42 protein-coding genes and 1 pseudogene (2 of these 43 only partly in view) are annotated in these 57,671 nt (G+C 37.4%); 17 read left to right on the forward strand and 26 right to left on the reverse strand.

Annotated features, from left to right (window positions below):
• A protein-coding gene (locus tag FVA72_RS10995) for a hypothetical protein (protein ID WP_110591738.1) crosses the window boundary here: on the reverse strand, positions 1 to 87 show its start. The gene continues 192 nt to the left of window position 1, outside the view; only the first 87 of its 279 coding nucleotides appear in the window; its start codon is at positions 85 to 87; its stop codon lies beyond the left edge, outside the window.
• Between the two features lie 1,230 nt (positions 88 to 1,317).
• Between FVA72_RS10995 and FVA72_RS11000 the strand changes: the two genes are divergently transcribed.
• Both FVA72_RS11000 and FVA72_RS11005 read left to right on the forward strand, forming a co-directional pair.
• Positions 1,318 to 6,150, forward strand: coding sequence for an AAA domain-containing protein (locus FVA72_RS11000; protein WP_110591735.1), 4,833 nt, complete (start codon positions 1,318 to 1,320; stop codon positions 6,148 to 6,150).
• Positions 6,147 to 7,598 carry a hypothetical protein gene (locus tag FVA72_RS11005; RefSeq protein WP_110591734.1) on the forward strand — a complete coding sequence of 484 codons (1,452 nt, stop codon included), beginning with the start codon at positions 6,147 to 6,149 and terminating at the stop codon, positions 7,596 to 7,598. The genes FVA72_RS11000 and FVA72_RS11005 overlap by 4 nt, the downstream gene beginning before the upstream one ends.
• 129 nt (positions 7,599 to 7,727) lie before the next feature.
• Here FVA72_RS11005 and FVA72_RS11010 read toward each other — a convergent pair whose 3' ends face one another.
• Positions 7,728 to 9,128 (reverse strand): ISNCY family transposase, encoded by a 1,401-nt coding sequence (locus tag FVA72_RS11010; RefSeq protein ID WP_110591733.1) that lies wholly within the window; start codon positions 9,126 to 9,128, stop codon positions 7,728 to 7,730.
• Between the two features lie 150 nt (positions 9,129 to 9,278).
• The gene (locus FVA72_RS11015; RefSeq protein WP_243154697.1) at positions 9,279 to 9,794 is read right to left on the reverse strand and encodes an enolase C-terminal domain-like protein; all 516 of its coding nucleotides are present in this window, start codon (positions 9,792 to 9,794) and stop codon (positions 9,279 to 9,281) included.
• A 69-nt stretch (positions 9,795 to 9,863) separates the two neighbouring features.
• On the opposite strand from FVA72_RS11015, the pseudogene FVA72_RS11020 reads away from it, so the two are divergent.
• A pseudogene (locus FVA72_RS11020) lies at positions 9,864 to 10,265 on the forward strand (FCD domain-containing protein); the annotation flags it as partial.
• 30 nt (positions 10,266 to 10,295) lie between these two features.
• Here the strand turns inward: FVA72_RS11020 and FVA72_RS11025 are convergent.
• A complete protein-coding gene (locus FVA72_RS11025; RefSeq protein ID WP_094960555.1) occupies positions 10,296 to 10,829 on the reverse strand; it encodes a beta/gamma crystallin-related protein in 534 nt (177 codons plus the stop codon).
• An 82-nt stretch (positions 10,830 to 10,911) separates the two neighbouring features.
• Positions 10,912 to 11,175, reverse strand: a complete 264-nt coding sequence (locus FVA72_RS11030) for a DUF3811 domain-containing protein (protein ID WP_004254327.1) — start codon at positions 11,173 to 11,175, stop codon at positions 10,912 to 10,914.
• Between the two features lie 156 nt (positions 11,176 to 11,331).
• On the opposite strand from FVA72_RS11030, the gene mnmH reads away from it, so the two are divergent.
• Positions 11,332 to 12,423, forward strand: coding sequence for a tRNA 2-selenouridine(34) synthase MnmH (gene mnmH, locus FVA72_RS11035; protein ID WP_110591732.1), 1,092 nt, complete (start codon positions 11,332 to 11,334; stop codon positions 12,421 to 12,423).
• A gap of 85 nt (positions 12,424 to 12,508) precedes the next feature.
• Here mnmH and FVA72_RS11040 read toward each other — a convergent pair whose 3' ends face one another.
• The 4 genes from FVA72_RS11040 to FVA72_RS11055 form a co-directional block, all read right to left on the reverse strand.
• On the reverse strand, positions 12,509 to 13,162 hold the full coding sequence (locus tag FVA72_RS11040) for a LysE family transporter (protein WP_004254329.1): 654 nt from the start codon (positions 13,160 to 13,162) through the stop codon (positions 12,509 to 12,511).
• A gap of 105 nt (positions 13,163 to 13,267) precedes the next feature.
• Positions 13,268 to 13,732 (reverse strand): YaiI/YqxD family protein, encoded by a 465-nt coding sequence (locus tag FVA72_RS11045; RefSeq protein WP_004254330.1) that lies wholly within the window; start codon positions 13,730 to 13,732, stop codon positions 13,268 to 13,270.
• A 78-nt stretch (positions 13,733 to 13,810) separates the two neighbouring features.
• The gene (locus tag FVA72_RS11050; RefSeq protein WP_110591730.1) at positions 13,811 to 14,302 is read right to left on the reverse strand and encodes a GNAT family N-acetyltransferase; all 492 of its coding nucleotides are present in this window, start codon (positions 14,300 to 14,302) and stop codon (positions 13,811 to 13,813) included.
• 64 nt (positions 14,303 to 14,366) lie between these two features.
• Entirely contained in the window at positions 14,367 to 15,584 is a 1,218-nt protein-coding gene (locus tag FVA72_RS11055) for an MFS transporter (protein WP_110591729.1), read from the reverse strand.
• 111 nt (positions 15,585 to 15,695) lie between these two features.
• Here FVA72_RS11055 and FVA72_RS11060 point away from each other — a divergent pair, with 111 nt between their 5' ends.
• A complete protein-coding gene (locus tag FVA72_RS11060) occupies positions 15,696 to 16,283 on the forward strand; it encodes a TetR/AcrR family transcriptional regulator (protein WP_137019016.1) in 588 nt (195 codons plus the stop codon).
• Here the strand turns inward: FVA72_RS11060 and FVA72_RS11065 are convergent.
• The 4 genes from FVA72_RS11065 to FVA72_RS11080 form a co-directional block, all read right to left on the reverse strand.
• Positions 16,280 to 17,035, reverse strand: a complete 756-nt coding sequence (locus FVA72_RS11065; RefSeq protein ID WP_004254341.1) for a DUF4184 family protein — start codon at positions 17,033 to 17,035, stop codon at positions 16,280 to 16,282. The two genes, FVA72_RS11060 and FVA72_RS11065, sit on opposite strands and share 4 nt — an antisense overlap.
• Before the next feature lie 102 nt (positions 17,036 to 17,137).
• Positions 17,138 to 18,163 (reverse strand): threonine aldolase family protein, encoded by a 1,026-nt coding sequence (locus tag FVA72_RS11070; RefSeq protein WP_110591727.1) that lies wholly within the window; start codon positions 18,161 to 18,163, stop codon positions 17,138 to 17,140.
• Between the two features lie 194 nt (positions 18,164 to 18,357).
• On the reverse strand, positions 18,358 to 18,993 hold the full coding sequence (gene alkB, locus FVA72_RS11075; protein ID WP_110591726.1) for a DNA oxidative demethylase AlkB: 636 nt from the start codon (positions 18,991 to 18,993) through the stop codon (positions 18,358 to 18,360).
• A 106-nt stretch (positions 18,994 to 19,099) separates the two neighbouring features.
• Positions 19,100 to 19,972, reverse strand: coding sequence for an EamA family transporter (locus FVA72_RS11080; protein WP_110591725.1), 873 nt, complete (start codon positions 19,970 to 19,972; stop codon positions 19,100 to 19,102).
• Positions 19,973 to 20,056: 84 nt separating this feature from the next.
• Between FVA72_RS11080 and FVA72_RS11085 the strand changes: the two genes are divergently transcribed.
• Positions 20,057 to 20,551 (forward strand): MarR family winged helix-turn-helix transcriptional regulator, encoded by a 495-nt coding sequence (locus tag FVA72_RS11085; RefSeq protein WP_110591724.1) that lies wholly within the window; start codon positions 20,057 to 20,059, stop codon positions 20,549 to 20,551.
• A 47-nt stretch (positions 20,552 to 20,598) separates the two neighbouring features.
• Here FVA72_RS11085 and FVA72_RS11090 read toward each other — a convergent pair whose 3' ends face one another.
• The 5 genes from FVA72_RS11090 to FVA72_RS11110 form a co-directional block, all read right to left on the reverse strand.
• Entirely contained in the window at positions 20,599 to 22,641 is a 2,043-nt protein-coding gene (locus FVA72_RS11090) for an SWIM zinc finger family protein (RefSeq protein ID WP_137019018.1), read from the reverse strand.
• Positions 22,638 to 23,792 carry a VWA domain-containing protein gene (locus FVA72_RS11095; protein ID WP_110591722.1) on the reverse strand — a complete coding sequence of 385 codons (1,155 nt, stop codon included), beginning with the start codon at positions 23,790 to 23,792 and terminating at the stop codon, positions 22,638 to 22,640. Before FVA72_RS11095 ends, FVA72_RS11090 begins: the two co-directional genes overlap by 4 nt.
• Positions 23,792 to 26,338: a DUF5682 family protein gene (locus tag FVA72_RS11100; protein WP_110591721.1), complete on the reverse strand. Its 2,547-nt coding sequence runs from the start codon at positions 26,336 to 26,338 to the stop codon at positions 23,792 to 23,794. The genes FVA72_RS11095 and FVA72_RS11100 overlap by 1 nt, the downstream gene beginning before the upstream one ends.
• Positions 26,339 to 26,443: 105 nt before the next feature.
• Positions 26,444 to 27,553, reverse strand: a complete 1,110-nt coding sequence (locus FVA72_RS11105) for an ATP-binding protein (protein WP_110591720.1) — start codon at positions 27,551 to 27,553, stop codon at positions 26,444 to 26,446.
• Positions 27,554 to 27,577: 24 nt separating this feature from the next.
• Positions 27,578 to 31,312: a DUF4132 domain-containing protein gene (locus tag FVA72_RS11110; protein WP_110591719.1), complete on the reverse strand. Its 3,735-nt coding sequence runs from the start codon at positions 31,310 to 31,312 to the stop codon at positions 27,578 to 27,580.
• A 361-nt stretch (positions 31,313 to 31,673) separates the two neighbouring features.
• Between FVA72_RS11110 and FVA72_RS11115 the strand changes: the two genes are divergently transcribed.
• The 3 genes from FVA72_RS11115 (at position 31,674) to FVA72_RS11125 (ending at position 33,804) form a co-directional block, all read left to right on the forward strand.
• Complete coding sequence (locus FVA72_RS11115) at positions 31,674 to 32,063, forward strand: RidA family protein (RefSeq protein ID WP_165119723.1); 390 nt, start codon at positions 31,674 to 31,676, stop codon at positions 32,061 to 32,063.
• Positions 32,064 to 32,090: 27 nt separating this feature from the next.
• Positions 32,091 to 33,056 (forward strand): threo-3-hydroxy-L-aspartate ammonia-lyase, encoded by a 966-nt coding sequence (locus tag FVA72_RS11120; RefSeq protein WP_110591717.1) that lies wholly within the window; start codon positions 32,091 to 32,093, stop codon positions 33,054 to 33,056.
• Between the two features lie 118 nt (positions 33,057 to 33,174).
• The gene (locus FVA72_RS11125; protein WP_094960571.1) at positions 33,175 to 33,804 is read left to right on the forward strand and encodes a helix-turn-helix transcriptional regulator; all 630 of its coding nucleotides are present in this window, start codon (positions 33,175 to 33,177) and stop codon (positions 33,802 to 33,804) included.
• Here FVA72_RS11125 and FVA72_RS11130 read toward each other — a convergent pair.
• Entirely contained in the window at positions 33,801 to 34,337 is a 537-nt protein-coding gene (locus FVA72_RS11130; RefSeq protein ID WP_110591716.1) for a metallophosphoesterase family protein, read from the reverse strand. The genes FVA72_RS11125 and FVA72_RS11130 overlap by 4 nt on opposite strands.
• Before the next feature lie 238 nt (positions 34,338 to 34,575).
• Here FVA72_RS11130 and FVA72_RS11135 point away from each other — a divergent pair, with 238 nt between their 5' ends.
• Positions 34,576 to 35,457, forward strand: a complete 882-nt coding sequence (locus FVA72_RS11135; RefSeq protein ID WP_110592588.1) for an alpha/beta fold hydrolase — start codon at positions 34,576 to 34,578, stop codon at positions 35,455 to 35,457.
• 40 nt (positions 35,458 to 35,497) lie between these two features.
• Here the strand turns inward: FVA72_RS11135 and FVA72_RS11140 are convergent, their stop codons facing one another.
• Positions 35,498 to 36,382, reverse strand: coding sequence for a DUF362 domain-containing protein (locus tag FVA72_RS11140; RefSeq protein ID WP_110591715.1), 885 nt, complete (start codon positions 36,380 to 36,382; stop codon positions 35,498 to 35,500).
• Positions 36,383 to 36,573: 191 nt separating this feature from the next.
• On the reverse strand, positions 36,574 to 43,884 hold the full coding sequence (locus FVA72_RS11145) for a C80 family cysteine peptidase (protein WP_137019020.1): 7,311 nt from the start codon (positions 43,882 to 43,884) through the stop codon (positions 36,574 to 36,576).
• A 250-nt stretch (positions 43,885 to 44,134) separates the two neighbouring features.
• Between FVA72_RS11145 and FVA72_RS11150 the strand changes: the two genes are divergently transcribed.
• Both FVA72_RS11150 and ydeE read left to right on the forward strand, forming a co-directional pair.
• Positions 44,135 to 45,292, forward strand: a complete 1,158-nt coding sequence (locus FVA72_RS11150) for an iron-containing alcohol dehydrogenase (RefSeq protein ID WP_110591713.1) — start codon at positions 44,135 to 44,137, stop codon at positions 45,290 to 45,292.
• A 302-nt stretch (positions 45,293 to 45,594) separates the two neighbouring features.
• A complete protein-coding gene (gene ydeE / locus FVA72_RS11155) occupies positions 45,595 to 46,785 on the forward strand; it encodes an efflux MFS transporter YdeE (RefSeq protein WP_110591712.1) in 1,191 nt (396 codons plus the stop codon).
• Positions 46,786 to 46,833: 48 nt separating this feature from the next.
• On the opposite strand, the gene FVA72_RS11160 is transcribed toward ydeE, so the two are convergent.
• Positions 46,834 to 47,985: an MFS transporter gene (locus FVA72_RS11160; RefSeq protein ID WP_110591711.1), complete on the reverse strand. Its 1,152-nt coding sequence runs from the start codon at positions 47,983 to 47,985 to the stop codon at positions 46,834 to 46,836.
• Positions 47,986 to 48,512: 527 nt separating this feature from the next.
• On the opposite strand from FVA72_RS11160, the gene FVA72_RS11165 reads away from it, so the two are divergent.
• Positions 48,513 to 49,760 (forward strand): MFS transporter, encoded by a 1,248-nt coding sequence (locus FVA72_RS11165; protein ID WP_110591710.1) that lies wholly within the window; start codon positions 48,513 to 48,515, stop codon positions 49,758 to 49,760.
• 113 nt (positions 49,761 to 49,873) lie between these two features.
• On the opposite strand, the gene ada is transcribed toward FVA72_RS11165, so the two are convergent.
• Together ada and FVA72_RS11175 are read right to left on the reverse strand one after the other, a co-directional pair.
• The gene (ada, locus tag FVA72_RS11170) at positions 49,874 to 50,950 is read right to left on the reverse strand and encodes a bifunctional DNA-binding transcriptional regulator/O6-methylguanine-DNA methyltransferase Ada (RefSeq protein ID WP_110591709.1); all 1,077 of its coding nucleotides are present in this window, start codon (positions 50,948 to 50,950) and stop codon (positions 49,874 to 49,876) included.
• Positions 50,951 to 51,127: 177 nt separating this feature from the next.
• Positions 51,128 to 52,048: a helix-turn-helix domain-containing protein gene (locus tag FVA72_RS11175; protein ID WP_243154698.1), complete on the reverse strand. Its 921-nt coding sequence runs from the start codon at positions 52,046 to 52,048 to the stop codon at positions 51,128 to 51,130.
• Positions 52,049 to 52,136: 88 nt separating this feature from the next.
• On the opposite strand from FVA72_RS11175, the gene FVA72_RS11180 reads away from it, so the two are divergent.
• From FVA72_RS11180 to FVA72_RS11190, 3 genes are all read left to right on the forward strand, one after another.
• Positions 52,137 to 52,679, forward strand: coding sequence for a GNAT family N-acetyltransferase (locus FVA72_RS11180; protein WP_110591708.1), 543 nt, complete (start codon positions 52,137 to 52,139; stop codon positions 52,677 to 52,679).
• Between the two features lie 176 nt (positions 52,680 to 52,855).
• A complete protein-coding gene (locus tag FVA72_RS11185) occupies positions 52,856 to 54,283 on the forward strand; it encodes a Na+/H+ antiporter NhaC family protein (protein ID WP_004254427.1) in 1,428 nt (475 codons plus the stop codon).
• A 15-nt stretch (positions 54,284 to 54,298) separates the two neighbouring features.
• A complete protein-coding gene (locus tag FVA72_RS11190; RefSeq protein ID WP_004254429.1) occupies positions 54,299 to 55,288 on the forward strand; it encodes a D-cysteine desulfhydrase in 990 nt (329 codons plus the stop codon).
• Positions 55,289 to 55,373: 85 nt separating this feature from the next.
• Here FVA72_RS11190 and yqfB read toward each other — a convergent pair whose 3' ends face one another.
• Positions 55,374 to 55,703, reverse strand: a complete 330-nt coding sequence (gene yqfB / locus FVA72_RS11195) for a N(4)-acetylcytidine aminohydrolase (RefSeq protein ID WP_110591707.1) — start codon at positions 55,701 to 55,703, stop codon at positions 55,374 to 55,376.
• Positions 55,704 to 55,887: 184 nt separating this feature from the next.
• On the opposite strand from yqfB, the gene FVA72_RS22025 reads away from it, so the two are divergent.
• Positions 55,888 to 56,670 carry a GNAT family N-acetyltransferase gene (locus FVA72_RS22025; protein WP_110591706.1) on the forward strand — a complete coding sequence of 261 codons (783 nt, stop codon included), beginning with the start codon at positions 55,888 to 55,890 and terminating at the stop codon, positions 56,668 to 56,670.
• 137 nt (positions 56,671 to 56,807) lie between these two features.
• Here the strand turns inward: FVA72_RS22025 and FVA72_RS11205 are convergent, their stop codons facing one another.
• Positions 56,808 to 57,671 carry the 3' portion of an alpha/beta hydrolase family protein gene (locus FVA72_RS11205; RefSeq protein WP_110591705.1) on the reverse strand. 57 nt of this gene lie beyond the right edge of the window, so the window shows 864 of its 921 coding nt (coding positions 58-921); its start codon lies beyond the right edge, outside the window; the stop codon is at positions 56,808 to 56,810.

The following is a 57,671-nucleotide window of genomic DNA, read 5'->3' on the forward strand; positions in this document are numbered from 1 at the left end:
AATTTTTGTCTGCAATAACGTGGCTTTTTCTTGCAGTTCAACTAATTCCAGCTGGTGTTTTTGTTGCTCTTGTAAAATATTAGACATCTGCTGACGAATATTTGGGCTGATTCTTCGAGTGTTTGCTTTGTGTTTTCCCCAAAAAAGCGGTGTTCTTTCAATAAACTTAATTAATATTTATCTTTCTTGTGGGGCTATCTTTCCCAAGAATATCATCTAATTTTACAATGCATGAACGATATTCTTTCTTAATTTCGTTTGGAATGCATCTAAAGCCACCTGCAATATAGTCAGAGATTATGTTTTTGTACTTGTCGTACGTTTTCGTACGGTTGGGTTTCAGGCTCCTTATATGGTATTTTCAGATGATTTATACTTGGTTTTTAATATATTAATTAAAATAACTAATGGTATCAGGTAAGTAGCATGGCTGATTTTTTTAAGGCAATGATAAGCTTAATGTTCTTGGAAATTTTCATGTGGGTGAATATATTTATTTCAGTCTTCATATCAATATCAATATATTTTTCCCTTCAGAATCTTGGTTTCGACAGCGCTGGAACAGCATTAATTTTATTCTTAATATCATTTATAGGATTATTTCACATAAAAAATGTTATTTGTAAAAAACTCAACATAAAAAAAGATAATTAATTTTTTGTTAAGACCTTCAAGCTTTGATTACGCTAAGGTTTCGCTGATGAACTCGCCAACGTGTAGCGGGTTATGCAGATGATGGAAATAACATCGATTTAGAGCCTAAACAAGCCAACACGATTAACCAACCAGAACACTGGATTTTTTCATTTCACACTTATGTCAAGGCTCGATAGAAATGTCTAGTCGCTGGCTCATTAGGAATGTCTCATGGAGAAACTATATGGTAGTATTAGAAATACTCTACAATATTTGACCCAAGTGTTATGAAACACTTTGCTGCCAACCAGATTGAACGCGTCGTCTATATCTTTTTGGATATGGTAGAATTGATTAAAGGTGACAAAGACGCAATGATACTGGATACTCTCACACATTTGAACACATCGAATCCACATAATGATGTCACTTTATTGAGCATTGATGCACCTAATCATCAGATATCATTCTTGATAAAAACACTCTCCCACATGGTTGTTAAAATCAAAATACCTCCACTGGTGTGGCGACATCAGGGGGCCTAGATGCCTTGTCAATAGGACTATATATTCAGTGTTTTATTACAAATAGAGCCTAACAATGGTAATAATATTGTTTTTATTAACTAAAAATGGTCAATTTTATCGCTATTTCTAGCTTGATTATTTTACAGGACAAATGATGGAAATAAAATGCTTGGATCCGTTGGGGATTAATGGTTACGAAAGAGAGGCTAATGAAAAGCTTGAGGCTACTTTGCCAAATAATTGGAAAGGTTATTCATCTTTGGAAATGCGAGGCAGGCAGAGTAAAGAGTTTGAAGGTGATTTAATTCTAATAACGCATGATAGAATCATAAATGTTGAATTAAAACAGTGGTCAGGAAAAATTTTTTCTAAAGATGGTAAATGGGTTGTTCAGTTTCCTGATGGTCGAGAAGAACACCGAAGTAATGGTGTACGGCAAGCAAGTAGGTCTGCGAAAATTTTAGCCACTAAATTAAAGGAGAGGTTAAATAACCGTTTTGTCCCATGGGTAGATCATTGTGTGGTGCTTTGTGGAACAGCTACAAAAGACAACCTTCCATCAGATGAACAAGAATACGTATTCACATTGGAAGAATTTTCAAAAATTGGTGATGAAACTGTTTACAAGCAATACTTCAAAGATAAGTCATCAATGATTAAACGAAAGGAAGATGCCCCTAATAAAAACTTAAAGCAATGGGATAAAATATTCTCTAATAACAGTGCTGACTTTAAAGCAAAAAATTACTCAGTCAATAATTACATTCTACAAGGACAACCTTTATTTCAACATAGAGAAGCTTTATACGCCGAATATCAAAGCCAACGCTCTGACAACCATAACTATAAAGCTATCATGCGTAGGTGGAACTTCACAGCTCCGTGTATCATTGAACATGCTAAGACGCCAGAGCAAAGATCACTCATTGCGCATAGAGAAAGAGATGTCCTAGGATACATAAGTAGTCAAGATGAAGATCTCAAAGATATATATCTAAGGCTAGAATATTTACCAACTGAGTTATCATCTGACTTCGTTGAGCTATATGAATGGCCGAATAAAAAAGAAAGACTTGATACATTTATCAGAAAAAACAGTAAAAAACTTACTGAAGAGAATAGACTAAATCTGATTCAAGCACTAGTCAGTCGTCTTGCAAGCCTGCATGATATTGACGTCGCACATCGTGACCTTGGTAATCATAGTATCTGGTTATCACTGCCAAGTAAGGTTGTGCTATCAAATTTCCTAACAGCAACATACCCAGACCCTCAAAATAAAACAGTATCAAATATAAGAAAGATTCTTCAACATAACCAAATAGTTACACCTGAAGAGTTGTATGAAGATATTGACGGAACACATTTTACTCGAGATGTATATTTAGCTACAGTTGCCTGCCACTATATAGCATTTGGTAAACACCCAATGAAGGATGATGGTATTTATTTATGGCAGCCAATTAAAGATGATCCAATTAGCCTAAGGCTTGAACAATGGTTTGAAAGAGGATTAGAACTCGAAGCCGCTGCTCGTTTTAAGGATTTACGAGAAGCTTTAACAGAACTAAATAAATTATTAAACATAGGTGAAATTGATTGTGAAGATAAATTAGGTCTACTTTCTAATTATTATTCATCAAAAAATATATATGTTGATTTCGGAACATTTAGTACAGTTAAGGTTGAAGGGACTTTAACTTTTTTAAAATCTGGTGATAACACATATGGTTTGAAGGCTTGGTTTGGTGTTAATGATATTTCAGCTGATGGTGGAGTTAATAATCAGTTGTTATCATTTTTTAACAAACTTGATATTAGGAAAAATGCAAACTTAAAGTGTTTACCTCAAATTATAGATTATGGATTTAACCCACAAATGACCTGTGCTTTTTTCCAATTTGAGTGGGTTAATGGTATGACATGGAAACAGTTTATTACCTCTGACTTGCTTGAAAAACCTGAGCTAAATATTAAGCAATTATTATCTTCACTACTTGAGTTGCACTCCTCAAACATATATCACGGCGATATCCACCCAGGCAATATAATTATTAATGAAAATGACTTGACATTTATTGACATTATCGAACTTGATGAAAATAAATACACTCCTACTTATGCTCCGGCTAATCATGAATATATATCTAAGGCAAACATAGATCGCTATGCTGTAGTAAAAATAATTTATGAGCTGGCTAGTTTAAAACACTTAACACATTTACTGCAATATGTAAGCGAATTGCTTGAACTTTCAGAAATATCAAGCCAAGAAATCATAAAGTTACACGATAAATTAGAGCAAATAATCGCACCTACTCCACTCAAACTTATTACTACCTACAATCTTTTTCATAAAAATCTTCAAGTAAAACAAGAAAAACTACTATCTGATGATGGTAAATATTATTTAGATATTGAGATAAATAAGGGGAGAAATAACGATTTAGTTTTAACTAGAATCACTGGTGTTAAACATAGGCTGAGCTTATGGATTCATCCAGAAAATAAATTTATTGTCTCAGCCACCCTTGATGAGATTAGGCATAATGATTTTATCAAAAATAAAAAGAAATCAATTCTAGAGTTAAATGGTGAGATCGTTTTTTGCAAATCCCAAAGTGAGGCTTCTAATGACTTTTTTGATGTTATCCTAGGAAGTCCTGTTTATAACGAGCTATTGAAGAAAGAGTTAAATACTGAGGTAAATATTACTCCAGCCCTAACTAATATCAAGAGCTCAAAGGTGACAGATGCTAGGGATGTGTGGAAAGCTCTTGTTGATACAGAGCACGAAAGCAACCCCAGAATTGAAATATCTACAGATCCTAGAATTCAAGGTGATAAGTTTACTTTTCAATATACTAGTGAAGGAACTTCGCTAGATTTTAATCTTAATACTGAACGTGTTTTTGTATATGCCGATAGGCATGGTGAACTTCGGAGAATAGGAACTATTGTAGACATTGGTTCAAATTCGATGGCAATAAATCTTTGGGGAAAAGCTCGAATTGAATTAGGTGATACCTTGGTTCTCGAAGGTGCATTAACGGCGTCATCTTTAAACAAAAGGAAAACAGCAACAGAAAATCTTGTTAATAACCGAAGTGTTATTACTAACATTGCAGATTACTTTTCACCAGGAGTCGATATCAAACCAACTGAACAAGCAGAACCAACTGATACCGAACTAGATTCATATACAGAATTAGATAGTAATGGCAATGTGGTTTTTAAGCTAAATGGACAGCAAAGAGACGCCTTCAAGGGATTGTATAAATACGGCCCAATTAGCTTACTTCAAGGGCCTCCTGGAACTGGTAAAACGGCATTTATTGGTTCTTTTATTCACTATTGTATTTCTAACGGTGCACGACGGGTACTTTTGGTAAGCCAGTCTCATGAGGCAATCAACAATGCTACAGAAAAAGTAAAATCATTATTCGAGAGAAATGGGACCGAAATAGATATCGTACGTCTTGGTGATCAACATGTCCTTTCTGAACAGCTTGATAGCGTAGGGGAAAAGGCTCTTCAAGAGCACTATAGGGATAGATTTAAAGCTGAATATGAAGAGCGCATCATAAATGTAGCGCAAGAAATAGGTATTGACGAGGAGTTTACTCGTGTTGCCACTGAGTTTGAACGATCATTTGGAATCAATTTAGATCGTATTATTTCTCGTTTAAAGGATACAGATAGTAATTCGAAAAATTCTTTAATGAAACAGATTGAGATGATAGATATAAAACTGCCAGAATTTTTTTCGCGTAGAGCAGGAATGAATCTAAATCTAGATAATATTGAACTTAAGCACTACAGGGAATTCATATATTCAGCTCTTGCTAGACATTATGAAATCTTCTCAGGAGACTTAATCTCAAAATTTAAAAATATCATATCCATATCAAATGAATGGCTCAGTGTGATGGCTTCTAGTCAATCTCAATTCCAAAACTTCTTATCAAAAACTAGAACCTTAGTATGTGGTACTTGTGTAGGTATAGGCCGGAACCATTATGGAATCCAAGAAAATGTTTATGATTTAGTTGTAATTGATGAAGCTGCTAGATCGCCAGCAAGCGAGCTCGCAATTGCGATGCAAGTAGGGCGTAAAATTCTTCTTGTTGGAGATCACAAGCAACTGCCCCCATTGTTTGATGAAGAGCATATCAAAGCTGCCAAAAGGATATTACCGAATGTTAGTACTGATGAGCTAAAGCGCAGTGATTTTGAAAGAGCTTTTGTTTCCAGCTATGGAAAAACTGTTGGACGTTTTTTGAGGATTCAATATCGAATGATACCAGCGGTTGGAAATCTAGTATCGGAATGTTTTTATATAGAAGAAGGTGGTTTAAAAACAGGCCGGAGTGAAACCAAAAAAGCTTATTTAGAGTTATTTGGGGATATCTGTACCCCAGTAACTTGGATTGATACCAGCAAAACTAAAAAAAATTCATTTGAATCCAAGCCAACCACAAAAAACGCCAATCAAAACAGCTACGTTAATAAATATGAAACAGAAATTATACTAGAAGTTTTATACAAATTATCTACTCACAAAAATGCGGAAGACCTCCTTATTGAAAGTGATGATCCTAAAATTGGCATTATTTGTATGTATGGTGAACAAGTTAAATACCTGATTCGAGAAATCAATGGCGTAGCTTGGGCTAGAACTTTACTAGAGAAAGGAATAATAAAGGTAGATACGGTCGATAGTTATCAAGGCAAAGAAAATGATATTGTCATTGTTTCTCTGGTCAGAAGTAATTCTAGTGGTAGCCAAGGTCATGTAGTGTCAGAAAATAGAGCTAACGTAGCTATTTCTCGCGCTAAAGAAGCGTTATTTATAATCGGAAATTCAGATATGTGGCATCATCACAATGAAGGATCTGCCTTTGGTCGAGTGTACAAGTATATTTCAGAACATAATGAAAAAGAGTATTCTATTGTAAATTCGCAGACATTGGAGGTCAAAAAATGAAAATCCAATTAAATAAAGTTTGCTTTGGTTTACCCATGAAGTCATTTTTTATCGATTACACTGTCAGTAAGAAAAGAGAGTTGCCTGTAGTTAAAGAGTTTGTGATACGGCTAATTTATTCATTATCTTCAACGACTATAGATACGATTCAAAATTACTTTGGATTGACTAATAAAGAAATTCTAGCGATTATTGATGACTTACAAGAAGAGAATCTCATTGAATGGACAGAGGGTAAGTTGAAACTTACTTACTATGCAATGAGCAAGTTTACAGAAGAAGATGGAAATCTGAGACCTACTTTCTTTGAAGTAACAGATGAGGCTTCACCTGTTGAATTTGAATTATTCAATTTTAGAATATTATCTAGCGATGTTAGACGCTCCGGATCTCAAGATTTTAGTATTTCACTCAACTTACCAGATGAATGTTATCATAATTTACTAAATAAAGCTCAAAGTGCCTTTGATACAAACTTCAACTTATTTCGAGAGCTTGTTCTAAAAGAAGATGTTTTTTCAGACATAAAAGAACTTTATAAAATAAACCAAGTGTCTGACAGATATGATTCAACCCTTCCTCTTGAAGTTGAATATTTTATAAATTCTGATTCACCAGACATTTTGAAAATGGAGTATGTTTCAAAAACGATCGATGAATGGGATAACGATAAGTCCTTTTTTTCTATTATGGATTCCTCTATTGAAGTTAATACTACGAAAGATCAGCATAATAGCTTTAATAATTACCTAACTTCTTCAAAAGACCCTTTCATAGTTCAGTATTGGGATGATAATAGTAGGACGCTCGATATTAAAACCTTAGTTAACCACTATGAACATGGGTTAGCTAAAATAAATGACAATACTTTCATGTTACTTGGTAATTTTTATACAGAGAGGAATATTGAAGTTTTATTTAGTCGTCTTGAACCTATATTCAAAAATAAACAAGATAGTTCAGGTATGCTTTGGCTCGCTAATTCAAACTCTAAAACGTGGGGGAAAACTACTGATCTTAATAAATTAATAGATGGCATCCATAATTTATTCGACAAAAGAAAAAAAACATCAAAGGTTGTTCTATGTATGTATTGTGAAAGTTTTCAGGAGTCTATGGTACTCAGTAATAATTTCTGGAAATTATCTAATGCTGAACTCATAGATCTGCCGGCCCAGTATGGTGGGGAAGATGCAGAGTTCATCATTATTCCCGGATTGATGGTTGCCAGTTTATTCCATTTCAAATTGAATGATAAACGAGATGTTTCTCTTCCAATAGGTTATGTAACATTTGAGCCTCATTTAATTCATGAGATTTCTAATAAACTTCTGAACTGGACTGAATCTCAACCTAAGTATAATAATTTTTTTGAAAAAAAAGATACAAAAGAAGATCATAGAATTGTAAACAAGTATTTAATTCCAATACTTCAACAAGGTTTATAGTATGACTGGAAAAACATAGGGTTATCATACTCTGAGTCTAACCAGAAATCCTATAATTAAATGTGTAGCTGTTGTTCCGCAAGGCTACTAAGCAATGGATTTGACTCAGTAGATTGTAAACTGAAATCATTACTTCTTACCAAAAACCTCCTTTGAACGCCCTTGAAGTTTAACAAGGGCTTCTAACATATCATTTTGATCGATAGAGCGCTGGGATTTTTTTCCCGGCGCTTTTTCTTTGCGTCGTGACGGCCCATTTCCAGCTGGCACAGATTGTGAGCGCCGGTTATCTCTCTTATCATCGACAACTGTTTTAATGAGTTCGAGAGTTCGACCAAGCCGTTTATTGTCCACAATAGCACCTTGGTCAACATCAGATAGCCGGTCATATGTGATAAAGGGAAGGGGGATGCCGTTCAATCGCAGTTCTTTACGTTCGTCAGGATAGTGATACACATCGATATATTTACCAATAGCTCGCCGACTATGTTCAGTATCTTCAATTAGATAAATAATCTTATCATATTGAACAGTAAGGTTTTTAGAGACTTTTCTGTACTCTCTGATTGTAAGAATGGTATCCAAATCCTCATCTTGTTCTAGAGGTCGATGTACATCATATTCATGGCGAGGGAGCTTGCCAAAGCGATGATTATAATCAGCCATAAACTCATCAGTGAATGCATTTGCAGACTCGATTGAACTGATTTTCTTAAGGCGAAACTCTTTAACCAAGCGATCTTGAAGTGTGCTATGCGCACGTTCAACTCGGCCTTTTGCTTGACTGGTTTCTGCACAAATAGTTTGAATACTTAACTCATGCATAGCCCGACCAAACTGAGTATGACCATCACCACCTATAGCATTTTTGTTATTAATTCTAAATATGCCAGCCTTATCGCTGTAAAGTGCCAATGGTTTTCCATGTCTCTCAATATAACGCCGAGTGGCATTAAAGTATGTAAATGTGGATTCAGCCTGGACAAAAAGGAGCTCCATGATTTTACTTGTCGCATCATCAACATAGACTAATGCTGTACATTTTGGACCACGTCCTTCAAACCAATCATGGTCACAGCCATCAATTTGGATCAATTCACCGGTACAAGGGCGTCGATACCGGGGTTGGTGAATTTTTGGGGCTCGCATTTTTCTCGGGATCCATAAACCTGCACAGATCATCAGCCGACGAAGTGTTTCTTTACCAATAGTCAGCCCATGTATTTCTTCTAGTTTTTCGCGTGCTAGCGTAGGTCCAAAGTCAGGATAATTTTTCTTAACGATATCTACAATTTGGTCAGTGAATGATTTTGGCAATAAACGGTTACTCGGATTGCCTCGAGAAATGTTATTCATACCTAAGGGGCCATGCTCACGGTAGCGCTTTATCAGTCGGCTACAATGACGTGGTGTAATACCGAGTATCATGGCAGCACGACCTGGTGTCATGTTGCGATCAATGACATCTTGCAGAACTTTAATGCGGTTTAATTCTTTCAACGTGAATCGTCCTGAGCTTTCTGCACTCATGACCATATCTCCAGGAAATATCCTTTTTCTTTCCCCACGTCGAAAAAAGAAAGGTTAACCCCATAGATAAATATAGTGCAGACATTTAGATTGAGCCAGGAATAGACATTAGCATTGAGCCTCTACACACTTAGGTTCATATAATGCATATTATGTTAAATAGAAAAGCCCCATTGCCGTATTCCAGCCATGGCCGACATATTTCACGCCAAACTCATCCGCTAGCCATGCGATTCGGCGTTGCTCAGAAATTCCACCGACTTTAGTCACATCCGGCTGAACAATATCAAACGCTCCTTGCGATAACCATGGCAAGAAAGCTTGACGGCGAGTTAACACTTCACCTCCTGCAATGGCTACAGGGCTCTCTTTACGCAGCACTTTGAAGTCTTCAATATCATCAGGTCGTAAAGCTTCTTCAAACCAACCTACCTGATATTCAGCTAACATGTGTGAGGTTTGGATTGCCCATTTTAAGCCATTCGGCCAATATACATCGCTCGCTCCTGCATCAACAAATAGTTGGGAATCTTGCCCTGCTGCATCCCTTGCAGCTTCAACAATTGCGCGGTCTAATTGTTGGTCATTACAGCGGCCAAAAGGTCCCCAACCAATTTTGAATGCTTTAAATCCTAATGACTTATATTCTAGGATCACCTTGTGCATAACATCTGGCTTTTCCATCAGCAACGAACAATAAGGTTGAACTTTTGACCGGTAGTTCTATTAGAGTTACATGCCGTCAGGCGATTTATTTCTCAGGAAAAACATTTAGATACGCAATGTATTACTGAATTAACAGAATGCATTAATCAAATGACCAAAGCGGCAACACTCGAAGATAGCTATCTTTTTTCTCTAAGCGATGTCCATTTTCATCGTACATTATGTGAACTAAGCGGTAATAAGACATTAACGTCTTTATGGGAAAATGTGGCAAAACAACTCACTATTATTATTGGAATATCAACATTCACTAAGCCAATGGAAGAAATTATCCAAGAACACCATGTGCTATTAGACAAAATTCGTACGGGTGATTTACCGCTATTAGAAAAAGAAATTAAAGAACATATCCGTAATCAAAATAAAAAAGTTAATTTTAATCTAGCCGTCGATAAAAAAAGAGAACAATAGAGCCACCAGCAATAACAGTCGACGACTTTTTTAAGGTCGTTTCATAATTTTTATTGAGCGAGTTTTTTGGCTATATCCTAGCGTATTGTGCGAACCGCCCATCTCCGTATGGTATTTTCCTGTATAATTATCGCCTTCGTAAAAACGGACAATCCAGCCGTCAGGGATAGTATAAGAGGCTATTTTATCTGAGAAATGGTGACGGGAAAGATACGGAATATCGTCAAATACTTCAATATAATCGCCCTTTTGCCAGGATTTAGCGTAAACAATTAGGCTTTCTTCAATATATTGATCACCAAACGATAATTTACTGGTGCTGCATTTCGCATCTTGAGCTTTACAAAAAATACTACCTTGCCCTTGCCCTAATTCACAGCGTCGAGAGGTTTTGTGTCGCGCTGTTTGTTCAGACATTGCAGCTTCTGCATAGAAATTAGAAAAAGGAGATAAAGCGCAAACATGCACAACAACAGAATCATTACGGGATGGTTTCCCATGATAATTAGATTTTGCGACAGTAAAACTACTGAATAACAATAATAATAACGCAATCTTTTTCATTTTTGAGGTCTTTTAATGATTTGAATAGCGTAAAATTACAATTACTTAATGCAAATCACTAGCGGAACACTCTGATTAAAAATTAGCGATACCCTCTTTTATGATTTTGAGAAGACCAACTGTAACTTGCATCGCTGGGAACTAACTTATCTTTTTTCTTTTCTGCACGTAATTTTTTCGTTTGCTTTTCGACTTCTTGAGATATTTCGGTAATGATTTGTTTTCTTACTTTGCTCTGCTCGGAATTTGTTAATTCACGGCCAAGTTTTTTCCTTTCTTGAGCAAGCCTTGTACGCACTTGGATTTTTTGAGTTTCGGTCATTTCTTGAATCGTTAACATCTTCATTGTATTACCCCTTACTCATATTAAAATACCTAACAACAATATATCATTATTAGGCAATAAAACACTAACCATTGTTTTAAGCCTAACATTAATGCCAAGCAATAGGATTAAGAGTATAGTAACCTCATTGCAACTTTAAAGAATCTCGCTGTTATTATGGAATTAACCTCGTCTTCGCAAAATATTCGCCAAATCTTAACTACTGACACACCACTCATCGATGTCAGAGCTCCTATCGAATTTCAACAAGGGTCGATGCCTAATGCGATTAACCTTCCGTTGATGAATGATGATGAACGTGCTGCCGTTGGTACATGCTATAAACAACAAGGTTCTACTAAAGCCGTTGAGTTAGGCCACCAACTTATCAGTGGTGATATTAAAATTGCGCGGATCACAGCGTGGAAAGAAGCCTGCCAACAAAATACCCATGGTTATATTTGCTGTGCGCGTGGTGGAATGCGCTCCCATATCGTGCAATCGTGGCTAAAAGAGGTGGGAATTGAATACCCTCTTATTAACGGTGGATATAAAGCTTTACGACAAACCGCAATTGATGCCATCAATGAACTGGTCCAGCGCCCTATCATTTTAGTGGGCGGCTGTACCGGTAATGGTAAAACCACTTTAGTCCATCAACTCGCGAACGGAATTGATTTAGAAGGTCTCGCACACCACCGCGGCTCTTCTTTTGGCCGTACATTACAACAACAACACTCACAGGCCACATTTGAAAATTATTTAGCGGTCGCTTTATTGAAGAAAGCCCAACACTGTCAGCGTTGGGTACTGGAAGATGAAGGACGTGCCATTGGTGCGAATAGCCTACCTCTTGAACTACGCACACAAATGGAAAAAGCGCCAATCGCTATTATTGAAGACCCCTTTGAACTACGTCTTGAGCGTTTAAAATATGAATATTTTGACCGTATGACGCAAGATTTTTTAGCAACTTTTGGTTTCGAACGAGGTTGGCAGGAATATAGTGACTATCTGCACCATGGCCTATTAGCCATTCGCAAACGTTTAGGCTCACAGCGGACAATTGAATTAACCCATTTACTTGATCTTGCTTTAGCAGACCAAAAAATAACTGGTGATACCCAAACACATTTTTCGTGGTTAATTCCATTGTTGAATGAATACTATGACCCAATGTATTGCTATCAATTAAGTAAAAAGCAGCATCGCATCATTTTCCGTGGTAATTATAAAGAAGTTGAACATTGGCTAACTCATCAACAATGATGCATTTTCTTTCACTGCAAATAGCCTCATCGTATGGGGTCTGAGGCTATTTTATATCGTAATGGCTTGAACATGATCATAAAACCTAGAATGGTGATTTTTTTACTACCAGCTCGCTAACCCCTTGGTAAATCAACCTTGTAGCCAATCCTCCAAGAATTAGCCCGACGCCTTTGCCGACAACTTTATGAACGCGTGAATAAGTTCTACGCACAGAGGTTAAAGAGAATGTTTGGCATAAAATTATCCGCCAAATTAGTGATGCAATAACAATTCCCATCCAAATAACTAACTTAGTCCATAATGGTGTTGATGGGGAAATTGTCGTTGAAAAAATACTCATAAAAAATAAAACGGTTTGTGGGTTTGATAAATCAGAAATCAAACCCCGTCTAAAGTAGACACCTGATGGAAAACTTTCCATAGTATTTTCGGTGGACAGATTGAGTTGTGTTTTGTTATTGAAAACACTCACTGCGTAATAAAGTAAATATAAACCACCCAGAATCTTAATGAGTGAGAATAATGAGCCGAACTCCGCCATTAATGTGACCAAACCAAATAAACCGAGACCTGAATAAATGGCATTGCCTAATACCACGCCATAGCCACAGGTTAACCCCGCTTTTTTACCTGAGCTTAATGTGGTTTGCACCACAATAAACAAATTTGCCCCAGGATTAAAAAAGGTCAGTATAAATAAGAATAGCGTGATGATAATGCTGTGTAATGGATCCATTATTTTTCTTCAAAAATTTAAGGTTAACCATTATAGTCACGGCATAGAGAGTAATTCTGTTTTACTATGCACATTTTCTGAGCTTAAATCAGAAAATGTGCTGGCTTATGATGACGCTAATGATTTTTTACGTTGCAACAACCATTTATCTAATTCATTAGCAAATTGCTGCCTGTCTTTCTGGTTTAAACTTGCAGGCCCACCCGTTTGGATGCCACTGGCTCTCATGGTATCCATAAAATCACGAATATTAAGGCGCTCACGAATGGTAGCTTCGCTATAGCGTTCTCCTCGAGGGTTTAATGCATTTGCGCCCTTTTCTATAACCTCTGCGGCCAATGGGATATCTGCGGTGATCACTAAATCATCTTTTTGGGCTCGCAACACAATTTCATTATCAGCTACATCAAACCCTGCAGGTACCTGTAAGGTTTTTAAAAAAGGTGACGGAGGTACCGTTAAACGCTGGTTTGCAACAAATGTTATTTGCACTTTTTCTCTATCTGCTGCACGGTATAAAACCTCTTTAATTACTTTTGGACATGCATCCGCATCTACCCAAATTATCATTATGATTTCCCAAATAGTGATTATATATAATGAGATATGATACCAGACAACAAAATCACAGGCTTAAGAAAATACATTTTACAATTTCATCACCATTTCATGCCACGTCATTCCACCATGATCGGATTCTGACGGTTTAACATATTGGTAGCCAAAGTGCTTATACAGGTCAATATGGCGTTCTTTGCACATAAGATGAATTGTTTCTTTATTCTTCTCCTTCATGGAATTAATAAATGTTTTCATCAGTAAGGACGAATAACCTTTACCTTGATATTTGGGATGCACGACCACTGACATAATAACGACATTCGGTGCTTTTGGGTCATGTCCAATGAGTTCTTTAAATTCCTCATCAGACATTACAACCTCCCATGCACAACCCGCATTAATAAAACCAACCACTTCTCCAGCTAATTCCATACATAAAAAACCGTCTGGATATTGTTGGATACGCGTGGCTATTTTTTCTCTTGTTGCCGCTTCATCCCCTTCATAGGATTCGACTTCAATCGCATAACAGGAGTCAACATCACCGAGTGTGGCCGCTCGAAATACTGGAGAGTGCATTAGGTTACCTCATTAAATAATTTTTTATGATTTTATCACTACATGGTTTATTTTTTCGTTGTTTTTAATGGCCATTTTCGCATTCAACTGCTACTTTTTGTTGGGTTTTATCGCGTAAGTAACTCAACCATGTTGAAATTAAAACTAAAACACCGCTAGAGATAGCAACGGCGTAACCTGCGTAAGGGCCGTAGGTATCCACCATTTTACCCGTTAACATTGCACCAATTGCAACACCGATATTTAACCCAGCAAGTAACCAGGTCATTCCTTCTGTTAATTTATTTTGCGGAACAATTTTCTCAACTAATGTCATTGCAATGATCATCGTCGGTGCAAAGAACAACCCTGAAATAAACACCACCACAGATAAAGAATAAACCCCTACGACCCACCACATTGGTACAATAGAAAGAAACGTCATTAAGCCGCTGAGGAAGAGTAAGCGTGGCAAAGGTGTGTTAAAGGTTAACCCTCCAAATACGATCCCCATTGCACATGAACCGACTGCATAGGCCGATAACACTAAACTGGCCATCGCCGGTTGCTGTTGTAATTGAGCCAAAGTGACACTCAAGATATCCACACTGCCAACAATTACACCTAAAGCAACCATCAACACAATCAATAACTGCAATCCAACCATTGAAATAATTGATTTATTCGGCATTACAAGATGATCAGATACAACTACTTTAGGTTCAGTGCTGCGTTGTGAAATAAACAATGCCATCCCCACAGCGAGTAGAATCGCTGCAACCAGTAAACCCGCTTGAGGAAATAAAGCAACACTGATCCCGACAGATAACGGTGGGCCAACAATAAAAGTCGCATCATCAAATACGGTTTCTAATGAATACGCCGTTTGTAATACGGGCTGATCTTTATACTGTGCTGTCCACCTTGCCCTTACCATGGCAGACATACTTGGCATTGCTCCCGTTAACAGTGCCCCGATAAATAAGCCGATATCGGGTAATGATAACCACGTAGTGATGATGATAATAAAAACACCGAGTACACTGACAGCAGTTACCACCGGCAAGACGCGAAATTGACCAAATTTATCCACTAAGCGGGAGACTTGCGGAGATAGCAACGCATAAGTTAATACAAAGGTGGCAGAAACAAGCCCTGCCAAGGTATAGCTCCCTTTCAATTGTGCTAACAGGGTAATGATCCCGATCCCCATCATTGGTAACGCTAAACGTGCCAATAACCCTGCTATCACAAAGTGCTGGTTTTCTTTTGCCTGAAATAACTGCTGATAGCGACCTATCATATGAACTCCAAAATGAAATTTAATTATACATACGATGCGTATGTATAATTATGATATAATCATACACATTGAATGTAAATAATTATACGCCATGTATGTAAGAGGTTTTTAATGGCAAGAAGAACACAAGCGCAAATGGCGGAAACACGTGCAAATTTGCTAACTACAGCACGAGAGCACTTTAGCCGACTCGGCTATGCAGAAACTTCAATGGATGAAATTGCAGCAAGCGTTAATCTCACACGCGGTGCCCTTTACCACCACTTTGGCGACAAACAAGGCTTATTTACTGCCGTTGTTGAGCAAATCGACTCACAAATGAACGCACGGTTACAAGGAATTACTCGCCATACTGAAGACTTATGGAACAGTTTCTGTCAACGCTGTCATGCTTACTTAGAAATGGCATTAGAGCCCGAATACCAACAAATTATTTTGCGTGACGCGAAAGCTGTATTAGGCGATTTTTTAGCTAAATCAAACTTACAGTGTACCGAACAGATTGAACGCTTACTTTATGATCTTGCCAAAAAAGACATTATTAAAGATATTGATACCCATGCATTGGCTTTTTTAATTAATGGCGGTCTCGCAGAAGCAGCATATTGGATTTCACAAGGTGATAGTCAACAGCGATTAAAGAAAAGTATCGCTGCCATCGATATCATGTTATCAGGGTTATTACTCACAAAAGGCTAACTTTGCGTGGCCTTTCGCTGGCGCTGATATTTTATCAGTGCAAACAATATACTTGCTGTAAAAAAAACAGGAACTAGTAGTGTTAGTTCTAAATATACAAAGCGATTGAAACTAAATACATCCCCTTTCATGGCTAATTTATAGGCAAATGGTAAGGAAATACATCCTGAAACAATGGCAATCTTGAGTAATGCCATTAACTTTTTAGCATACTCTTGCTGCTGAATTGCAGATTGCCGACGGTAGTACTGCGTGTATTTTATCAACAAGTACAACGCTCCCAATAAAGAGCCAAGGTGTTGCAGTAATTTATAAATAGCAATTTCTTGGCTATCCGTCATGTTAAATACGACAAGCTGCAAAAACTCAGCGTGCCGAACAAAAGCCCCTGACTGATGAGTAAAAGCATCCCAGATAATATGGCTTGCCGCACCGATATAAAAGGAAAGCACGACAATACAAAATTGTCGAAATGAACCTACACTCCTGTTTTTCAAGGGAAATGGCACAGCATAGTGGAGATAAAAAACACTTTTTTGTACAAAAATAGTGATGAGTAAACATAATGGTAAGCCAGTATATAACCAGCCTATCAAGTCATGAGCCGTAGTGGCTGCCGAGTACCACATCATTGAATAAAATAGATCTGGGCTTAGGCTACCTAAAATTAAGGCAGGTAAGCTTAAAAAATGCCCAAATCGACTTTGTTTTATCGGAAAAACGACTGCAGGATGGGAAAAAGTCCAAGGCATGGTAAATTGCTCATTAACGTCATCAATAAGCCACTATCATGATAAATAAAACCCAATAAATATAGGCGAAATATCGGAAATATTTACTGGGATGATAATTACCTAAAGTAAAGCTTGGAAAGTCTGCTTTAATTTGTCTACATCTTGCTGAGTTGTTGACCACGAAGTACAAAAACGAATACAGGTGGTTTCCGGTGTCGGCTTACAAATTAAACTTAACTGGTAGTGCGTTAATAATTTATTCGCCAATGCATTGGGGAAAATAACAAAAACTTGGTTTGATTCTACAGGCGCAAGAAACTGGAAGCCCTTTTCGGTAAAAAATGAAGCTAATTGTGATGCCATCTCATTAAGGTGGCTTCCCAACTTAAAATACAAATCATCATTAAACAGTGGTTCGAACTGAGCAGCGAGTAGCCAACCTTTTGCTTGTAACCCACCTTTTTGCTTAATACTAAAACGGAAATCTGATTGCAATGCAGGGTTTACAATTACTAAGATCTCCCCAGTTAATGCGCCTATTTTCGTTCCACCGATATAAAAAATATCGGTCAATTTCGCGACATCTTCAATGGTTAAATCACTATATTTCGACATTAAACCAGAAGACAAGCGAGCACCATCCATAAATAACAGTAAGTTATGAGCGTCACAAATCTCGCGTAGCGTAACTAGCTCTTGTTTACGGTAAACAGTGCCAATTTCGGTTGAATTACTGATATAAACAAGCTTAGGCTGGACAGTATGTTCATCACCATGCTCAGATAACACTTTAGTAATATGTGCGGGGGTTAATTTACCTGATGGTGAGTCAATGGTAATGACTTTATGGCCTGTCGCTTCAATTGCCCCCGTTTCGTGGACTGCGATATGGCCACTCTCCACGGTGATCACCGCTTGGTGAGGTCGTAATACATGGGAAATCGTTGTCAGGTTAGTAATTGTACCGCCATTAAAGAAATGAACATGAGCACCAGATTGGCCAATTCTTAATCTAATTTGAGCTGCAACCCTGCTACAAACCTCATCAGTGCCATAACCTTTGAAACGTTTCCCTGATAAATCATTTAAAGTCTGCATAACTGCAGGGTGAGCTATTTCATTATAATCATTTAAAAAGCTATACATTCACTTACCTACCAATACCTAGTTATATTAATTTATAACCATCATTTATAGGTGCATCTAATTTATTATTCAATGATATTTTTTCTATATAAATACTAAATTTAACGATTAGTATTATTTAATCTACTGAGATGAAATATTAAGTCATTCATGGTCAATTTAATTGATAAATTGGAATATTGTAAAAGGCAAATTTAAGGTTGAGAACACCTAAACGTCAAGTTATAGCGGTAAGGCCCTAACAACGGGTGTACACCTGATTTAATACGACGTACTCCATGATAATTTAACCGTGACCGACCGCCCCATACCAAGACATCCCCATGTTCTAAATAAACAGCGATTTTAGGCGCATCACGGGTTGCCCCACCAAAATCAAATATTGTGGGTAGCCCTAAAGAAAAAGAAACAATTGGATGAGTGAAATCGGCTTCGTCTTTGTCTTGGTGCAATGACATTGCAGCGCCAACTGCATACCGGTTAATTAAGCAAGCATCAGGGATAAAATGATCGAAGCCAGCGGTACTCGCTGCTGAAGTTGCCAATTGAACAAACGAAATAGGCATAGGTTGCCACGGCTGATTCGTGACAGGGTCACGCTGACTGTAACGATAACCCTTTTTATCTGTCACCCAACCCCAGTCGCCGCAGTTAGTCATTGCTGCCGACATTTGATAACCATTGGGTGTTGCCATATGCCTTAATGGATTAGCAGTAATAACGTTGCTTAATGACTGCAATAATGCATCACTTTGCCCCAGTAAAAAACCTTTGAGTAAAAAAGCCTCTGGTGCAATTTGTACGATATTATCTTCATCAGGAAATAACATATTAGTCACTAGTCACTTTTTTATAATCCAAGTGAATACTCTAATGGATATTAACACAGGAAAAAAGGTTGCTTAGCACAACAAATAAGCAACCATCAAAATACCTTTAACGTTGATAAGCTAAAGTGACTTTTTTTGTTTCCGCTCGTTGGCTCGCCCACACACTGAGTAAAATGACAACCATGCCAATAAATTGCAAGGTGCTAAGTTGTTGATTGAGATAAAACCACCCCAAAATCACTGCACTCACAGGACTTAAAAAACCCAGTGACGCAACTGAGCTTGGGCCTAATATTGCAAGCCCACGGAACCATAAAGCGTAAGTCAATGCTCCCCCAATAAGCGTTAGATACCCCAATCCGATTAAATTTAATGAACTTAACGGTGGCAAAGCCGGCTCAAACACAATGGCAAATGGTAATAACACTAAGCCTCCCGCCGTTAATTGCCATGAAGTAAAGGTTAAAGCACTCACTGGTGGCTGCCAGCGGCGGCTCAAAACCGTCCCTGTTGCCATTGAAAATGCGCCTGCTAACCCTGCAACAATGCCTAGAGGGTCTAAGGCGGCATTCGGTGTTAAAAGTAATATTGCCACCCCGAATACCCCCGCTATTGATGCGATAATGGATACCGCTGATAACCGATTATTTAACAACCAGTAGCTTAGAAATAGTACAATTAATGGCTGTACGGCGCCAACCGTTGCAGCTACACCACCAGGTAAGCGATACGCAGCAATAAACAGTAACCACCAAAATAAAGAAAAATTTAAAACACCTAATATCACCACACGTAACCACCAAATACCCTCGGGAAGTTTTCGCAGCACGAGTATCAATAGTAACCCTGCGGGTAAAGCGCGCAATACCGCCAATGTTAATGGTATCCCTGCGGGTAACATTTCTGTTGTCACTAAGTATGTGCTCCCCCATACAATCGGTGCCAATGCAGTCAATCCTAAAACTGTTATACGACCCATATTTCTACTCTCTTAATTTATCTTGACCTCAAGATATGTGCATTTTACCTTGACGTCAAGGTAAATAACCGCCATTATTTACCTATGGATAGAATAGATAAAATCACTCAACAGTGGGAAAGAGAACGCCCTGACCTCGATATTAGCCCAATGGGATTAATTGGTCGGTTGGGTAATGTCGCGTACCACTTAACTCGGGAAATGGAAAAGGTCTTCGCTCAGTTTGGTCTTAACCGTTCAAGTTTTGATGTGCTTGCAACTTTGCGCCGTGCAGGAGCCCCCTATACGCTAAGCCCAGGGGAAATGCTGTCGACGTTGATGGTCACATCAGGGACGATGACCAACCGAATAGACCAATTAGAGAAAGCGGGGTTAGTCAGCCGCCATACCAACCCGGATGATGGCCGCGGTTTTTTGGTTTCATTAACAACCGAAGGCTTAACGCTAATCAACCAACTTATTGAAGTACATACACAAAACCAAGCTCGCCTCGTTGCTAAATTGTCACCACAAGAGCAACAAGCATTGAATCAGTTATTGCGAACATTCTTAGCGTCATTTGAGCCTAATGAAAAATAACACGCTGTCTTGAGCATAATACGAGGGGGAAATATCTCCCCCTCGTATTATTCATTGAATTGAAAAGGCAATGGCATTTGTAACCTTTCAAAACGGTCACATAAATAAACTAACTGTAATAGTACTTGGGGTTGTAAGTCACTGGAGGTAATCAATGGCTTAAACTGATTAGCCAACCAAAGAGCCCCCAAATCCTCAAGCGTTCTAATGACATACGCGATTTCATTTTGTTGAGTTTGGGATAAACATTGCCTTCCTGTACACGCTTGCGTTTCTAGTACTGAAAGTATCGGCCGAACAAGCTGGCTAGCTAACGTTAATTCAGGCACAAAAGCTTGGCTTTTTTGCTGTTTTTTCGCCATATATTCGATAATTTTATTAAAAAAACCGGAACGTTGCTTCTTACGTGGTGTACTTTCAAAGTCTAAGTAGAACAACTCAATGCTGTGTTCTTTTTTTAACCATAGCGTTTTAGGTACCAACTGAATCGCCTCTTGCGAATGATTTACCTGCACCGTAACAGCACAAATTGGCCATTGCTGTTTTGTAATAAAACGCAATTCTTCAATTTTATGGTCATCACTCCCTTGCCAGTTTAACCGTAAAAATGCTCGGTTTTTTTGTGAGTCAGTCACCGCCCATAAGACACATTGTTCTGTTTCATCCCAATAAAGCGGCTCATAGTCATCAATATGCAATAAAACGGGGGAAAACCTATTGTCTTGTGTGAGTGTTGGCAACTCATTCGCCGCTAACTGCCAATCGGTATAACCAAATTCAGCTTTAATGTTAAGGTAATCATTGGTTATTATCCCTTTTTCCTGACTGCTAACGGCATAGCTTTCACCACTGGCAGATAATTTACCTTCCTCTGATACCCGTGGCGAATGCAATTTAAAGGAGACTTTCATCAAACTCTCGGCGGTATGTTTCCATAGCGCCAGAGTTTGCCAAACATTTTGTCGATTAAACGTTGGGTCAAGGCTATTACTACGACCTTGCGTGCATTGAATGATTTTTTTATTTTGTCGATCCCAAAAACTCAATGTAGCACCAATCGCACCACTTTCAGTTTTCCACCAATTTGCATCGATAGGCAATAAATCAAATTCTATGGGTTGATCGCTATACTGCCGCCTTTGCAACCCTTTGAGTTCAATAAGCTGATGTTCATTTGCTGCTGATAATTGATGCAAATAAGCTGATATTTCAGCTATCAACCTTAAAACTTGCCCTTCATCCATTGTAAAGTGCTTATCAGCTAACCGCCTGACTTGCTGGCTAAGGCGTCTCATATAATTGGCTAAGCGAGGCAACCCTTCCGCACGCGCTGACATATTCAGTAATTGCAACTGGCTAGCACTGCTTTGGCTAATATGCGATAGCCCTTGTCGTAACATATCCTGAATGAATTGTTCGATTGAACTCATCACCATTTTATCATCTTGACTAAGCGCCTGTTGATGAGTTTGACTTGCGGTTAATTCCTCTGGCCAATGCCATTTTTGGCCATGCTGAAGCATTAATTTTGCAATAATAGCGAGATGAACCGCATTTTTTTGTTTTTCGGGTAGTGACGAAATCATACCCTGCAAACCACTACCACGCATATAAATAATTGGCTCATCATATTCTGGTAGAATGATTTTTAACTGGTTCGATTGCGCTTCATAAACTAATTCTTTTTCTTGCCACTCCTGTATAAATCTAAACGCTAAACGCATATCAGGCTTAGAAGCTTGCTTGATTAGGCTTTCTGGTAACAATGCTAATAATTCGCTTAGCACCGTTTCACTGGCTATCGGCTCCGCTGAATCAATTTCTGTGGTTGCATTCGATTGTACCCACAAAACGGCCGCTAAAATGTGTTTACAGCACCCTGTTGCTGGGCAATCACAAGTGGCTTTTTGGATCCCTTGTGCATCTAAAGAAACACGTTGCCCATCACTCGTGAATGTTCCAGCGTCTAAGTCTGTTGGGTTAACTTTTTGGTTTTCAACGTCTTTACGTGCACGTCGAAGTAACCCCACATTCGCAAATACGGCTAATGCATCGTCGTCATACTGTAAGTAACTGTTTTGCCAACTCATTGCATGACCTCTGCTAACCATTGTGCAAAATGTTCCGGTGTTAATGCCGCAACATGCATCCCTCTATCTGCGAGTTTTTGGGCAATGTCTGGATCATAAACGGGCAGTGCCTCATCATCCAACGCCGCTAGACCCAATAACTTCACTTGTTGGCTATGTAGGCGTTGCGTGCAATTGAGTAAATGATTCAGTGAGCCCCCCTCTTCAAAATCACTGATTAAGCTAATCACGGTACGTTTTGGGTTGCGGATTAAACTTTCGCAATATTGCATGGCTTTAGCGATATCCGTTCCGCCCCCCAATTGCACTGTCATTAACACTTCAACAGGATCATGAGCAAGGTGGCTTAAATCAACCACTTGAGTATCAAAAATTACTAAAGATACACGCACTGTCGGTAATGCCGCGAGTATACTCGCGCATACAGCCGCATACATAATAGAACTCGCCATCGAGCCACTCTGGTCCACACACAGGATCACATCCCACGGTAAGTGTTGTTGTTGACGAGAATTAAAATGAGGCGTTTTTATCACTAATCGTTGATTTTGTTTATCATAATTCTTTAAGTTGGCGGCAATAGTTCCTCGCCAATCAAAATTACGGCTGTTTGGTACCAGTGAGCGTCGAAAACGGTTACGCCGCCCTGTTAATGCATGACGAAATTGGTTACGCATTTGACTCAAAATATCATCCACCACTTTGCGTATAATATTTTTGACGGCATCACGGGTTTCTTCGTTCATCTTCCCGCGTAGGCTTAACAACGCTTTTGCGAGAGATTTTGTTGGCTCCATGGCATTTAGCGCTTGTGGGTCCTTTAATAAGCTACTGATCTCATAACGCTCTAATGCTTGGGATTGCATTCGCTCAAAGGTACTATTGGGGAACAATTTACGCGCTTGGTTTAACCAATTAACCGCCGTTAATTGAGAAGCATCTAAGGAACCATGGCGCCCAGCTTCTTGCTTTAAACCTCGGCGTTGGTATTCCCGACGATATAAAAAGTCCAAAGAGCGTTCTATTTTTAACTCTTCAGCACTAAAGGCGGCCTGACCAAGTGCGTTATCGGCATATTGCCCAAGTATTAAACGCCAGCGCTTAGCCAATTGAAGCTGTTCAGGGGTTAATGTGACATTTCTCTGACTCATTATTTGCCTTCCTGAGTGCTAATAAGCCAATTTTGTAACCCTAATTCAGTGAGCTGGCTTTGTAATTGTTGTTCGAGTTGAATCACTTGCATCATTTGTTGTTCATTAAATTCTGTTTGGTGCAGTGTGAGCTCTTTTGCCTCAATCGCTAAGTCTTGTGCCACATATTGTGCCATTTGTGCATTTTGTTTAGGTGTTAGCTGGCTAAACGCAAACCGTAAATCAGGTAAAACCTGAATAAAACGCCCTTCATCCCATTCACTAAGCAACTGATTTAACATATCAATGAGTAATGGTATACGTAAGATCAACTCGGGTGCAGTTCGCATTACACCAATAAAATAGCCAATTGCCATTTCGGGATCACTACCGGTGCTGAACGCGCGTTTAATTTCCTCTATCAAGATGGTTTCATCAATTTTCGCCCCAAGGTAACGCAAAGCATCCACGGCACCTTTTAAAAGAGGCGCATGGTTTAACTGCCCTTCACAGCGGTCTAATTCATGATAAAAATCGATGCTATAATCATGATTTTTATTAATTTCAGGCATAAAAGTGATTAATTCACGGCAAGCAAGTAATGCTGAAAAATGGTGTTCCTGCTGCTGTTCATCCCCTTGTGTAATTTGTGCAAAGCAATAAAACACTTGTTGCAACAGGGTATCTAAACGTGCTTCGATAGCAAAACCATCTTCAATATCAAAGAATTGGCGCCCTCGCCACAGATGAACAAGCTTATGACCACAAGCTATCAAGGATTCAAACTTTGCATCCTGTTGAATATAGCCATCCAACAAAGAAAACAATGCAGGCATCCGTTGATGCAGCCCAATTAATGCAGCCTGCATAAGTAATGCGACCGCACTTTGGCTTGAACGACTAACGCCTTGCTGTTCTAGGTTTCTTTCCATTTCAAACAAACGGTTTAGCGCGATAGTTTTTAATTGTGTTCCTTGTTCCGATAAGGCAATCAATTCCCCTTCAACATTGGGCGTCCACGCGTATTGCCACTCTTCAAACAATAAATCCATTTGGTTACCAGACAAAAAGTTTGGCCCAGACAGATGCTTAGCAAAATGGATATCAAGAAATGCTAATAAATGTAGGAATCGGCTACGCGCACGATGTTGTTGATTACGATAGACATCTAAGCGACTCACCTTACTTAAGGTGTCATCAAGCTTGAAACGAAAACTTTTTGCTATTTCATAAGTTTCAGTGACCAACGGAGGCGTTGCTGTCCCTTTGGGGATTTTCCCGAGTAAAAAGCCAGAGAAACAGGTTTCTATTTCCTGCCAAAGCTCAATTTGGCTTTCATCTAAGCTACCTTTGATAAAAACACTTTGTAACCCATCTAACAGATCATAGCGCCCAGGGCCTGCATGCCCACGAAAGGCGGCAAGACGAATGCTTTGCTCTGCGGCTAGTTTAACCGATAAAAAACCAGGAGCAGCTTCAAATTGCTTTTCACGTAAAACATCCGCAACTTTAGAAAGATAGGCAACACCTAGACGATTTCGATAAGCTTGCGTAGGCTGGTTATCTCCTGTTATCTGCGCTTGGCGTTGTTGTAACAATGACAACCATGATTGTTGGTAAAATGCGGGGGACGGCATTCCTGATGCATAGCCATTTAATGCATCGAGTTTGTCATAGCTATAGCGAATGAACCAAACCTTGTCTTGTTCACCCAGTTTTTGCTGTTGGATAAACGTTTTTTGTTGTGCCGCAGAAAGCTTAAATTGTTGTTTGTGAGCCACTTCCAACCCTTCAAGAAGAGCAAGGGTATGAAAGCCCCCCGTTACCACCACAATTTTAGCCTGTGGATGTTGGGCTTTAATGGTTTGGATATGCGCTTGCATATATTGCTCACGCTGTATAGAACCTTCTGACTCAAGGACTTGGGGTTCATAATCAAGTCGTGCCAATGCACACCATATAAAGCTGTCCATAAAAAATACAGGCCAATCTGCCAGTTGTTCAATCGTTCTTAATTCAAAAATTTGTTCCCATAATTCATCATGGTCACGGCAACCACTTTTCTTCGCAAGCTGGCTAATAAATAAGCTATGTGCTAAGTAACGCTCTTTCTGCAAACTTTGAGATTGCATATCATTAGCTTCGTCTTCATTAACTTGCGCTGTCCATGGTAAGTCAATAAAACGTAGCTGGGCTTGGTATTGCTGACCTATTTGTAAAGCCTGCCATTCTGGGGAATACTCACAGAATGGGAAATAGGCAGAACGAGTGACAGTGTCACTTTTATCATCTGTCTGTGTCGGTTTTAATTCTGTTTGCGCCATAATGGCGACGGGGGGCTGGGTATCATGATGTAATAAGCTCGTCAGTAGCTCATTAAAACTATCGGGTCCCTCGATTAAAACATAGTCAGGTTTGATTTGTTCAATCAAAGACAACGTGCTGTATGCACATGCGGGACTATGATGCCGAATAGGTGCAAAGTAGATACCGGCTGATTCAAGTTGTTGCCTGTCGTGTAATGCATTTTCAATGCGTTCTGGTAAAGGTATAGATAGCAAGCTCACCGCTGATTTCCCTAAGGGTTATTCGCCTTGAATGGCCTTTGCTGATTTAATCATCGTGACAATAAATGGGTAGAACCATAGCGGTTCTACCCTTGTTATGAAAACTTATTGCCAGAATGCCCTCGATGCATCAAAAAAGGCTTTCCAGTCTTGGCTATGTTTTGCCCTTTCTCTCGCGACATTATCAATGTAATAACGCATCCGTTTAATATCATCAGGGTTATCTTTTAAAACCACGCCAATGAGCTGCCGTGCAACTGCTCCTGCATTGAGCGTACCATCGCCTAAGTAATGAGCTTCAAGCGCACATGCATAAGCAATATTAACGGCCTCGGCTGTCGACATAACCGCGTCTGGCGTTTTAATATTGCCCCCATCTTTAGTATTTCCTGAGCGCAATTCTTGAAATGTCGTAACCAACAGTTCGATCACGTTGCTTGGGATCGTCACTTGGCCGTTCAGGTCAGCTAACTCTGTGGCTAATTGCTTATTAATCAGTTCAATTTCAAATGCAGGGTCTTGGATTGGCCGCACGGTTTCAAAATTAAATCGGCGTTTTAGTGCTGATGACATCTCATGAACACCGCGATCACGCAAGTTTGCTGTACCAATTAAATTAAAGCCTTGTTTCGCGCTGATCCGTGCATTGTCTTTCATTTCAGGGATCATCATTTGCTTTTCTGATATCAAGCTAACCAGCACATCTTGTATTTCAGGGGGGCATCGTGTGATCTCTTCAAAACGCACAATTTTACCTTCTTGCATACCTTGGTATAACGGCGAACTAACCAGTGCTTTCTCCGTCGGGCCTTCCGCCAATAACAATGCATAATTCCATGAGTACTTAATGTGATCTTCTGTTGTGCCCGCGGTTCCTTGAATGGTTAAACCTGAATCACCACTAATTGCAGCAGCTAATAATTCAGATAACATGGATTTTGCCGTCCCGGGTTCCCCTACTAGCATTAGTCCTTGCTTACCTAATAACGTCACAATTGCACGGTCAACCAAAGCATCATCACCGAAAAACTTTGCAGAAATATTGAGTGATTCATCACCTAAAATAAATTGCCTAACGGCACGAGGTGAACGCAGCCACCCTTGTGGTTTCGGGTTTTGTTTATCCGCTTCGGTTAAACGTGCCAATTCATCGGCAAAACGAATTTCTGCGCTTTCACGCAGAACATTCCCTTGTGTTGTTTTATTTTTAGTCATTCCAAAATCCTACGTTAAACCCGCTTACCAAGGTGTTTTCTTTTCCCATTCAGGGTCAAAACCTGCACACGCATCCGCAACTTTTAAATAATCCGCATAGCTTTCAGCTAATAAAATAGGCGGGATATCTTTTAACTCGATATAGCTGCGGTTCCATGAGCTTTGTTGTGATTTTTCAAAGCTTAGTGAAAATAAGACGGCTGGGATATTTTCCTCTGGCACATAGCTACCACTAAACTCGATATAGACATAAAAACCTAAACTAGCGAAATGTTTTGCATAATGGGTAAAGCTTCCACCATCTTCCGCTTGCCCACGTTGGTAACCCATTTTCGTCAAGACGCCACGCAAGGTATAGGTGTCGGTTAACCACCCTTTACGGTCTTCAATTTCAGTTAATTTCAGATCCAGATCAGGGACTTTATGTTCCATTTGTGAAAATAAAAATTTCACTTTGTAATCTTTAAAGTGCGTTATCCACGCTTTTCGCTCATCTTCACTGACCAATGCAGCATGGGCTAATTTGATATAAGAATCAGTGGATAACGTGATTTCATCGTCATCTAAATTTAATAAACTGCCATCGTCTGATGGACGAAATACATTTAGAATGTTGTTGTCTTTCGTTTCTATCCAAACTAATTTTTCGATAAGCCCACGCATCACTGGGTGTGCTTGAATATATTCCTGCCAGTCTGCCGTTGTCCAAAGGCGCTCTGCACACATCGCTTCGTACAAACGTGCAGTTTGTAGTTCAATCACTTGCTTGAGCTCTTTTTTACTCGCAGTAAATAGTTTTTTAGATTCTTTAGCTAATTCTTCATTGTCTGTTTTGCGTGCAGCAGGTAATGCTTTGATTTCTTTACCTTCAGGATTAAACAAAACGAGTTTTTGCTGTGCGTCCAGTTTCGCGGTAAACGTGCGGTCACCGTATTCAAGTGCCAAGATACCTGTTTCATCCATTCCGGCTGTCGGTATCGTTCTATCTGCGAGTTCATCTGCGCTCCAACCATTACGTTCAGCAATTTGAGCAACAAGCCCGCGTGCTTTTTCCTGAACTGACGCGGTACGATAACGACGAGAAAGAGACAATAATAGTTGGATAATCAGTGGGTCATTACTCGTTGCAACCGCATCAATCATGGCTTCAATTTGTGCACGGCGCTGGTAGTGATCACGCATATAGTTACGCAATGTGGTCACGGCAAGGTGCCCTTCAATGCCACAGATCAGGGCTAACATTCCTTTATCACTAATAGCGGAACCTAAATAACGGCGCAGAACTTCATTTTTTATCTCATTAAATGTCTGTTCTAAAGTATAGTTTTCATACTGACTATAATATTCAGGCCAGCGTTTCACCCAATCTTGATAATTAGCTAAGCGTTTTGGCGCATCACGTTCTGCTTCCGCCATTGCCATTTCTAATGACGGCCCAGCAATATCTTGGCCGATAAAGCTATTTAAAATAAAACTGCCTAGTTTCTTTTGGCTCTCCACCGAAAGCAAACCAATATAACGTTGTAGCAATCCATTCCCTGCTGGCATTTTTAATTTAACCGCTAGGATCACCCACCAGCGAATAATATCTGCTTCTACGGGTTTATTATTTAGCCAAGTTAATGCCGGCAAAGAATCTAGGTTAAACCATGCCATACTGGCAGGCGCTTTCGCTTTTAGCCCTTTTTGCGCTTCAGCTAATAACACTTTAGGTGCAAGGTAACCAGAAATATCTTCCCCAAATTGTTCCAAAGCGGTTAATAAGGCCGCCCGCACAACTTCCCGTTTTTCTTTCTTTAATAAGGCGTAGAGTGGTTTTAATGAATCTGGATTATTTAAGCGTGCCAGCCATTCAATGGCAGTGACACGAATTTCTTGTTTGCCTGATTCTAACCCTTCTGCTGCATTAAGATGAATATTCGGTAATGTCTCTAGTAGTTTCTGCGCACTCAGACGATGGGTTTTATTTTCCCCTAGTGCCAACTCCATAATACGTGGAATAAATCGCGCAGGAATGGTCGGCAACATTGTAAGCACATCAATTCCACTCGCCGCATCATATTCTTGGTAATAGCGCTGAGTTTCTTGTTGAGGGATTAAACCCAATGCTTCTGCAATAAAATCTGGATGTTGAATGAAAAACGGCCAAACTTGTGCTGGCTGGTTAAAAATGGCTAACCCATTGGCATATGAGCGTAAGCAAAGGTCTGCAATCAACCGTGTTGCGTTTTTAAAATGACATTGTGTTAACGTTTTTTCTAATTGGCGCAATTCTATTTGCCCAAGAATTCTTGGTGGAACTTCCCGAGTAAGATGATAATGGGATAAATGTTCTTCATTTGTTCGGTTATGGCTAATCAGACGTAATGCATGGAATAACGTAAACTCAGGCAAGTTAGTAATACGTTCTTTAAATTTCACCACGCTATATTCATGGTCAGTAATAATTTCTTTACCTGAATTCAGTTTATCAATCACTTTGCAACAAGCTTGCGCATTGAGTTTTTGGAATTCTTTGTAATGGCGTTGCGCCCAATTGTAGCTGTGCTTCTGTTTCTTATTTTCTTCAATTTCATTTTCTGCATTTTCTTTTGCTTTTTGCAGCATTTCATTGAAATTATTAACTAAAATTTCTTTTGCACTTTCAGGCAGTGGTGTATCTTCTAATTCAACGAGTTCAGGTAACTCAGTCTCTTCAACTTGGCTGGCAGTATCCATGACTGAGAATCTCGAAATCGCACTTTCAATACTTTTAAGTACCGTTTTATTGGTTTCAGTTGTTAGTGCAGCTTCTAATATCTCACGGTGTTCCCCTATACGGGCAAATAAATCCGCGGCTTGGGTACGCTGTTTTGGTGTTCCCTCTGTTAGAATTTTTGTTAAATGTTGTGTGACCGATTGCGCAGGTAAAATTGCCATTGTCGGTTCCGCAGCCGCACGTACTGTTTTTAAAGAACTAGTAGCAAAAGCAACTAATATATCTGCGAAAAGCGTATAAAGCTCAACATCTTTCTTCAAAGTGTTGATTAATTGAATTTGCCCAGCAGCGGATAAATGATTGGCTAATGTATGCTTAATAAATGCTTGCTCTGCGATTAAATACGCTTTGAAACCTGGAATGGAAAATAGCCGATTTAAGTTATCATAATGATAATCGGATAAATGATGACGGTCGAAAATAATATATAAAATAGTGTTAGCCGGTTTATCAGTCTCTTTTGCGATGATTTCCGTTAATAGGTCAAAATGCCAATGTTTTCGATGTTCTAACTTAGTATCTCGCGAATTATCATAGGTTTTTGCAAAAGCATCGCCCATTAAATAACTCATCCATGACGGTAATTCAGGTGTTAATACTTTGATATTGATATCTTGGCATGCCGCCGCTAACACTTTAGCAAAACGGGCTATCTGTGATGCAGTAATGCCATCACCCACTTTTGAATATAATTTATGCCTTGCGTTTGCCCCTTGGCGAATTAATTTATTATATTGGCTCGAGTTAAAGTTATTTCCCCCCCACCACCAATCTACGGTGCCAGGTTTATCGAGTAAAATAACCGCTTTTTCGTTATCTAATTGGCTTAGTTGAACCAATACTTCTGGCGATTTTCCATCTAGCACATACTCTAAAACAGTTTTAGGCAATGCTTCATCTAATACTGACAAAGGCAAAAGCGCTTCTTGTAAATATTGTTCTGCAACAGGTGATTCTTTTTTCCCAAAAATTGAAAGAAGATTAAATGTGAACTTCGCCATGTGATATCCCTAAAAGTATTTATATAACAACTTCTTATCATTTTAATGATATCGTCACAATTTGATTATTCTTAATCATTTTTAATTAAGATATATCGCTCAATCTGCCCTGCCAATTTAAATTCTGCCTATAGGAATATCCCAGTAGATTTACTCTTGATAATTAACTTTTGCCCAGTAAATAATTTAATTAACTGTCTTATATCTCTATTTTTCTTTTTATTATGTTGATGGCAATTCTGATAACAGTTTGTTGTTATTTACATCGAATTTATTTCGCGAAGAAAAGCGTTGACTAAACACATAATCTAATATTAGACTAAAAATCCAATCAGGGTATTTTATGCATAATGAGGTAAATATGAGTCAACGGATTGAGTGTGTGAATGCACCGACACTCATTGCCCCCAAAGGGCATTATTCACACTGTGTTACTGCCAATGGTTTGGTTTTTATCTCAGGACAATTACCGGTTGATAAGCTCGGGAATGCGGTGATTGACGTGTCATTCCAAAAGCAAGCCTCGCTTGTGCTTGATAATTTACAAGCATGTTTAGATGCCGTTAACTGTAGTAAAGCACAGTTGGTTCAAGTCCGAGTTTATATCGCAGATATGGAAAATTGGCCGTTATTTAACCAAATTTATGCTAATTGGATGGGTGACCATCGCCCAGCTCGTGCTGTCGCAGGTGTTGCTGAACTGCATTTTGGTGCAGCCTTAGAAATTGAAGCCGTTGCAGTGTCTGCTTAATCACTTACTATTCATTGGGGTTATATCATGTCAGAATTAATATTACCTACTTATCAAGATGTGGAAGCAGCTGCACGACGCATCGCGGGTTTTGCGCATAAAACCCCTGTTCTTACCTCAACAACCGCAAATAAAGAATTTGGGGCCGAACTGTTTTTTAAATGCGAAAACTTCCAGCGTATGGGGGCTTTTAAATTTCGCGGAGCCTTTAATGCGTTGAGTTTGTTGAGTCCCGAGCAGAAAAAAGCAGGTGTTATTGCATTTTCTTCTGGTAACCATGCGCAAGGTATTGCTTTAGCGGCGCAACTTCTACACATTCCGGCCACCATTCTGATGCCCAATGATGCACCTGCCGTTAAAGTTGCAGCTACGCAAGGTTACGGGGCCACCGTTATCCGTTTTGATCGTTATAAAGAAGATAGAGAAGTACTTTGCCAGCAACTCGCAGCCCAACAGGGGTTAACCATTATTCCACCGTATGATCACCCTGATGTCATAGCTGGCCAAGGCACAGCAGCCAAAGAATTGATTGAAGAAGTAGGTGAATTAGATGCCCTATTCGTTTGCTTAGGTGGAGGAGGCTTACTCTCAGGGTGTGCCATTGCAACCAGACAATTATCGCCTAATTGCCAAATTTATGGGGTTGAACCTTTAGCGGGCAATGATGCACAACAATCATTTCGTCGAGGGGAAATTGTACATATAGACACGCCAAAAACTATCGCAGATGGTGCCCAAACCCAACATCTAGGTAACTACACTTTTGCAGTTATCAAAAATAAGGTTGATGATATTTTCACTGTAACCGATGAACAGCTAATTGACCGCATGAAATTTTATGCAGAACGCATGAAAATTATCGTTGAGCCGACAGGTTGCTTGTCCTATGCTGCTGCCCTTGCCCACAAAGAACAGTTCCAAGGTAAGCGAGTGGGGATCATTGTCAGCGGTGGCAATGTTGATATTCGGCACTTTGCACAATTAGTTTCATAAGTAACTCGCTAGTTTTATAAAGAATTAGTTTCACAATGATCACCGCCCTTCATCTATTAGCAACACAAAAAATAGGTTAAAATTAGGGATTAACGCTTGATAGATGAAGGGAAATTGCATGTCAGATCAAAAAAATAATTCATTACTGGCTCAAGTTGAAATTATTGCAAAAGGTCTTAGTGAAACATTCGCCCCTTTTTGTGAAGTTGTTGTACACGACCTTAAAAATCCAGAGCATTCAATCCTGTCGATTCACAATAACTTATCTGGTCGCCAAGTTGGTGAGCCGACTACCGAACTCGGCCATGCAAGAATTGAATCTGCAGATTTTCCGAACATCATAGCCAATTATACCAACCAATTTTCCGATGGGCGTCCAGTAAAAAGTACTTCGATTGGTATTAAAGACGAGTCAGGGAAATATATCGCAGCATTGTGCTTAAATCTGGATATGACGTTATTTAGAAGTATGCAAAGTCTGTTATCTCAATTTATTGATGTAGGAAATAGCCCAATAAAAGAGCATATTGAGCCTAATGGGACCGAAGCGATTCGCATACGTATTGACCAATACGCAGCAGCCTTAGCCGCAACCCCACGCACATTGAAAGCGGATGAAAGAAAAAACTTAATTGAAGTGCTCCGCAATGAAGGCCTGTTAGATGTGAAAAAATCCATGGAAACAGTGGCACAGCACTTAGGGATATCAAGGGCTTCAGTTTATTTGTATGCCAAAAAAGAAAGTTAACGATTGGCTTTTTTTAATATCTGTTTAATGCTGATAGGGAAAAAATCATTCACATCCACGCCAACATTAATGGCTCGGGGCCCTAATACCGCTAAACGCTTAAACTGCTCGGGGTCTTTACCTGAATTATGAACATGTCCATATAAATGAATCGCATCACGGAAGAAACCTTGCCACTCTAGTATTGGGTAATGGAATAACACTAATTTTTGTTTTTGATATTCCAACTCATAATAGCTTTTAACCCATTCAAACAATGATTGATCGAATTCAGGGTCGTCTAAAAATTTATCATGATTGCCGCGGATCAAATATTTTTTCCCTGCTAAACGGCGTAATATTTTATTGGCATCCGCACCGTTACCCTTGTATAAAAAATCACCGAGTATATAAATCTCATCATGATCAGTAACATACGTATTCCAGTTATGAACTAATGTATCATTCATGTGACTAGTGCTTTTAAACGGGCGATCACATAGGTTAATAATGTTCGAATGGCAAAAATGGGTATCTGAAATAAAGTAAATCATATAAAACCTAAAAATATATTAATAATTATTCTACTCAAGCAAACGATTTGCTTGCTAGCTATCATATCTCAATGATTTTTAATTGCTTTACAGAATTGACTGAAAAACAGACTTATATTGCATTGCCATGGTATATTTCAATTATATCATAGGTAATCATTGCCAATTTTTATGGCTCGTAATTGCAACGAAACTACAGCATATAAATAGCACTATTAATGAAGATACCGGAAGAAAAATGACCAAAACCAATTCAGTTCCACTTTTTTATGATTCATTTGGTACACCAGATAATCCCACCATTGTTCTGATCCCTGGCTTAGGTGGCCATAACATTAGTTGGACGTCAGACTTTTGTCAGGAAATTGCAGATGCCGGTTTTTACCTGTTACGTATAGATAATCGAGATGCGGGTTTATCTCATCATATCAATGAGTTCCCACCTATTGATTTAGGGGTATTGATTGAAAAAATGCAAAAAGGTGAACCTTTCGCTATTCCTTATACTTTATTCGATATGGCTGAGGATATTATCCACCTCTTGGATTCATTATCTATCGATAAAGCCCACGTTATCGGTCGTTCCATGGGCGGAATGATAGCACAAATAGTGGCTGCAAAGTTTCCTGAGCGTACACTCTCTCTTTGCGCGATCATGTCATCAACAGGGAACCCAGCACTGCCACAAAGCGCTCCCGATGTTATGCAAATGCTGATGAGCCCAAGTGCTAACCCAAAAGAAGATTTAGAAGGGTATTTATCAGGACAGCTTGCGTTTTATCGCCGGATCAGCTCAACGTTTGGCCCATTTGATGAAAGTTATTACCGTGAATATATACTGCAATCACTCGCACGCAATCATTCACCAGAAGGAACTAAACGCCAAATTGTTGCAGTTGCCGTCACCGGAGATCTGCGACCTTACATTCAGAAAATCAACGTACCAACATTGGTTATTCATGGTTCAATTGATCCGCTCTTTCCTTTAGCTGCTGGAAAAGATATTGCTGAAAATATTCCTAATGCAAAATTGGAGATTATTGACGGTATGGGCCATGAAACGCCACCGATGATTAATCCGCTAATCGCTAAATTGATAATTAATCATTTAAACCAATAGATTAGCGAACAAAGGCTCTAAAAGTGAGCCTTAGTTACCCTTATAACCAACCTTGTTTCTTATGCTGTGCACAAATTGGGCAAGTATGGGTATTTTCTTCCCAAGAAGAAAAAGGTAAATGGCAGGTATTACACTGCGCATCATAATAATGGAAGATTTTCGGCACGTTATTTTTAGCTGTATAGCTTTGTACATGAATAGATTTAGGAAAACAAACAACTTGGCAACTCATACAACCAGTACAACGTTTTTCATCTATCAAAAATTGGTTATTTTCAATTTCTATCGCATGCTCATCACACATCTTGGCACAAGCGCCACAAAGAATGCATTTTTCCGTGTCTAGTTCGACCTTAAACCAGCTATCTTCAGGGTAAAATTGTTTTCTTGCATTTAATCCTGTTTTCACCTGCCCCTTATCTAACGGCTTTGAATCCAATTTTTGACGAAATAGCATCATCCGACGACCGCTATCGACTTGTTCAGGCTGAACAATACGTAATTGCCAAATAGGTTCTTGTAATGTTTTGAGTTTTAAATTTAATGCCGCAATCGTTGGCAACCATTTATCAACCCAGGGTTCAGCGATTTGCATACCACGAATGCCATATTGCCGGTGCCAAACAATCAGTTCGTCCGCATTAGCAATCGGCTCATCATGGTTTACTATCAAAAATTCCCCTTGATAACTACGTTCATGGGGTTTGATATTTTCGATGGCATCGACAGGGCAAGCAAATAAACAATTACCACATTGAAAACATAATTCATTATTAATTTCTGCATCCATATGGCTAAACGATACCGCCCCCACAGGACAACTGGTGGCACAATTATCACAGATGCTATTTTTCAGGCGTTTTCTTACGCACTGACCGTTAATTATGGGTTCAGGAGGCAGATCTAAACTAATAAAACGTCTCATTGCTCTACACTCTCCCGTTACAACAAAAATAACTTATTTAAAAATTGTTATATTTAATAGTTAAATTCTAGCATTAATTTTTACACTATTTTAGTACAACGCTCTGTAGATAAAGATGATTTGGGCTAAATAATTACTTAAAAACCACAAAACTCACTGTATTTTGGAGCCTTGTGATTTGCGCCTTCTCTCTAACTCGCTTTTTTCATATAATTATCAATAAGATTGGCGGGCTCCCAATTCAGCTGTAAATGTTCAATATCCTGAATACCAATACAGTTTTCTTCATCTTGTAGACGTAGCGTCGCTAACGTTTCCACTAAATGATCCAATTTTTGTTGCGTGGAATGCTCATTTTGTCCCTCTAAAGACTGCACATGAACTACAGTAGGAGCTATTGTATTCGGATACTGAAATATTTTCACGCTACGTCCCTGGTCTGAAGTATAAATATATCGAGTTGCATTACTTCGGTGATCAGGCTCTTCTCGAATAACGTCCTTATTAAAATTAATAAGGTAAACCGTGTTTTCACCGCCAAGGCTATACAACGAATTCCAGCCTACAATTTCCCCATTGATAATAAAACTATTTTTCCCGCTAGCGTCTGTTAACAACCCATTTGAACCATTAGAGATGAAGACATCATTCCCTTCACCACCATATAAATTGGTATCACTTGTTGATGCATAAAGAACATTATTTCCGTAAATACCATCTGGAATTGAAATGGCTCCAATTACCGCTTGCGCTTTAAATACCCGCCCAATCCCGCTTTTATCCCAAACTTTTTGCTCTGGCCCTCTTGTCCGAATAAATAAGCGCCTAAATGGTGTATTTTCACTAATATGTATATTTTTTGTCTTTGTATCAAGAATTGATGAAAAGCTTAACTCGTTAGAAAAACGTTTAAACTCATCCATAGGATGCCAAATCTGTTCTGGCGCTAATTCTTTTTTATATTGACGCTGTTCAGCAAGGTAGCGAACTAGATGTGCCATACCATCATTATGAATATGGGCGGGCATATGGGAGGGTAACCGCTGATGATGATGAACTTGATTATTGTTATTTTGGGGCATTTTTACTTTGACTGTACGCAAATTAGATTGCGATGTGTAAAGATGATAAGTATCTTCCCGTTCGTCTATGACTTCATACTGTGTTTTAAAATTAAATAAATGAATATTATTAAATCCAACTTGATCTAATATTTCTGTATTACCGCCCCCTTTACTTCCATCAATTAAATAGTGGTCATCCCCTCCTTGTCCATCAAGTTTGTCATTACCCAAGTCAGATAGAATTAAATCACTATTTTCACCACCATATACATAATCATCACCGTTACCTCCATACAAAACATTCCCTCCTCCATTTGTAATAATAATATCATTACCTTCCCCTGAATTTATGATATTTCCTATCATACTGTTGTCTTCAATTAAGTCATCACCATTATTTGCATCTAGAATAGGATAACGAAAATTATATCCCTTAGGAATTTTTATGTAATCATCATTTTCTGTGGGTAATTCCAAACACTCAATTGGTTCAATGTTATGAGAATCCTGTCCCATTTTTATCCTAAACAAATTCGCATGGCCGTCTTTAATATAAATTTCTTTACTTATTGGATATGATAAATTAATGAAGCTAATTTCAATTTTTTCATTACTGAATTTATCATATAAAAACATTGATGTTCCCAATGTCTTGATATCAAACCCATTCTCATAAGGTAATAAAATGGTCATATCAAACTCATCTTCCATTTCTGGTTTAATATTTGAAAAATCAAAAATTATTTTACCTTGAAAAATCTGATCTGGGTTAACTTGATAAACATCTCTTCCTTTAGTAACCATAATATGACTGTTTCTACTGACCATTAAAAGGTGGTCATCATTACTCTTTCCTTTATATTCTAACTTACTCGCTAAACCATGAAATTTAAAATCTCCCCATAAAGGTTGACCATATATTTTATTATCAACTGAAATTGTTTTTTCACTCTCATCGATACTTATTGTAGAGCTAGCGCCTCCCTGATAAGTAATATTAAAAATATTTTCACTTATAATGTGTGAAGCACTTGAATCCAAATGGTTTAGCTTAGTATTTAATACAAATCCGTCCTTTGTATATAATTGATATCTATGAAATATTTCCCTACCATTATTATCTATTTTATACGTGTTTTTTAAAGTAACATTCAGTGTTAAAATTTTCGTTTCTGACTCTGCCGATTTTATTTCAATATTTAATATGAGATCATTACCAGAAATACTGGCATCCTTTATTTCGCTTAACATATACCCTAAATTTACTCGGCTTTGGCCTTGTGTATTTTCAATAATTACAGCTGATAATTCTAATAAATTATCATTTAATTCATCTTGATTATTGTGCCAATCAACACGACGTAGAAAATAACTATCATTACCTTCTCCACCATTGACTATCCCTGATTCAAATATTAATTGATCATCCCCCTCCATACCTTGAATAAATGCAGTCATTGCCCCTACATCTAATGTGTTGGATTCTTTATTACCTAATAATTCTGCTATCGTAGAGCTATCTCCAATTAGCATCACATCATTAACATTGCGTAAATGAATCTTCTTAACTTTATGATTAATGAAGGTCACCTCTGACGTTATATTGTTCAAATCGATATCTATTTTACTGTTGGATGGAATGTCTTTAATGATTATACTATTATCCCCCCCATTGCCATCAAAATAAATTTCGTTACTTTCTTCAATGTTATTATCAAATAATAATGATAAGTTTATAATATCATATTTTTCGCCGCCTACGAGAAATTTACTCCCTGCATTGATGTTAAATAAATTTTTTGAATTTTTTTTCCCAACGATAATATCTGTTCCATTCCCTGGGTTAAAACTAATGTTTTTTTGCTTTGCTTCATTTTCATATCGGTAACCAATATTTTGCATGCCTTCATAAATAACCCTAGGCTTCTCACTTAATAATTCTCTTGCAATATCAATAGGCTGGTTTAAAAATTCATTCCCTAGTCTATTCACTCTGATATCATTATTTATATCAGGGTGAATCGTATTGGTATAATTATTTCTGGCCTGGAATAGCCGTAGCTCTGATGCTGATAATGAACTTAGTTGTGTAGCAACCGACTGTTTTTTCTTTATGTTATAAAAAGTAATTAGTTCGTTTTTATGTAAAAATTGTTTTAGTAATAAGCTATCATACTCAGGATTAAGTACAATAATGTCATTGGCAACCTCCTCGCCAATATTTTTATAAGCGATAGGAGCCGTTTTATTCACTAGTCTAAAACGATAATTAAAATTCAGTTCATTGACCCTCTGTGTTTGAAAGCTTTTTACCCAACGATTATCTTGAGAGTCATAATGATAATTTTCCCGAATAAAATTAATTTGCTCGATGGTATAGTAAGGCCCTATTTCATCACTATCAATATGACTAAGAGGTCCACGGTTATCCACATCAGCAAACTCTGCACTACTAATTATTTTTGAGTTATTTCTATAATAAATATAATGTTTGATATGTTCAACAAGGATCGGTTTACCAACCAATTGTAAGTGTTCATCAAAACCTTGATATAAAAATGACGACTTGAACGTATCTAAGTCTTGCTGCCAATTTATATTTTTGAAGTATGCTAAATGCTGTTTATAACTAAATCGATTTAATATATTGTCTGATGGAGGAAAACCAAGTGCAGCACGAATACCTTCTCTGGCTTTTTCATCCCAGCCTAGAGATTCACCGAGTTCCTCTTCAATTTTTTCTACTGCGCGAATACCTGTATATACCATCCCTCCAATTAATAAGGAACCAGCAACAATTAAACCAATGACAGGTATTGCCGATGAACCAATGATTATACCGATCATGGTTACCCCCCCCACAATAATGTTAGCAATTGACAAAGAACCATTCACAATTAAGTCTTGGCGCTCTTTATCATTTGTAACCCTGTCTAGTTGTTCAAATGCTTCACAAGCTTGATAAATATCTAACCCCATTCCAATTAAATTAAATATAATTGTAATACGAGCTGTAATTTTTGATGATACATTAAATGACCCGGCTTGTTTGTAAGCCAGCTTAAGTAAAATGGGCTGCAAGACCATGTCCCCATAATTAAAAAATGCATTTGCACAGGCCAAATCAAGGTTTTTCTGTATTTCTCGTCTTTCTTGTTCTGATAGATTCGGATTATCTAATTCATCGATCAACTGGTAAACAGAGTTGATTGTTAGAAATATCCCTGTAGAACCAACTCCTTGTCCAAAATAATTAGCTATTTTGGCATAGGCTGGTAATTTAATACCAATGCGCCGTAAATCCCCCACCGTTTTATCTATACCAGCTTGACTATCAAGTTGTGATCCCTGAATAATTTGCAATTGTTCATGTAGTACTGCCCGTGGTTGGATCTCTGAGTTAACATCAATGCGTCGTGTTATTTGGTCATTTTGCAAACTCTTATTAAGCATTTTAATGAGATTAGTATCTTTTAGATCCTCAGTTAAAAAGGTTAGTTGGAACGCTAATTTATCAGGGTTAAATTTAACATCCCCCTCCCAATTAGGTACCTGAATATGTTTAAAATCTAGTGGCTCACCATTTATTGTTGCCCCAATATCTCTAAGTTTATTTAATGATGTTACCTGCCCACCAAAAGTAACTTCCGTATCATCAATCACTGATATTGCTGATGACTTAAAAAAAATATCTAGCTCACTCATTATGCTTTGCCGCATCCTGAGGTATGCTTCACTCTCTGTATTTATGATTTGCACTTCACCAAACAAGGCTTCACCCACTTTGTGCTTAAATCCCGCAATATTTCCTCTGGTTGATACTGAGCCATCCTCTTGCGTTATTTCTTGGTTAATATAATCATTAAAAACATTAGATAAGTGTTTCTTTGCCTGATTAAATTCTGAATGGCTAATAACAAGTTCGACACCTGTCGTATCAGATAAAGTTAAAAAATACTTATCATTACATGAATAGCTTATAATTGTATATATTTCCTTATCACTTTTAAAAGTGATAATCTGATTACTTTCTATATTTTCAAATAATAATATGTGAGATTGTTCATCTATTTCATTAGAAACAGCCCCTAATAAATCAAAATTAGATTGATATATTTCATCAAATTTATTGAGCACTTCCTGCTCTTTACTGGTAATATTACTTAATTCTTTTTTCCGTGTTAGCTTGGTTAGAACTTCAAGTTTTTCCTTAAATTGCAAACTTTGTTCGTCCGTTAAATTGCTATGCTGCAAAAAGTGTAAAAGGTAGATATTCTCAAATGAATGCATTTCAACTGGAAATTTATTTACTGCAACATCGAACCCCTCTTTATATGATAGCTGAGATAATGCTGAATAATTAGATTTTAGTTTTTCATGTAAATCTAAAATTAATCTAAATTCTTTTTTTAATGACTTTTCGTTTCCAAATGGGGTTTCAATATCTATATAGAGCATTAATAAATCATCAATATATTGATTATATTCTCTTAATTTTATTGGATCTTGGACTAGTTTTAAAACTTCTGCATGATTAAAGCCTTGCCCACTAGGGAATAGCTCACTCAAACGGTTTATAGACTGCTTATCTAAGTAATTTATTTTTTCAGGTTGGAGGCTCAAAAACTCTAAAATATTTTTTACTTCAATAGCTTGTTGTTTAATCCTAGTGGTGTCATCATCAATAAATATTGAATTCCACATATGAGAGAAATCATTTTCATTCTCAGCGTCACAAATTTTATTAATATTTTTACTGGTAATGGGGTCATATGCTGCAATATTTAATTTGTTCTTATCGACACTTCCATCTTGAAATGTAAAATACCCTTTTAAATAAAGGTGTTTATTAATATCAATATGCTCTGCTAGTAAATTACCTATACTAATATCTTCAAGTAATGCTTTTATTTTATGTCTTGGTTCAAAATTATTTTCTAAAAAAATTTTAGTATATATCCCATTTGTTTTTAGCTTACTCGTCAACTCCTCGCCAAAAATCACCTTTTCTTCTTTTGTCAAAAGTGCCTTTTTATCGGTTAAATATAGAATAATATTTTCTGGCATTTTAAAAGCATATCTTGTTTTTAATACATTCAATGAGTTAGCATAGTTTTGAATAAAACCAGGTTCAGAATGAAGATTATCTATTAATATCCACTGTTGTTTAGATGCTTTTAGTAAATATTCTATATCTCCATACTCTGAAAAAAATTCCATCGAATTCGGGTTTACCTGAAACACTAATGTATTATCGGGGGAATATTTTACTAGTTCTTCTGCATATTTTTTGCCTATAGTGCCTCTCCCTGAACGAATAATAATTTTGACAGTATCATTAAATTTCTGTGGATTAGCATTGACATCGTTTTTATTAATCATTAACCATAATGGTGTTTCTAATATTCCAACATTTTCATATTCACGAATTAGTTCACTTCTAAAATCACTATTAAATTGAGTATCTTTCGCATTTAACTTCTGTTTAAAAATAGCGTATGCATCATGATTAAAAGCTACTTTTTTAATTAAATCAATGTCGATTTTATACTCATTATTTGGATCCCTAAAAATATCCATAGCAGTAGAATGGTCATCTTTTATTAATTGAAAAACTTCTAGCTCACCACTTCTTAGCTCATCGATAAAATATAAACTGGCATGCTTTCCATTAATATAAGCTTGTTGATTAGTTTGGTTAATATTAATTTCTAACCGCCAATTTTCAGTTGATTGCATTTCTCTCGTTAAACCATATGGCCAAGTTATTTTATTACTGTTTTGCGTAATACTGATTATTCGATTATAACCCACAACTGGAAAGTATATTCCATGTTTAGCTAATTCTACACTTGCCCTAAACACAAAGTTTTCATTTACGCCCCCACGCCCTAATTGGCAGCCTGCCAAAACAATCTTATTGGGTGGATATGCTTTCAGCACATGCTTTTTAAGATACTTCAACCCTAAAATAACTTGGTAAGCTTGGTATCCTTCAAAGTGACTTTGCTGGTTACGTCCAGTATATTGACCATGGCCAATCACCGCCCAACGTATTTTCCCGTTAACTTGAGTTTGTAAATCACCATGTAGTACTTTCCACTGTTCATTTTTAATATCAAACTGTATAACAAGCGAATTACTAGGAAATTTTGCTAATAATCTCCCCGTTGATTTAGCTGCTGTGTCATCACCTCCTATTTGGATTAAAACATGATAATTATATGTCGAGTCACTTGTAGGCCGACTCATTAAATGATGAAAAATTGTAAGCCTTGTGAATTCATCTATAGGATTAAACCAATTAGATATATTTTTAAGTTCGGAAGACTGCTCCCCTACTAATGGACTGCCATCTATGTGTTCCGTTAAAAGTATCAAATCATCATCTTTATTAATTATTTTATCATTAGTTTTCTTATCATTTACATTTATCATCTGAATTTTATTTCCATGTCAAATTAAAGCCCACCTTCAACTTAACAAGATTGCCACATCAGTAAAATATATAAAAAAACAATTAAGATTAACTACAATTAACAACGCTCAAGATAATTTCACTATTAAAATATAAACCATCAAATCGATATGATACACAATCATTTTAAGATTATATTATGTTTACTTGTAATTATATTATATGCATGTAATTATTTGGATTCATTTCTACTTTCTACGAAGGCCATATATGAACAATTTCGAATTTTATAACCCCACTCGTATCATGTTTGGTGAAGGTAAAATCAGTGAACTTGACCGAGTTGTCCCTAAAAATGCTAAGGTTCTTATTTTATTTGGCGGTGAAAGTGCAAGAAAAACAGGAACCTTAAATGAAGTTGAGCAAGCTTTAGGATCTCGAACATTCGATCATTTTGGTGGAATTGAGGCCAATCCTCGCTATGAAACATTGATAAAAGCTGTCGATAAAATTGAAAAAGAAGGTTTCGATTTCTTGCTGGCGGTGGGTGGTGGCTCCGTCATTGATGGTGTTAAATTTATCGCAGCCGCGGTAAATTACCCAGGCGATAAATGGGAGGTGGTCACAAATAGAGGCTCGACTATAAAAACTGCGCTGCCCTTCGGTACAGTGTTAACATTACCTGCTACTGGTTCCGAAATGAACAAGGGCTCTGTAATTACTCGTGAAGAACTGCATTCTAAACTTGCTTTTATGAGCGACCATGTATTTCCTCAATTCTCTATTCTTGACCCAGTAAAAACCTATACTTTACCGACTCGCCAAATAAGTAATGGTGTTGTTGACGCTTTCGTTCATGTTATTGAACAATATTTGACTTACCCAGTGAATGCTTACGTACAAGATGCATTCGCAGAAGGCTTATTGAAAACATTAATAGAGATTGGACCTAAAGCGCTTGAGACTCCAAAAGATTATGATATTAGAGCCAATTTAATGTGGACAGCCACCTTGGCTTTAAATGGTTTAATTGGTGTTGGGGTACCACAAGACTGGTCTACTCACATGTTAGGCCATGAAATCACTGTGCTGTATGGTTTGGATCATGCACAAACACTCGCTATTGTTCTACCATCCATGCTGACGGAAAAATCAGCCCAAAAACAGGCCAAATTAGTGCAATATGCAGAACGAGTTTGGGGAATTACGTCAGGTTCTGACCAAGAGAAAGCATTAAATGCCATTGAGTTAACTCGAGAGTTCTTTGAAAAAATGCAAGTAGGTACTCGTTTTAGTGACTACCAATTGACCCAAGAGGTTATTGAACCATTAGTTAATAGCTTAGCTGCACACAATATGGTGAAATTAGGTGAGCACCAAGATATTAACTTAGAGGTTAGCCGCCGCGTATATACGGCCGCTTTATAATTTCCTCCCACTCGAAAAGGTGCAAACTTGCACCTTTTTCTTTTTTATCACCGAAAGCCCTTTTCCTTATAAGTCATTTAAATTTATCGGTTATTACAACAGCATATAACGTTTAATTGGCTAGATTGTATTTCATATTGCCAGATTTTTAATTGAGAATGGCACATTAGCATCAGCAAAATATTGTTTTCAATTTTGAGCATTAATCACCATATCTCACCACTGTAAATTTAGGTATTTTATAGCTTACAGATAGTCCGAAACAAATATATAACAACAATTAATAAGTTAGGTTGTGAGCCATGTTATCTAGATTTAATATATCAAACAGTGCATTACTTGCATCGTCTCTGCTCTTAACGATTGGGCGTGGTGCAACATTGCCCTTCATGGCTATTTACCTAACCCGTGAATATGAAATGGCTATTGATATTGTCGGTGTTGCAATGTCAATGGCTATGGTGGTTGGTGTTTTATTTAGTATGGGCTTTGGTATGCTAGCAGACCGCGTTGATAAAAAACGCTGTATGCTATTCGCAGTTATCGCCTTTATTTGTGGGTTTATTGCGATACCTATCGTGAATAATGCTATTTTAGTCATTATTTTCTTTTCGTTAATAAATTGCTCTTATTCCGTATTCTCAACGGTACTAAAAGCCTATTTTGCAGATACCCTTACGGTTGCATTAAAAGCAAAAATATTTTCCTTAAATTATACCTTCATTAATATAGGCTGGACTATTGGTCCTCCCATTGGCACCTGGTTATTAATGTATAGTATTAACTTACCATTCTATTTAGCTGCAATTTCAGCCGCTTTTCCAATCTTTTTTATACAACGGTTTGTACAGAGCATAAAACCGATACCATTAGAAGAAGGCCAGACCCGCAAATGGAACCCTGTCTCTATGCTACGAGACCAAGTGCTGGCATGGTTTATTTTATCAACTTTCTTAGGTTCATTAGTTTTTGGAACTTTTACCACTTGGATATCCCAATATGCCATCACCGTTGCTAACAGTGATTTTGCCCAAGTGGTTATCGGTGTTATTTTGCCCGTAAATGCTATTGTCGTAGTGACGTTACAATATACAGTCGGCAAACATATCACTCCAGATAACTTAAGAAAATTGATGACATTAGGTAGTCTATTTTTTATTTTAGGGTTGGCAACCTTTATGTATGCCCATGAAAACTTATACCTATGGGCTCTTGGCGCCTTTATTTTCACTTTAGGTGAGTTAATCTACGCCCCTGGCGAATACATGTTAATTGATAGTATTGCTCCAGACGGAATGAAGGCCAGTTATTTTTCGGCTCAATCTTTAGGGCTACTTGGCGGTGCATTTAATCCGATGTTAACAGGAGTTGTATTAACTGAACTTCCCCCCTATTTTATTTTCATTATTCTTATGTTTATTACATTTTTAGCCTGGCTATCAATGCTAAATGGAATGCGTCTAAGAAAAAAACAATTATTAGTTACCCAATAGCATTTTTTCTCCACTGAAAAACATTTCAGGTGGAGAAAAATGACCAATCTACTGCCTTTTTATTCTCTGTCTTATCGGTAAAACTAAACAAATAGCTGAACTCAATAATACAATAGTCATGATTATAGAAACCTTAAGATGATTTTTCGAAATGAGTAAAGAAAATATTGGTAATGCAGATAATAAAATCAAGTTGTTAACACTCTCGGATATAGATAAGACAAAACCTTTATTCTCTGCACTTTGCCTTGCTAACATTGCGGTGCTTATCGGAGAGGCCAATCCTAACATCCCACCAATAACAGTTAAGCATAATCCATGACCAATTAACGAAAGCCATCCACTAAGAAATAAGATAATCGTTACTATGATTATTAAAATAATGACCACGAGTTTTGTATTATTTGATACTTTAATTTTTTCAATTTTTGCAACTAAGCCATTACCAAATAATAATCCCATCCCAAATAATCCCATTAAGCTACCAACCTCCGCACTTTCTAAGTGGGATCGTTGCCTTAATATTTCACCTGCAAGCAAGAATATACAAACTGATACCCCATTCCATAAACCTTTCGCTAATATGAGTCTGGTAATACCTACATGTTTAATCACTTTAAAAGATAATTTTTTTCCGACAGTTTTTTGAGAGTGCGGCAGTGTAAATAGCCCTATAATGAATACGACTAAGCACCCTATCGCGGTATAAATAAAAGGGGCGTACCAAGCAAAATACTGGACTAATATCCCTGCAATGATTGGCCCCGTAATAATACCGACAGTCATTCCCACCATAATACTCCCCATTGCTGTAGCTTGTTTACTTTCACTAATTACATCAGCAATAAGTGCGAAGATAACGGGAACAAGTGCAGCAGAAGCCAATCCTCCGAAGCCCCTTAAAACAAGTGCAGTCAATAGATTAGGTGAAAAAATAATGACTAAACTATCGAGTGATAATAGCAAAAGAGCCATAAGCACAATTTTTCGTCTATCAATTCTATCTGATAAAAAACCAATAATAGGAGCTGCTAAGGTATAGGCCAACGCATAAGCCGATACCAACCACGTAATTTGGTCAGGTTGAACATGAAATACCGTTGCTAACGGCGATAAAATAGCCGATAACATAAATTCTGCGGTACCAACAAGGTATACCGCTACTGCCGACAAAAGCAGTAAGTAATGAGTAGAAGTCATAGTTTTCTCGTTTTGATATATATTGCATTATCCAATCAGTGCTTATGATTGGTATCGATATGGTTTTATTTAAAAAAAATTAGGGGAGTTTTTTGGCAGTGAGTAGCTAGTTGTAAGTAACGTTTAAATACTGGAAGTATTGAGATGATTAATTAAGGTAACAAACTGAAAGATAAGAGCGAATAGAGGTCTATTAAATCTTAAACTTTAATTAAATTCAAGAGATTCCTGCAAAGTTAAATATATATTAACAAATATTCCATCTTCTTAAATTTAGCAAAAATAATTACTATCTGATTTCCTTGTTCCTATGCATTTAATACGTAATATTACCCATTCAAATACACTAATTCCTGCGATTAATCGACTATTAGCCACTTCTATGTCAAAAAAAACTCTCATTATCTATTTTATAATGTACAAACAATAACATGATAGTTGCTTCCATATTTGGTTATTAAATCAATAGAATAGTTTATTTAATAATCACATTAAAGCATGTTTAGGCTAACGGAAGGTATATAAACATGAATATTATCACTCGGCTTAAATTCGTTTCATTTCTACAATTTTTTATCTGGGGATCATGGCTAGTTACTTTTGCATCTTACCTATTCAATACATTACATTTCAAAGGCGGTGAAATCGGCTTAATTTTTAGTACATTAGGTATCTCAGCCTTATGCTCACCGATTATCATCGGATTTATTGCAGATAAAATTGATAACAGAAAACTTGTATACACTACATCACATATCATTTCTGCTGTATTTCTAATCGTAATGGCTCATAGTGATTCAATAACCCTACTATTTATTGTGACATTAGTTCATCTAATGTTTTATATTCCAACTATTTCTATTTGTAATAGTATTGTTTTTGAAATGTTGAGCGCTGAAAAGCTCGATTCTGATGTTTATTTTCCTAAAATACGCGTTTACGGTACCTTAGGCTTTATTGTCGCTATGTGGACAATTAGCTTATTAAAATTGGAAATGAGTTTTTATCAATTATATATTGGTGCTATTGCATCGATTGTACTCAGTATTTTTTCTATTTTCTTTATTTCAACACAGAGCTGTAAAATTGAGAGAAAAGAAGAAAAACCCAGTTTTAGTTTCCAAAATATTATTTTACTATTTAAAAAAGGACGAGTTGCAGTATTTCTATTCTTTGCCATGTTATTAGGCTCTGTTTTACAAATTACCAATACCTTTGGCGTTCCCTTTTTACAAGATATGGCATTAATGCCTGAAGCTAGAGGATCGGTTTTTTCTGAATATCCCACAATCTTTTTATCAATATCGCAATTTTCAGAAATTATATTTATTTTGCTTTTACCGCTATTACTCAAAAAATTCAAAATTGAAGCTATCCTATTTATGAGTATGATTGCATGGATTTTACGATTAGGTTTATTTTCTTACGGTGATTTCACTGTGATTGGTACTATCGCTTTATTTTTATCCATGGTTGTATACGGCTGCGCTTTTGATTTCTTTAATATCGCTGGAGCATTATTTTTGGAAAAAGAAATTGCTCCTGAGTTTCGCTCAACAGCACAAGGTGTATTCACCACATTAGTGAACGGTTTTGGTACATTTCTAGGCGCGGTATTATGTGGATGGGTTATCGAACTTAATACGGTCAATGGCGTGGTGGATTGGAAAACTTTCTGGATGATCTTTACCGGCTACACTGCGAGTTTTACACTTCTCTATGTCATTTACTTGTTCTATACTAAAAATAGTCAACCGAAAACTGCCATTCAATGACTCGTATTCCCCTTATTCATGAGTCATATATCCAGAATAAGGGGGGTTATATTATTTCAAATGTGTGATTTTGAAATAGTCATATTAGGGTTACTCTTCATTTTTAGTGCAATTTAATTATTATCTGCCTTATACTTCGCCTCTTTTAGCAATAACGCTTGTTTTCGGTCAATACCCCAACGGTAACCAGAAAGATCACCATTACTCCTAACAACACGGTGGCACGGTATTGCTACCGCTAACATATTTGCACCACAGGCATTAGCTACCGCTCTGACTGCACTAGGCTGGCCAATTTTTTCTGCAATATCACTGTAACTCTTTGTTTCCCCAACTGGGATATTACGTAAAGCTTGCCAGACGCGTTGTTGAAATGCAGTCCCTTGAATGTCTAATGGTAAATTTAAACCAATTTCAGGCGCCTCAATAAAACCCACCACTTGAGCGACTAGTTGTTCAAAGTCGTCATTTCCTCCAATGAGCTCTGCGTTCGGGAATTTATCCTGTAAATTATTCAATAACTGCTCAGCGTCATCCCCTAACAAAATGGCGCAAACCCCTATCGGACTTTGTGCAACTAATAATGTTCCCAACGAGCAAACCGCAAGAGCAAAATAAATTTTACTGCCTCCTCCTCCTGATTTCCATACACTCGGCGTCATGCCTAGTCGTTGAGATGAGGCTTCATAAAATCGACTATTTGATTGATAACCTGCATCATAAATAGCATCCGTAATTCGTTTTTTTTCTTGAAGCTGTTGCTGCAATGTTTTATGGCGAAATGCATCCGCATATGCCTTTGGTGTTAACCCTGTCTGTGCTTTAAATAAACGGTGTAAATGATAGCGACTCATACCAATATAATCAGCTAACTCTGCCAAGCTCACCGTTTGTTCCTGCTGCTCAATATAACGACAAGCCTTTTCAATTTGTTCTTGATAAAATTGGGTTAATTGTGACGTTTCTGTCCGAAAGCGTTTTCCAGCACAGTAGCCTTGTTCAATAGCTTGCTGTTCATTATCGAAAAACTCAACATTATCTCTATTTGGTAAACGCCCCGCCGCAGATGGATGGCAATAAATAGCAGAGGTTCTTACACCGTAAACAAAATGACCATCTGCGGATTTATTCCTTTCAACCACCGCTTGCCACCTCTGTTCTGGCGTTTTCCACAAATTTTTAGTTATCATCATGTCGCCCTTCGCTGGTTAATTACATTAATTATGACAAACTTCAGTCCTAAAAAACTCCGAACATTGCTTTTTAATTCTAGCTTTATCCGTCCAGCACAATGCCATAATTACATGAATTCCAATGTGTTATTGCGTTTATAAAAAGTACTCAACAAAAATTGAATCGCATTAGTATTATTTGTTTTTCAGCTCTTTTTGTGCAATGCGTTTTTTAAATCCTGTTAACGTCATCCCTGTATGCCGTTTAAAGTAGCGACATAAATAAGATGTATCTTCAAAGTTTAATTCATCAGCAATTTGCTTAATGGATAAATTACCAATTTCTAATAATGCTTTTATTTCTAAAATAACTTGCCTATCTATTAATACTTTTGGTGGGTCATTAAAAAAAGTTTGACTAATTTTGGACAAGTAGAATGGTGTAATAGACAATTGTTCAGCATAAAATTTCACTTCTTTATGCTGCTTACAGTGAGTTGTAATTAAGTCCCAAAAACGCCAACACAGCTGCTCTTGGCGGCTTTTATTTTCTGGTTTTATAGAAATGTGTTGTGCATGATTACTGATTTCTAAAAATAAATTTTGTAAATGGTTTTTTAATTGTAATACCCCATATTTACCCCAATTAGACACTATAGCTAAAAGAATGTATCTCCAGCTTTCAAACAGTGCAACTTTTTCCAATGGAATTGAAATAACAGGAAAATCATTAAAAAAAGCAAATAATTGATTTGGTAGTACATAGGCAATTTCTGTTGCTAGCTTTTTATCAATCAACCAATATTCCAAACGAAATTTACGTGATTTGGCTTGCAGCATTGCAAAAGAATCATCGTATAAAATGATAATATCGTTTTTGCGTATCAGATGCCGTTTGAAATTAATATTGAAGACTCCATATCCTTGCTTGCATACACAAACCGCCACATAAGATGTTTTAATCGGTTTAAATTGCATCTCTTCCATATTACTTTCACCAATCCGAATGGCTTCAGGTAAATCAATTTGATAATTTTTTAAATGCTGCATGATTGTTGTGTTTTGATTTGCTTCATATAACGCAATCATAACAAAAAAGTTGTCATAAGTACCCATGATGTACAAGTTATGCCCTTATTTTATTTTCATAAATACCTAAAATAGCCTTCAAATTAAGGGATACCATAACGGGGGAGATTAGAAAATGGTACTTGCAACAAATAGGTTAGTATTGCGTCCTTGGCAAGAAACAGATGCCGCTGATTTATATTTCTATGCAAAAGATGAAAGAATTGGCCCTATCGCAGGTTGGCCTGCTCACAAAAATGAAGAAGAGAGTCTTTCTATCATCAAGAATATTTTTATGCGAGATGAAATTTACGCGGTAACGTTAAAAAAAGAAAACCAAGCTATTGGCCTGATTGGATTATCATTTAGCCATGAAAGTAATTTTCCCATTGGGGAAAATGATGCAGAAGTCAGTTATTGGATTGGTGTACCGTTCTGGGGTAAAGGCCTTATACCAGAGTCAATTAACGCCATCATGCACCATGCATTCACTAATTTGAAATTAGATAATTTATGGTGTGGTTACTTTCAAGGTAACGAACAATCTAAAATTGCCCAAGAAAAATGCGGCTTCAAATACTATGCAACTCTTGAACCACAATTTATTGAATTAATTGGTGAAACTAAGACAGAAGATATTAGTAAAATAACCGCTAAAGAGTGGCAAACTCGACAGTAATATTTGATTCTATCTATACATGTGGCCAGCATTTATCTGTTTGGCCTTTTTCTTATTAATTTATTGTCACAACTCATTTCAATGATGAATAAAATTATTCTACCGTGTTCCTATTAATGCTATGATTTTTCAATAATTATAAAATTCATACTTTCACTAGGATCACAGGTAAACACATGCAGGACTATGGTATTTGGACCGTTATCACTCCCATTGTGACTATAATTTTGGCGATATTAACTCGCCAAGTCATGCTTTCATTAATGCTAGGAATATTCGTTGGTTTTACTGTCATTAACGATCACAACCTATTATTAGGTGTGCAAGGTACCGTTGATGGTATTATTGATACATTTTCATCTGCAGGGAATACGCGAACAATTGTCTTTATGGTCATGATCGGAGGGATAATGAGGCTTGTTGTTGTGACAGGCGGAGTTCGAGCATTAGTTCAGCTACTAACCAATAAGACAAAACTGATTAAAAACCGTAAATCTACCCAGTTTCTTGCCATTATCATTACTTCTCTTATTTTTATTGAAAGCTCAATTAACCAATTAGTCGCTGGCGCCTCAACTAAAAATCTAGCACGACAATATGGTGTTGCTCCTGAAAAAATGTCCTATATTATCCAAACAGCATGTGTTTCTGTTTGTTCCTCCGCCATCATCAATGGTTGGGGTGCAGTAATAATGGGGTTAATCGGGGTACAAATTTCCCAAGGTCTGATTCAAGGCGAGCCCTTTGATATTTTAATTACTTCGATTGGTTACAATTTAATGGCATGGTTATCTATTATAACTATCCTATTCTATGTATTTACCAATATTTCATGGGGTCCCATGAAAAAAGCTGAAGATAAATATCAACAAAATTTTATTGAGGGGAATATTTCCCAGTTACAAAGCCAAGATAATGAAGAAGAGATTATTGATCACCCTAACGCTCATTCTTCATTAAACTTCTTTATTCCTATTTTATCTACGGTGTTAATGGTCCCTATCGCACTATATATCACTGGTGACGGTGACTTTAGCAAAGGAAGTGGTTCGACATCCGTATATTGGGGAGTCATGTTTGGTACTGTGGTATCTTTCTGTTGGTTTATCGGTCGGCGGTTACTAAATATTGATGAATTCTTTAAAGAATTATTTATCGGCTACGCCAATATGCTAAAAATCAGCTCAATTATGATCTTAGCGTTCTTGATGGGAAATGTCTCTGCTGAGTTAAACACGGGAGCCTATATTGCTGAAGTCACTCAAGGAGTTATGGCCCCAGGTTTTTCTATTGGATTTATCTTTATAATTAGCGCCATTATGTCTTTAGCAACAGGCACCTCTTGGGGAACTTTCGCGATAATGATACCTATCGGGGTTCAATTAGGTTTATCTGTAGGAATGCCTGTTGAATATATGATTGGTGCAGCAATTTCTGGCTCAATATTTGGCGATATGACCTCCCCAATTTCTGCGGATGCTATTGTTGCTTCAATGGCGACAGACTGCGAACATATTGAGCATATTCGTACTCAAATGCCTTATGCGTTAGTAACTGCCAGTATTGTTCTTGCTATTTACCTTTACCTTGGTTTTTCTTATTAATTATTGGGAGTTTAGATGTCTATCCAACAACAACTAACACAGTACGCAAAAATAGATTTACTTAACTCGTCAACTCCACTTAATCGATTGAATAATTTATCGCATAAGTTTGGTCGTGAGATTTATATAAAACGTGATGATATGACTCCCCTTGCTATGGGGGGAAATAAACTGCGTAAACTAGAATTTTTAATGGCTGATGCATTAGCCAAAAAAGCAAAAATTATTGTTACCGCGGGGGCAATTCAATCAAACCATGTCCGCCAAACTGCAGCTGTTGCTGCCATGTATGGGCTTGAATGCGTTGCGTTATTAGAAAATCCAATTAAAAGTGATAACCCTAACTTTCTGCATAATGGTAATAAATTATTAACTGACTTATTTGCCACCCGTTGTGTGATGTGTGATGAATTAACCGACCCACAATCCCAAATGGAAGCGCTAATTAAAACACTTTCTCTTAAAGATGCCTATATTGTCCCTGTGGGTGGGTCAAATACATTAGGTGCTTTAGGCTATGTCCAATGCGCTATTGAGATAGCTCAACAGAAACCAGAACATATTGAATTTGATAAAATTATTGTTGCTTCAGGAAGTGCTGGAACCCATGCAGGGCTTGCCATTGGTTTACAAGAATTACTACCACAGAGCCAAGTAATTGGCGTGACAGTGTCACGAAAGCAACAAGACCAAGCCCCTAAAGTTGAAAAATTGCAATCCGAACTGGCTCAATGGTTGGGTCTAGCTAAAACACCTGAAGTACAATTATGGGATAACTTTTTTGCTCCCATGTATGGAATGCCAAACCAAAAAGGCCTCGCCGCAATCAACTTATTAGCGCGGCAAGAAGGTATTTTATTAGACCCAGTTTATACCGGTAAAGCCATGGCTGGGTTAATTGACTACTTGGAAAGCTCTGAAGAAAAAACTCCCGTTCTGTTTATTCATACGGGTGGAGCCCAAGCATTATTTGCTTACTCAGATATTAGCCAAACAATTAAGTAATCATCATCAGATAAAAGGGCCAGATTGCCCTTTTATCTTCCATTGTAAAGCTAAAATACTCGACTTCCTTCTTTATTATTGTTGATTAGTCTGTACTATCCAATAATCGGTAAGTGATCACATATAAATATTGCTCGTTTGGGTAAATCTCTTTGATAAGTGCTTTCAACGTCTCTAGACCCATGGCTTCTTGCTTAGCGTGGTATTCAGAAATGTCATCATAAGAAATGGGCTCTACCGACAATATTTTAATATCAGTATAATATTTCCCTGTTTCTAACGCATATACCTTCACAATACTCCCAGGAACATAATCGCTCTCGCTTTTATCACGAATAGTGATAATTTTTTTACCGGAAACCACCAATGGAAGTAAACGCTCAAAAAAGGTTATCGTGTCTGGTGCGTTATTCATAATAATTCTCTTATTTTTATACAATCTCTTTTCTAGGAAGACCTATTTTCTTATAAATCCAATAAATTGCAATAAAATGGTTCTTTTTGTGCTTTCAATTATACGAACACTATAGCGATCATTGCGTTTTATATACAATCAAGCCATAAAAATATTATCTACTACTATAAACTGAGTATACATAATGGATAACAATGAAAATTTGTTCTATCAACAAGAACACTATTTTTGGTCTGCAATATGTGCAAATACGGTGAAAATCAGCAACCAAACTAGTGCTTATTTTTCTGAGCTACCATTGCCTATATTTAATTATATTTACCTCCACCAAGGCGCACTCATTTCAGATTACGAGAAGGCCGAAGCGCTGTTCAAAAAACAAACTAAGCCTTATGTACTGGTTGTTCATGACCAAATACTTTCACTATTTGAGTCAGAAATAATAACACGGAGATTAGTCTTTGATGGTGAATCAACCGCAATGATTTTGCCACAAGGGGCTTTGTCTCAATGCAATTCACCACCACCGCTTAATACTGATTTTCAGATAATACAGAGTAATGATCGACTCGAAGATTGGGCTCAGCCGTTAATTACAGCATTCCCTGTCGATTCTGATACAGATGAAAGTGACTCAACTGTTACTGACGAGTATATTCGTTATCACCAAAGAGCGCTTGATAAACAAACTAATATGGTGCATTTAGTCTTATTTGCAGATCAGCAACCAGTCTCAACCTTAACTATGACATTTAATAATGAAACAGCTCGACTTGATGATATTGGTACTGATATTCAATACCAAGGTAAAGGGCTCGCGACTTCACTTATTAAACATGCGCTATACCTTTGCCATCAACAAGGGATTAAACAGTGTGTATTGGAGTCATCCAGTGAAGGGTTATCTATCTACAAAAAACTGGGTTTTGAACCTATTTTTAATTACTACAGCTATATTTCGGCGTGATTTTATTGAATGCATCTTAATAATCAAGATGCATTTTACTTTACCTAAAAAAATAAGGTTTAATGTAATCACTAATCGCAAAACTGCACCTAGTGACACAATCATGGGGATTAATATAATGATAACTCCCAGTATATTTATTTTGTCACCGTTTGGTACCAATGTTGAATATCTGTCACAATTTGTTCAGTGTGCAACTGCCCATTTTTATCTTTGAAATAATGGTCTAAATCTTGATAAGAACGGTAACTAACATGGGTATTACGAACTTGTTTCATCATATTATCTGTACCATGAGCATCCACGTTGGTATCCGCCATCGTTTGTATCACCAAATGTGGGGTTTTAACTGACTGGATAAGTTTTAAATTGTCAATGGTGAGCATCTCATACCACCATTTCGAGCCATGGCCGCTGACAAATTGGTCGTTATTTAATTGCTTTTGTTTTACCGCTTCTGCAAATTGTTTAAAACCTTCCTTTGAGTTAGCAATTTCTTCTTTAGGTGTATTATTTTCAATACTATATAGAACATCATTAATGAAGTATTGGCCGCCAACATTCAATGCAACGGATGCGGTAATAAAGTTTTCTTGTGCAACAATTAAATTAGTTACCAGCGCACCTTCACTTCCGCCTAATAGCACTATGTGTTGGTAATCATTTTTTAATTGCTTTAATACTGTTACATAATTATTGGCGCGTTCTAATGGCGAGTCTTTCGACATGTAGTCAACAGGACATTCTTCTTCTGAAGCTTCTTCGCCATTAACCCCCACTTGGCTGTTCAATCCTGTTTTTTCAACTAATAAAATATCATTATGAGGAAATACAACCCCGAAATTTTTCAACATATTGGGGTTATTAATGACGCTTTTACAATCTGAGCCTTGTAATAAAACTAATAAATCCTTTGATTTTTTGGCTTGTTTTTGGATTAAATAATAATTTATATCTTTGCCTGCAAAGTGCATAGTTTGCATACTCACAGGTAAATTCTG

The organism is Providencia sp. PROV061 (genome assembly GCF_011045655.1).
In the GTDB taxonomy this organism is placed as follows: domain Bacteria; phylum Pseudomonadota; class Gammaproteobacteria; order Enterobacterales; family Enterobacteriaceae; genus Providencia; species Providencia hangzhouensis.

Excerpts from the sequence above, each read along its gene's own strand:
- FVA72_RS11165 (WP_110591710.1), top strand. The coding sequence starts at position 48,513 with ATGAATATTATCACTCGGCTTAAATTCGTTTCATTTCTACAATTTTTT.
- FVA72_RS11000 (WP_110591735.1), top strand. The coding sequence starts at position 1,318 with ATGGAAATAAAATGCTTGGATCCGTTGGGGATTAATGGTTACGAAAGA.
- FVA72_RS11180 (WP_110591708.1), top strand. The coding sequence starts at position 52,137 with ATGGTACTTGCAACAAATAGGTTAGTATTGCGTCCTTGGCAAGAAACA.
- FVA72_RS11080 (WP_110591725.1), bottom strand. The coding sequence starts at position 19,972 with ATGGGTCGTATAACAGTTTTAGGATTGACTGCATTGGCACCGATTGTA.
- mnmH (WP_110591732.1), top strand. The coding sequence starts at position 11,332 with ATGGAATTAACCTCGTCTTCGCAAAATATTCGCCAAATCTTAACTACT.
- FVA72_RS22025 (WP_110591706.1), top strand. The coding sequence starts at position 55,888 with ATGGATAACAATGAAAATTTGTTCTATCAACAAGAACACTATTTTTGG.
- FVA72_RS11010 (WP_110591733.1), bottom strand. The coding sequence starts at position 9,128 with ATGAGTGCAGAAAGCTCAGGACGATTCACGTTGAAAGAATTAAACCGC.
- FVA72_RS11140 (WP_110591715.1), bottom strand. The coding sequence starts at position 36,382 with ATGAGACGTTTTATTAGTTTAGATCTGCCTCCTGAACCCATAATTAAC.
- FVA72_RS11025 (WP_094960555.1), bottom strand. The coding sequence starts at position 10,829 with ATGAAAAAGATTGCGTTATTATTATTGTTATTCAGTAGTTTTACTGTC.
- FVA72_RS11070 (WP_110591727.1), bottom strand. The coding sequence starts at position 18,163 with ATGTATAGCTTTTTAAATGATTATAATGAAATAGCTCACCCTGCAGTT.
- FVA72_RS11050 (WP_110591730.1), bottom strand. The coding sequence starts at position 14,302 with ATGCACTCTCCAGTATTTCGAGCGGCCACACTCGGTGATGTTGACTCC.
- FVA72_RS11065 (WP_004254341.1), bottom strand. The coding sequence starts at position 17,035 with ATGCCTTGGACTTTTTCCCATCCTGCAGTCGTTTTTCCGATAAAACAA.
- FVA72_RS11045 (WP_004254330.1), bottom strand. The coding sequence starts at position 13,732 with ATGATAATTTGGGTAGATGCGGATGCATGTCCAAAAGTAATTAAAGAG.
- FVA72_RS11110 (WP_110591719.1), bottom strand. The coding sequence starts at position 31,312 with ATGGCGAAGTTCACATTTAATCTTCTTTCAATTTTTGGGAAAAAAGAA.
- ydeE (WP_110591712.1), top strand. The coding sequence starts at position 45,595 with ATGTTATCTAGATTTAATATATCAAACAGTGCATTACTTGCATCGTCT.
- FVA72_RS11040 (WP_004254329.1), bottom strand. The coding sequence starts at position 13,162 with ATGGATCCATTACACAGCATTATCATCACGCTATTCTTATTTATACTG.
- FVA72_RS11055 (WP_110591729.1), bottom strand. The coding sequence starts at position 15,584 with ATGATAGGTCGCTATCAGCAGTTATTTCAGGCAAAAGAAAACCAGCAC.
- FVA72_RS11090 (WP_137019018.1), bottom strand. The coding sequence starts at position 22,641 with ATGAGTTGGCAAAACAGTTACTTACAGTATGACGACGATGCATTAGCC.
- FVA72_RS11150 (WP_110591713.1), top strand. The coding sequence starts at position 44,135 with ATGAACAATTTCGAATTTTATAACCCCACTCGTATCATGTTTGGTGAA.
- FVA72_RS11060 (WP_137019016.1), top strand. The coding sequence starts at position 15,696 with ATGGCAAGAAGAACACAAGCGCAAATGGCGGAAACACGTGCAAATTTG.
- FVA72_RS11190 (WP_004254429.1), top strand. The coding sequence starts at position 54,299 with ATGTCTATCCAACAACAACTAACACAGTACGCAAAAATAGATTTACTT.
- FVA72_RS11185 (WP_004254427.1), top strand. The coding sequence starts at position 52,856 with ATGCAGGACTATGGTATTTGGACCGTTATCACTCCCATTGTGACTATA.
- FVA72_RS11175 (WP_243154698.1), bottom strand. The coding sequence starts at position 52,048 with ATGGGTACTTATGACAACTTTTTTGTTATGATTGCGTTATATGAAGCA.
- FVA72_RS11105 (WP_110591720.1), bottom strand. The coding sequence starts at position 27,553 with ATGACTAAAAATAAAACAACACAAGGGAATGTTCTGCGTGAAAGCGCA.
- ada (WP_110591709.1), bottom strand. The coding sequence starts at position 50,950 with ATGATAACTAAAAATTTGTGGAAAACGCCAGAACAGAGGTGGCAAGCG.
- alkB (WP_110591726.1), bottom strand. The coding sequence starts at position 18,993 with ATGTTATTTCCTGATGAAGATAATATCGTACAAATTGCACCAGAGGCT.
- FVA72_RS11120 (WP_110591717.1), top strand. The coding sequence starts at position 32,091 with ATGTCAGAATTAATATTACCTACTTATCAAGATGTGGAAGCAGCTGCA.
- yqfB (WP_110591707.1), bottom strand. The coding sequence starts at position 55,703 with ATGAATAACGCACCAGACACGATAACCTTTTTTGAGCGTTTACTTCCA.
- FVA72_RS11115 (WP_165119723.1), top strand. The coding sequence starts at position 31,674 with ATGAGTCAACGGATTGAGTGTGTGAATGCACCGACACTCATTGCCCCC.
- FVA72_RS11030 (WP_004254327.1), bottom strand. The coding sequence starts at position 11,175 with ATGAAGATGTTAACGATTCAAGAAATGACCGAAACTCAAAAAATCCAA.
- FVA72_RS11135 (WP_110592588.1), top strand. The coding sequence starts at position 34,576 with ATGACCAAAACCAATTCAGTTCCACTTTTTTATGATTCATTTGGTACA.
- FVA72_RS11160 (WP_110591711.1), bottom strand. The coding sequence starts at position 47,985 with ATGACTTCTACTCATTACTTACTGCTTTTGTCGGCAGTAGCGGTATAC.
- FVA72_RS11145 (WP_137019020.1), bottom strand. The coding sequence starts at position 43,884 with ATGATAAATGTAAATGATAAGAAAACTAATGATAAAATAATTAATAAA.
- FVA72_RS11095 (WP_110591722.1), bottom strand. The coding sequence starts at position 23,792 with ATGAGTCAGAGAAATGTCACATTAACCCCTGAACAGCTTCAATTGGCT.
- FVA72_RS11085 (WP_110591724.1), top strand. The coding sequence starts at position 20,057 with ATGGATAGAATAGATAAAATCACTCAACAGTGGGAAAGAGAACGCCCT.
- FVA72_RS11015 (WP_243154697.1), bottom strand. The coding sequence starts at position 9,794 with ATGCACAAGGTGATCCTAGAATATAAGTCATTAGGATTTAAAGCATTC.
- FVA72_RS11130 (WP_110591716.1), bottom strand. The coding sequence starts at position 34,337 with ATGATTTACTTTATTTCAGATACCCATTTTTGCCATTCGAACATTATT.
- FVA72_RS11125 (WP_094960571.1), top strand. The coding sequence starts at position 33,175 with ATGTCAGATCAAAAAAATAATTCATTACTGGCTCAAGTTGAAATTATT.
- FVA72_RS11005 (WP_110591734.1), top strand. The coding sequence starts at position 6,147 with ATGAAAATCCAATTAAATAAAGTTTGCTTTGGTTTACCCATGAAGTCA.